This window comes from Variovorax sp. OK605 (genome assembly GCF_900115445.1).
Lineage (GTDB): Bacteria > Pseudomonadota > Gammaproteobacteria > Burkholderiales > Burkholderiaceae_C > Variovorax.
Genome location: NZ_FOWL01000007.1, coordinates 112317 through 166746, shown reverse-complemented (window position 1 = coordinate 166746; position 54430 = coordinate 112317). Strand labels below are relative to the sequence as shown.

54 protein-coding genes (2 of these 54 only partly in view) are annotated in these 54430 nt (G+C 69.5%); 26 read left to right on the top strand and 28 right to left on the bottom strand.

Annotated features, from left to right (window positions below):
- Positions 1–1043: the 5' portion of an NO-inducible flavohemoprotein gene (hmpA, locus tag BM013_RS19535; RefSeq protein WP_093129305.1), read on the bottom strand. The gene continues 145 nt to the left of window position 1, outside the view; the window shows 1043 of its 1188 coding nt (coding positions 1–1043); the start codon lies at positions 1041–1043; the stop codon falls past the left edge of the window.
- Between the two features lie 210 nt (positions 1044–1253).
- On the opposite strand from hmpA, the gene BM013_RS19530 reads away from it, so the two are divergent.
- The 3 genes from BM013_RS19530 to BM013_RS19520 are packed head-to-tail and all read left to right on the top strand — an operon-like array spanning position 1254 to position 2484.
- Positions 1254–1787: a helix-turn-helix domain-containing protein gene (locus BM013_RS19530; RefSeq protein WP_093129304.1), complete on the top strand. Its 534-nt coding sequence runs from the start codon at positions 1254–1256 to the stop codon at positions 1785–1787.
- Positions 1784–2218: a VOC family protein gene (locus tag BM013_RS19525; protein ID WP_371270654.1), complete on the top strand. Its 435-nt coding sequence runs from the start codon at positions 1784–1786 to the stop codon at positions 2216–2218. Before BM013_RS19530 ends, BM013_RS19525 begins: the two co-directional genes overlap by 4 nt.
- Complete coding sequence (locus BM013_RS19520) at positions 2215–2484, top strand: hypothetical protein (protein ID WP_093129302.1); 270 nt, start codon at positions 2215–2217, stop codon at positions 2482–2484. The genes BM013_RS19525 and BM013_RS19520 overlap by 4 nt, the downstream gene beginning before the upstream one ends.
- 30 nt (positions 2485–2514) lie before the next feature.
- Here BM013_RS19520 and BM013_RS19515 read toward each other — a convergent pair whose 3' ends face one another.
- Complete coding sequence (locus tag BM013_RS19515; protein ID WP_093129301.1) at positions 2515–3549, bottom strand: carbon-nitrogen hydrolase family protein; 1035 nt, start codon at positions 3547–3549, stop codon at positions 2515–2517.
- A gap of 245 nt (positions 3550–3794) precedes the next feature.
- Between BM013_RS19515 and BM013_RS19510 the strand changes: the two genes are divergently transcribed.
- The 9 genes from BM013_RS19510 to BM013_RS19470 are packed head-to-tail and all read left to right on the top strand — an operon-like array spanning position 3795 to position 14371.
- Positions 3795–5957, top strand: coding sequence for a thiamine pyrophosphate-dependent enzyme (locus tag BM013_RS19510; RefSeq protein WP_093129300.1), 2163 nt, complete (start codon positions 3795–3797; stop codon positions 5955–5957).
- Positions 5954–7528 (top strand): indolepyruvate oxidoreductase subunit beta family protein, encoded by a 1575-nt coding sequence (locus BM013_RS19505; protein WP_093129299.1) that lies wholly within the window; start codon positions 5954–5956, stop codon positions 7526–7528. The genes BM013_RS19510 and BM013_RS19505 overlap by 4 nt, the downstream gene beginning before the upstream one ends.
- Before the next feature lie 41 nt (positions 7529–7569).
- Positions 7570–8769 carry an ABC transporter substrate-binding protein gene (locus BM013_RS19500; RefSeq protein WP_093129298.1) on the top strand — a complete coding sequence of 400 codons (1200 nt, stop codon included), beginning with the start codon at positions 7570–7572 and terminating at the stop codon, positions 8767–8769.
- A 27-nt stretch (positions 8770–8796) separates the two neighbouring features.
- Positions 8797–9990 carry an alpha-hydroxy acid oxidase gene (locus BM013_RS19495; protein WP_093129297.1) on the top strand — a complete coding sequence of 398 codons (1194 nt, stop codon included), beginning with the start codon at positions 8797–8799 and terminating at the stop codon, positions 9988–9990.
- The gene (locus BM013_RS19490) at positions 9983–10855 is read left to right on the top strand and encodes a branched-chain amino acid ABC transporter permease (RefSeq protein WP_093129296.1); all 873 of its coding nucleotides are present in this window, start codon (positions 9983–9985) and stop codon (positions 10853–10855) included. Before BM013_RS19495 ends, BM013_RS19490 begins: the two co-directional genes overlap by 8 nt.
- Positions 10852–11796 (top strand): branched-chain amino acid ABC transporter permease, encoded by a 945-nt coding sequence (locus BM013_RS19485; RefSeq protein WP_093129295.1) that lies wholly within the window; start codon positions 10852–10854, stop codon positions 11794–11796. Before BM013_RS19490 ends, BM013_RS19485 begins: the two co-directional genes overlap by 4 nt.
- A 1-nt stretch (position 11797) precedes the next feature.
- A complete protein-coding gene (locus tag BM013_RS19480) occupies positions 11798–12556 on the top strand; it encodes an ABC transporter ATP-binding protein (protein WP_093129294.1) in 759 nt (252 codons plus the stop codon).
- The gene (locus BM013_RS19475) at positions 12553–13263 is read left to right on the top strand and encodes an ABC transporter ATP-binding protein (protein ID WP_093129293.1); all 711 of its coding nucleotides are present in this window, start codon (positions 12553–12555) and stop codon (positions 13261–13263) included. Before BM013_RS19480 ends, BM013_RS19475 begins: the two co-directional genes overlap by 4 nt.
- A 13-nt stretch (positions 13264–13276) precedes the next feature.
- Complete coding sequence (locus tag BM013_RS19470; protein ID WP_093129292.1) at positions 13277–14371, top strand: enolase C-terminal domain-like protein; 1095 nt, start codon at positions 13277–13279, stop codon at positions 14369–14371.
- A 46-nt stretch (positions 14372–14417) separates the two neighbouring features.
- Here the strand turns inward: BM013_RS19470 and BM013_RS19465 are convergent, their stop codons facing one another.
- Genes BM013_RS19465 through iaaH form a run of 6 tightly spaced genes read right to left on the bottom strand, consistent with a single transcriptional unit; the run spans position 14418 to position 21360 of the window.
- Entirely contained in the window at positions 14418–15314 is an 897-nt protein-coding gene (locus BM013_RS19465) for a LysR family transcriptional regulator (protein WP_177206613.1), read from the bottom strand.
- Positions 15315–15373: 59 nt separating this feature from the next.
- Positions 15374–16075 carry an ABC transporter ATP-binding protein gene (locus tag BM013_RS19460; RefSeq protein ID WP_093129538.1) on the bottom strand — a complete coding sequence of 234 codons (702 nt, stop codon included), beginning with the start codon at positions 16073–16075 and terminating at the stop codon, positions 15374–15376.
- A 14-nt stretch (positions 16076–16089) separates the two neighbouring features.
- Complete coding sequence (locus BM013_RS19455) at positions 16090–17907, bottom strand: branched-chain amino acid ABC transporter ATP-binding protein/permease (protein ID WP_093129290.1); 1818 nt, start codon at positions 17905–17907, stop codon at positions 16090–16092.
- Complete coding sequence (locus BM013_RS19450; RefSeq protein ID WP_093129289.1) at positions 17885–18739, bottom strand: branched-chain amino acid ABC transporter permease; 855 nt, start codon at positions 18737–18739, stop codon at positions 17885–17887. The genes BM013_RS19455 and BM013_RS19450 overlap by 23 nt, the downstream gene beginning before the upstream one ends.
- 7 nt (positions 18740–18746) lie before the next feature.
- On the bottom strand, positions 18747–19895 hold the full coding sequence (locus BM013_RS19445; RefSeq protein ID WP_093129288.1) for a substrate-binding domain-containing protein: 1149 nt from the start codon (positions 19893–19895) through the stop codon (positions 18747–18749).
- 58 nt (positions 19896–19953) lie between these two features.
- On the bottom strand, positions 19954–21360 hold the full coding sequence (iaaH, locus tag BM013_RS19440) for an indoleacetamide hydrolase (RefSeq protein WP_093129287.1): 1407 nt from the start codon (positions 21358–21360) through the stop codon (positions 19954–19956).
- Between the two features lie 162 nt (positions 21361–21522).
- Between iaaH and BM013_RS19435 the strand changes: the two genes are divergently transcribed.
- A complete protein-coding gene (locus BM013_RS19435) occupies positions 21523–22311 on the top strand; it encodes a helix-turn-helix transcriptional regulator (RefSeq protein ID WP_093129286.1) in 789 nt (262 codons plus the stop codon).
- A gap of 6 nt (positions 22312–22317) precedes the next feature.
- On the opposite strand, the gene BM013_RS19430 is transcribed toward BM013_RS19435, so the two are convergent.
- The gene (locus BM013_RS19430) at positions 22318–23208 is read right to left on the bottom strand and encodes a LysR family transcriptional regulator (protein ID WP_093129285.1); all 891 of its coding nucleotides are present in this window, start codon (positions 23206–23208) and stop codon (positions 22318–22320) included.
- A gap of 155 nt (positions 23209–23363) precedes the next feature.
- Between BM013_RS19430 and BM013_RS19425 the strand changes: the two genes are divergently transcribed.
- On the top strand, positions 23364–24572 hold the full coding sequence (locus BM013_RS19425) for a CaiB/BaiF CoA transferase family protein (RefSeq protein WP_093129284.1): 1209 nt from the start codon (positions 23364–23366) through the stop codon (positions 24570–24572).
- 49 nt (positions 24573–24621) lie between these two features.
- Entirely contained in the window at positions 24622–25629 is a 1008-nt protein-coding gene (locus BM013_RS19420) for a Bug family tripartite tricarboxylate transporter substrate binding protein (RefSeq protein WP_093129283.1), read from the top strand.
- Between the two features lie 57 nt (positions 25630–25686).
- Here BM013_RS19420 and BM013_RS19415 read toward each other — a convergent pair whose 3' ends face one another.
- Positions 25687–26094 (bottom strand): ferric uptake regulation protein, encoded by a 408-nt coding sequence (locus tag BM013_RS19415; RefSeq protein ID WP_093129282.1) that lies wholly within the window; start codon positions 26092–26094, stop codon positions 25687–25689.
- A gap of 298 nt (positions 26095–26392) precedes the next feature.
- Positions 26393–26725, bottom strand: a complete 333-nt coding sequence (locus BM013_RS19410; protein WP_093129281.1) for a hypothetical protein — start codon at positions 26723–26725, stop codon at positions 26393–26395.
- 218 nt (positions 26726–26943) lie between these two features.
- On the opposite strand from BM013_RS19410, the gene glgX reads away from it, so the two are divergent.
- The 6 genes from glgX (at position 26944) to BM013_RS19380 (ending at position 33385) form a co-directional block, all read left to right on the top strand.
- Complete coding sequence (gene glgX, locus BM013_RS19405; protein ID WP_093129280.1) at positions 26944–29085, top strand: glycogen debranching protein GlgX; 2142 nt, start codon at positions 26944–26946, stop codon at positions 29083–29085.
- A gap of 94 nt (positions 29086–29179) precedes the next feature.
- Positions 29180–29605, top strand: a complete 426-nt coding sequence (locus BM013_RS19400) for a CopG family transcriptional regulator (RefSeq protein WP_093129279.1) — start codon at positions 29180–29182, stop codon at positions 29603–29605.
- Positions 29606–29633: 28 nt separating this feature from the next.
- Positions 29634–30728, top strand: a complete 1095-nt coding sequence (locus BM013_RS19395; RefSeq protein WP_093129278.1) for an extracellular catalytic domain type 1 short-chain-length polyhydroxyalkanoate depolymerase — start codon at positions 29634–29636, stop codon at positions 30726–30728.
- Between the two features lie 121 nt (positions 30729–30849).
- Positions 30850–31152 carry a hypothetical protein gene (locus BM013_RS19390; protein WP_093129277.1) on the top strand — a complete coding sequence of 101 codons (303 nt, stop codon included), beginning with the start codon at positions 30850–30852 and terminating at the stop codon, positions 31150–31152.
- Positions 31153–31205: 53 nt separating this feature from the next.
- A complete protein-coding gene (locus BM013_RS19385; protein ID WP_093129276.1) occupies positions 31206–32612 on the top strand; it encodes a hypothetical protein in 1407 nt (468 codons plus the stop codon).
- Positions 32609–33385, top strand: a complete 777-nt coding sequence (locus BM013_RS19380) for an exodeoxyribonuclease III (protein WP_093129275.1) — start codon at positions 32609–32611, stop codon at positions 33383–33385. The genes BM013_RS19385 and BM013_RS19380 overlap by 4 nt, the downstream gene beginning before the upstream one ends.
- A gap of 45 nt (positions 33386–33430) precedes the next feature.
- Here BM013_RS19380 and BM013_RS19375 read toward each other — a convergent pair whose 3' ends face one another.
- Positions 33431–33853 (bottom strand): hypothetical protein, encoded by a 423-nt coding sequence (locus tag BM013_RS19375; protein ID WP_143098308.1) that lies wholly within the window; start codon positions 33851–33853, stop codon positions 33431–33433.
- A gap of 178 nt (positions 33854–34031) precedes the next feature.
- Between BM013_RS19375 and BM013_RS40565 the strand changes: the two genes are divergently transcribed.
- Complete coding sequence (locus BM013_RS40565; RefSeq protein WP_143098307.1) at positions 34032–34340, top strand: BlaI/MecI/CopY family transcriptional regulator; 309 nt, start codon at positions 34032–34034, stop codon at positions 34338–34340.
- A gap of 27 nt (positions 34341–34367) precedes the next feature.
- On the opposite strand, the gene BM013_RS19365 is transcribed toward BM013_RS40565, so the two are convergent.
- On the bottom strand, positions 34368–35351 hold the full coding sequence (locus tag BM013_RS19365; protein WP_093129272.1) for a Bug family tripartite tricarboxylate transporter substrate binding protein: 984 nt from the start codon (positions 35349–35351) through the stop codon (positions 34368–34370).
- A gap of 20 nt (positions 35352–35371) precedes the next feature.
- On the bottom strand, positions 35372–36640 hold the full coding sequence (locus tag BM013_RS19360) for a CaiB/BaiF CoA transferase family protein (protein ID WP_093129271.1): 1269 nt from the start codon (positions 36638–36640) through the stop codon (positions 35372–35374).
- Positions 36641–36710: 70 nt separating this feature from the next.
- Here BM013_RS19360 and BM013_RS19355 point away from each other — a divergent pair, with 70 nt between their 5' ends.
- A complete protein-coding gene (locus BM013_RS19355) occupies positions 36711–37631 on the top strand; it encodes a LysR family transcriptional regulator (protein WP_093129270.1) in 921 nt (306 codons plus the stop codon).
- 31 nt (positions 37632–37662) lie between these two features.
- Here BM013_RS19355 and BM013_RS19350 read toward each other — a convergent pair whose 3' ends face one another.
- The 3 genes from BM013_RS19350 to BM013_RS19340 are packed head-to-tail and all read right to left on the bottom strand — an operon-like array spanning position 37663 to position 40448.
- Complete coding sequence (locus tag BM013_RS19350) at positions 37663–38451, bottom strand: SDR family NAD(P)-dependent oxidoreductase (RefSeq protein ID WP_093129537.1); 789 nt, start codon at positions 38449–38451, stop codon at positions 37663–37665.
- Between the two features lie 51 nt (positions 38452–38502).
- On the bottom strand, positions 38503–39285 hold the full coding sequence (locus BM013_RS19345) for an SDR family NAD(P)-dependent oxidoreductase (protein ID WP_177225510.1): 783 nt from the start codon (positions 39283–39285) through the stop codon (positions 38503–38505).
- Positions 39282–40448, bottom strand: a complete 1167-nt coding sequence (locus tag BM013_RS19340; RefSeq protein ID WP_093129268.1) for a CaiB/BaiF CoA transferase family protein — start codon at positions 40446–40448, stop codon at positions 39282–39284. The genes BM013_RS19345 and BM013_RS19340 overlap by 4 nt, the downstream gene beginning before the upstream one ends.
- 187 nt (positions 40449–40635) lie before the next feature.
- Here BM013_RS19340 and BM013_RS19335 point away from each other — a divergent pair, with 187 nt between their 5' ends.
- Complete coding sequence (locus BM013_RS19335) at positions 40636–41616, top strand: zinc-binding dehydrogenase (protein WP_256221561.1); 981 nt, start codon at positions 40636–40638, stop codon at positions 41614–41616.
- 25 nt (positions 41617–41641) lie between these two features.
- Entirely contained in the window at positions 41642–42223 is a 582-nt protein-coding gene (locus BM013_RS19330; RefSeq protein ID WP_093129267.1) for a histidine phosphatase family protein, read from the top strand.
- Here BM013_RS19330 and BM013_RS19325 read toward each other — a convergent pair.
- The 11 genes from BM013_RS19325 to BM013_RS19275 all read right to left on the bottom strand — a co-directional run bounded on the left by BM013_RS19325 (position 42204) and on the right by BM013_RS19275 (position 53541).
- Positions 42204–43373, bottom strand: a complete 1170-nt coding sequence (locus BM013_RS19325; protein ID WP_093129266.1) for a CaiB/BaiF CoA transferase family protein — start codon at positions 43371–43373, stop codon at positions 42204–42206. The two genes, BM013_RS19330 and BM013_RS19325, sit on opposite strands and share 20 nt — an antisense overlap.
- Before the next feature lie 34 nt (positions 43374–43407).
- Positions 43408–44958: a class I adenylate-forming enzyme family protein gene (locus BM013_RS19320; RefSeq protein ID WP_093129265.1), complete on the bottom strand. Its 1551-nt coding sequence runs from the start codon at positions 44956–44958 to the stop codon at positions 43408–43410.
- A gap of 20 nt (positions 44959–44978) precedes the next feature.
- Positions 44979–46160: an ABC transporter substrate-binding protein gene (locus BM013_RS19315; protein WP_093129264.1), complete on the bottom strand. Its 1182-nt coding sequence runs from the start codon at positions 46158–46160 to the stop codon at positions 44979–44981.
- 19 nt (positions 46161–46179) lie between these two features.
- The gene (locus BM013_RS19310) at positions 46180–46875 is read right to left on the bottom strand and encodes an ABC transporter ATP-binding protein (RefSeq protein ID WP_093129263.1); all 696 of its coding nucleotides are present in this window, start codon (positions 46873–46875) and stop codon (positions 46180–46182) included.
- Positions 46872–47570 (bottom strand): ABC transporter ATP-binding protein, encoded by a 699-nt coding sequence (locus BM013_RS19305; RefSeq protein ID WP_093129262.1) that lies wholly within the window; start codon positions 47568–47570, stop codon positions 46872–46874. The genes BM013_RS19310 and BM013_RS19305 overlap by 4 nt, the downstream gene beginning before the upstream one ends.
- Positions 47557–48594, bottom strand: coding sequence for a branched-chain amino acid ABC transporter permease (locus BM013_RS19300; RefSeq protein WP_177225509.1), 1038 nt, complete (start codon positions 48592–48594; stop codon positions 47557–47559). Before BM013_RS19300 ends, BM013_RS19305 begins: the two co-directional genes overlap by 14 nt.
- A gap of 56 nt (positions 48595–48650) precedes the next feature.
- Positions 48651–49523, bottom strand: a complete 873-nt coding sequence (locus BM013_RS19295; RefSeq protein WP_093129260.1) for a branched-chain amino acid ABC transporter permease — start codon at positions 49521–49523, stop codon at positions 48651–48653.
- Between the two features lie 15 nt (positions 49524–49538).
- On the bottom strand, positions 49539–50405 hold the full coding sequence (locus tag BM013_RS19290) for a MaoC/PaaZ C-terminal domain-containing protein (protein WP_093129259.1): 867 nt from the start codon (positions 50403–50405) through the stop codon (positions 49539–49541).
- Positions 50406–50554: 149 nt separating this feature from the next.
- Positions 50555–51220, bottom strand: a complete 666-nt coding sequence (locus BM013_RS19285; protein ID WP_093129258.1) for a nitroreductase — start codon at positions 51218–51220, stop codon at positions 50555–50557.
- 27 nt (positions 51221–51247) lie between these two features.
- Positions 51248–52297 (bottom strand): phosphotransferase family protein, encoded by a 1050-nt coding sequence (locus BM013_RS19280; protein WP_093129257.1) that lies wholly within the window; start codon positions 52295–52297, stop codon positions 51248–51250.
- Positions 52294–53541 carry an acyl-CoA dehydrogenase family protein gene (locus tag BM013_RS19275; protein WP_218153673.1) on the bottom strand — a complete coding sequence of 416 codons (1248 nt, stop codon included), beginning with the start codon at positions 53539–53541 and terminating at the stop codon, positions 52294–52296. The genes BM013_RS19280 and BM013_RS19275 overlap by 4 nt, the downstream gene beginning before the upstream one ends.
- A gap of 296 nt (positions 53542–53837) precedes the next feature.
- Between BM013_RS19275 and BM013_RS19270 the strand changes: the two genes are divergently transcribed.
- Positions 53838–54430: the 5' portion of an acyl-CoA dehydrogenase family protein gene (locus BM013_RS19270; protein ID WP_093129255.1), read on the top strand. The gene runs 562 nt beyond the window's last position; the window shows 593 of its 1155 coding nt (coding positions 1–593); the start codon lies at positions 53838–53840; its stop codon lies off the right edge, out of view.

Genomic DNA, 54430 nt, shown 5'->3' with positions numbered 1-54430 from the left:
AGCCACTCGTTCAGGCGGTCGAGGTCGAGCCGGCCGACCGCGTGCGGCGCGGGTGCCGCCGCGTCGCTCACCTCGTCGTAGCAATAGAAGCGCTGCAGCTGCGGGTGGCGCGCCGCGGCCGCCTCGATCTGCTCGCGGAACGCATGCACGTCGCCGTTGCGCGCGCAGTGGATGAACACCACTTCGCGCTCGGTGGCCAGCGCCTGCTCGAGCATCGCCAGCGTCGGCGTGATGCCGACGCCGCCGCTGATGAGCACCACCGGCCGCCCGCTCTCGGCCAGCACGAACTCGCCCGAGGGCGGCAGCAGCTGCAGCGTGTCGCCCACCTGCACGTGGTCGTGCAGCCAGTTCGAGGCCACGCCGCCGGGTTCGCGCTTCACGCTGATGCGGTAGGTCCTGCCGTTGGGCGCGGCCGACAGCGAGTAGTTGCGGCGAATGTCCTTGCCGTCCACCCGCAGCAGCAGGCCGATGTACTGGCCGGGCGCGAAGTCCATCAGCGCGCCGCCGTCGGCCGGGGCGAAATGCAACGAGGTGATCTCCGCGCTCTCGGCCACCTTGCGCGCCACCTTGAAGGCGCGCGCGCCGCGCCAGCCGCCGGGCGCCGCGGCCTGCGCGTCGTACAGCTGCTTCTCGGCGCCGATGAGGATGTCGGCGAGCTGACCGTAGGCGGCGGCCCAGGCCTCGATCACTTCGTCGGTCGCGATCTCGGCGCCCAGCACCTCGCGGATCGCGCGCAGCAGGCAGCCGCCGACGATCGGGTAGTGCTCGGGCATCACCTGCAGCGCCACGTGCTTGTTGACGATCTGCGTGGCCAGCGGGCCCATCGCCTCCAGGCGGTCGATGTTCCTGGCGTACATCAGCACGCCGTTGGCCAGCGCGCGCGGCTGGTCGCCCTTGGCCTGGTGGGTCTCGTTGAAGAAGGGGCGAACCTCGGGATGCTCGGCCAGCAGCATCTTGTAGAAATGGGTGGTCAGGGCTTCGCCGCCCTGTTCGAGCAGGGGCACGGTGGACGAGACGATGGCGCGTTGGGCGGCGGTGATCATGGAACCTCGGTGAATCGTTGATTTGGGTGCCTTGCTCATTGCAACCGGCGTGCCGGCCCGTGAACCCTTATGAATCAACGGCTTGGCGCACTTCAACGTCAAATTGACTCCCCTTCAAATCAAGTCATTTCGACGTTTACTGTCGAATCGACTGGACAGGCGCAACGAGTGCGCAGTCCGGCTAAGCTGCGCAAACCCCACCTCGAACCCATGCCATCCCGCCAAGACCCTCATACGCCAGCCGTCGCTTCGGCCAGCACCGCACCCGCACAAGACCCGCAACTGCTGCGCCGCCTGCTGCGCGCCAAGGACCGCATGGACGCCGCCTCGCACGAGGCCTGGCCCGTGCTGCGGCTGGCCGAGGTCAGCGGGGTGTCCGAAGCGCATTTCGCGCGCTCGTTCAAGCAGGCCTTCGGCATTCCGCCGCACCGCTACCTGCTGACGCGCCGCATCGAGCAGGCCACCGCGCTGCTGCGCGACACCGAGCTGTCCGTCACCGAGATCGCCTTCGCCACCGGCTGGGAAAGCCTGGGCACCTTCGGGCGCACCTTCCGCGACATCACCGGCGAAAACCCCAGCGCGCTGCGCCCGCGCCTGCGGGCCGCGGCGCAGCAGCTCGAGCGCGTGCCGCCCTGTTTCCTCAAGGCCGCGCAGCGGCCCGATCTCACCGAAGCAGTTTCGGAGAAGCGCCGCCGCGGGGCCGACGGTACAAAGCGGCTTTCAACCAAGGAGATGTCGCGATGAGCCAGGGTATTAGTGTGGGTGCGGGTGTGGGTGTGGTGGGGCTGTATGTGGACGACCAGGACGCGGCGCTTGCGTTCTACGTCGACAAGCTCGGGTTCCGTGTGAAGGCCGACGTGCGCAATGGCGACTACCGCTGGCTGACCGTGCTGCACCCCGAGCAGCCATCGTTCGAGCTCGGCCTGTTCAAGCCGGGCCCGCCGGTGCACGACGAGGCCACCGCGCAAACGCTGCGCAGCATGGTGGCCAAGGGCGCGATGCCGCCGCTGGTGCTGAACGTGGCCGACTGCCATGCGGCCTACCTGCAGATGCGCGACCGCGGCGTGGAGTTCACGCAGGAGCCGGTGAGCCGCTTCGGCAGCGTGGACGCGAGCTTTCGCGACCCGGCGGGCAACGGCTGGAAGATGATCCAGGCGCCCGGGAGCAAGGCATGAGCGGCATTCACGCCGCGAACGCCGGCACCGGCACCGGCACCGGCACCGGCATCCGGACCTTCCACCGCTGGGTGTCCATCGCGTTCACGCTGGCCGTCATCGCCAACTTCGTGGCCATGGCCACAGGGCCCGGCGCACCGCCGCCCTGGATCACGTACGCCCCTCTGCTTCCGTTGGCGCTGCTGCTGTTCACGGGTCTCTACCTGTTCGTGCAGCCTTACCTCGGCCGCGGGCAGGGTGCGCGGGGTTCGGCGCGCGCCCATTAGGAGAGTTCTCCTCCCCTTGCCGGACGCGGTTCACACCCCAGGCGAATCCTGTCCGTCCGGTGACTGGAAATCGCCCGCCAGCTCCGAGCGTTCCACGGGGTCCGGCTCGAAGGCATGCACCCGCGGCGCCGGCTTGCTGTTGAACAACAGGCGCAGCACGTCCGGCCGCGCGTAGTGGCCGACCGGGTCGTAGGCCGCCTTGGCGAGCCCGATCAGGCCCAGGTCGAGCGTGGCGTACAGCAGGCCCTCGGCCGTCTCGGGCAAGGGCTCGCACATCGGCTTCGCGTCGGGGCCGTAGATCATCGCGAAGCCGCCGCCTTCCAGCAGCAGGTCGCGCTTGTTCGGCGTGTCGATCAGCATGTCGAGCATCTCCTTCGACACCGTGGCGCACGGCGCGAGCACGAAGCACTGGCCTTCCAGCGCATAGATCTGGCTCGCGGCGTTGTTGGCCTCGGCGCTGAGCTGGAACGCGGCGCCGCGGTAGACCGAGAAGCTCGGCCATGCGGCGATGTGCACCTGCTCGTGCTGCGAGAACATCGCGTACTTGGTCAGCGGCTGGATGTGCTCGGCACAGCACAGCGCGCCCATGCGCCCGAGCGCGGTCGCGTGCACCGCGAGATGGCTGCCGTCGCCCTCGCCGAACACCGTGCGCTCGGCGTGCGTGGGCTTGAGCTTGCGGCGCGTGGCGACCACTTGGCCGTGGTCGTCCAGGATGGCCTGCGCCAGGTACAGCGAGCCGCCGGCGCGCTCGCTGTAGCCCAGCACCACGTGGACGCGGTTCGCCGCGGCGGCGGCCTTCAGGCGCTCCCATTCGGGGCTGTCGACCACCAGCGCGTTCTCGAAATAGCGCTGCACGAACTGCATGCCCCACGCCGGCGAGTCGAGCCAGACCCACCACGGATAGCCGGGCAGCCAGACCTCGGGAAACGCGACCAGCGAAGCGCCGTTGCGCGCGGCCTCCTCGATCAGGCCGATGGCCTTGTCGACACCTCTGGCCAGGTCGAGGAACGCGGGCGCGGCCTGGACGACGGCAACCTTGTACCGGGTTTTCTGTGGAGCGGTCATGGCATCGGTCCTGGGTTCTTCGTTATGAAACCGCGACTCTAGGTTCGCCCCCGCGCCAGTCCTATCGAGCCGGCCGGTGTTACGCATCGACGCTGTCGATCGACAGGTGCATCGAATTCATCGATGTGTAACGCCAGTCGCATCGATTGGATTGCTGAAAGTACCCCCCTAAAGTCCAACCCCGCAAGCCATCCCACGACACAAGCCAGCGCCCCGACCGGGCGCCAGCCGGAGACACAAAAGCCATGGAGCGATCTTTCGCCGAAGAAGTCAAACGCCTTTCGCTGGGCGCCGACGAGGAATTTCATGGCGAGGGCATCCTCGCCGTCACCAAGGCGCTGCTGCAGTCGGGCGTGAGCTACATCGGCGGCTACCAGGGCGCGCCGGTGTCGCACCTGATCGACGTGCTCGGCGATGCGCGCGGCCTGCTCGACGAGCTCGGCATCTACTTCGAGAACAGCGCCTCCGAGGCCGGCGCGGCCGCGATGCTCGGCGCGTCCATCAACTACCCGGTGCGCGGCGCGGTGACGTGGAAGTCCACCGTGGGCACCAACGTCGCGTCCGATGCGCTGTCCAACCTCGCGTCGGCCGGCGTGAAGGGCGGCGCGCTGATCATCCTCGGCGAAGACTACGGCGAGGGCTCCAGCATCATCCAGGAGCGCACGCACGCCTTCGCGATGAAGTCGCAGATGTGGCTCATGGACCCGCGGCCCAACCTCCCGTCCATCGTGGATGCCGTGGAGCGCAGCTTCGAGCTGTCGGAAGCGAGCCAGACGCCCGTGATGCTGCAGCTGCGCATCCGCGCCTGCCACGTGCACGGCAGCTTCGTGTGCAAGGACAACCGCGCGCCGGCCATCTCCACGCGCGCGTCGATCGCGCAGCCGCACTTCGACTTCGCCAACATCAACCTGCCGCCGTCGATCTACGCGCAGGAGCGCATGAAGATCGAGTCGCGCTGGCCGGCCGCGCTGGAATTCATTCGCCGCGAGAAGCTCAACGAGCGCTTCGACGGCGACTGCGACGACATCGGCCTGATCCTGCCCGGCGGGCTCTACAACGGCACGATCCGCGCGCTGCAGCAGCTCGGCCTGGCCGACGCGTTCGGCAACAGCCGCATTCCGCTGCAGGTGCTCAACGTGGTCTACCCGATGGTGCCCGACGAGCTGGTCGGCTTCTGCAGCGGCAAGCGCGCGGTGCTGATGGTCGAGGAAGGCCAGCCCAACTACCTGGAAGACGCGCTGCACGCGATGCTGCGCAAGGCCGGCTGCGACACGCGCCTGCACGGCAAGGACATCTTCCCCATGGCCGGCGAATACACCGGTGAAGTGCTGGTGCGCAGCCTGGCCGAGTTCATCCGCCAGGCCCGCCCGCAGGCGCTGGGCGAAGACGGTGCGCTGCAGGTGGTCGAGGCCGCCGCACCGCTGGGCGCGCTCAAGCCGCAGGCCGTGGCCGCGCTCGGCGTGCCGGTGCCCAACCGCCCGCCGGGTTTTTGCATCGGCTGCCCCGAGCGCCCGGTGTTCGCGGCCATCAAGCTGATGCAGAAGGAGCTGGGCGCGGTGCACGTCAGCGCGGACATCGGCTGCCACACCTTCGGCACGCTGCCGCCCTTCAACACGGGCAGCACGGTGCTGGGCTACGGCCTGGGGCTGGCGAGCTCGTCGGGCATCGCGCCGCTCATGGGCAACCGCGTGGTGAGCATCATGGGCGACGGCGGCTTCTGGCACAACGGCTTCACCAGCGGCGTGGTGAACGCGGTCTACAACAACCAGGACTCGGTGCTGGTGATCCTGAAGAACGGCTACACCTCGGCCACCGGCACGCAGGCCATTCCCTCCTCGCCCACGCAGCCCGCGGCCAAGCCGCTGACGCTCGACATCGAGGCCGCGCTCAAGGGCGTGGGCGTGGCCTGGGTGCGCAAGGTCAGGAGCTACAGCGTCGCCGAGATGCGCGACACGCTGCAGGAGGCCATGACCACCGAAGAAGGCGGCCTCAAGGTGATCATTGCCGACGGCGAATGCCAGCTCGAGCGGCAGCGCCGCATCAAGCCGGTGCAGGCCGCCAGGCTCAAGCGCGGCGAACGCGTGGTGCGCACGCGCTTCGGCATCGACGACGACGTGTGCACCGGCGACCACTCGTGCATCCGGCTGTCGGGCTGCCCGTCGCTCACCGTCAAGCCCAACCCCAGCGCGCTGCGCACCGACCCGGTGGCCACCGTCAACCAGGGCTGCGTGGGCTGCGGCCTGTGCGGCGAGAACGCGCACGCGGCCATTCTCTGCCCGTCGTTCTACAAGGCCGAGATCGTGCAGAACGCCGGCACCTGGGAGCGGCTGCTGCACCGGCTGCGCGGCGGGGTCATCGGCCTCATGGCCGGCAAGGCGCGCGACCGCTCGGAGGCACTGGCGGCATGAACACGACGACACCCGCAGGCGCGGCAACACCGCGCATCGTCACCGTGCTGGTGGCCGCCATGGGCGGCGAAGGCGGCGGCGTGCTGGCCGACTGGCTCATCTCCGCGGCCACGGCCTGCGGCTTCCCGGTGCAGAGCACCTCGGTGCCCGGCGTGGCGCAGCGCACCGGCGCCACCAACTACTACATCGAGATCTACCCCGTGCCGGCCGGGCAGCTGGGCGGCGCGCGTCCGGTGTTCTCGCTCACGCCGAACCCGGGCGACGTCGACATCGTCGCCGCCTCCGAACTGGTGGAGGCCGGCCGCATGCTGCAGGGCGGCTTCGTGCATCCGCGGCGCACCACGCTCGCGGCTTCCACGCACCGCGAATACGCGGTGGTCGAGAAGTCCGCCATGGGCGACGGGCGCTACGACGGCCAGCGCGTGATCGACGCGGCCACCGAGCTCGCGCAGCGCAGCTTCCTGTTCGACATGCGCGCGCTCGCATGGCGCAACGGCACGGTGATCAACACCGTGATGTTCGGCGCCATGGCCGGCAGCGGCGCCATTCCGTTCTCGCGCGAGACCTGCGAACAGGCGATCCGCGAATCGGGCAAGGCGGTGGAGGCCAGCCTGAAGGGTTTCGCGGCGGGCTTCGACCATGTGACGGGCGTGGCGGTGGCCGCGGCAGCACCCGTCGACAGCGCAAAGGCGCCAGCCGCCACGCCGGTGCACCCTCGCATCGCCGCCCTGCCCGAGCCGCTGCGCGAGCTCGCAGGCCACGGCCTGCAGCAGGTCGCCGACTACCAGGACGCGCGCTACGGCGAGCTCTACATGCAGCGCGTGGAATCGGTGCTGGCGCTGGAGCAGCCCTTCGGCGGCGACCTGCCCGTGACGCGCGAGACCGCGCGCTACCTCGCGCTGTGGATGAGCTACGAGGACGTGATCCGCGTGGCCGACCTCAAGACGCGCGGCGAGCGCCTGCAGCGCGTGCGCAACGAGGTGGGCGCGCGCGGCAACGAGCCGTTGCGGCTCACCGAATACCTCAAGCCGGGCCTGGACGAGGTCTGCTCGCTGCTGCCGCCGGGCGCCTCGGCCTGGCTGCGCAAGCGGCTGGCGCACAAGGCGCACAAGCTCAACGTGGGGCTGCACATGCGCACCGACACGGTGTTGGGCTTCGCGATGCTGTGCGGCCTGCGCTCGCTGCGCGTGATACGCCGCGGCAGCGCGCGCTACGCCGCCGAGCAGGAAATGATCAAGCGCTGGCTCGACACGGTGCGCCGCGCGCTGGCGATGAGCCCGCGGCTGGCCTACGAGCTCGCGCTGTGCGGCAACCTGGTGAAAGGCTACGGCGAGACCAGCGAACGCGGCCACCGCAACCTTGGCGCGGTGCTCGACGACATGCAGGCCGTGCTTTCCCCGCCGGTGCGCGATGCCGCCGCGCTCGAGCAGGCCGCGGCCCGCGTGCGCGCCGCCCGCGAAGCCGCGCTGGCCGACCCCGAGGGCCGCACGCTGGCCCGCGCGCTCGGCCTGCCGGCGCCCGCGCCGCGCGTGCACCCGATCCACATCGTGCGGCGAAGGCCGGCGCGCTGAGCCGAGCGATTTTTCAACCTAGAACGACAGGAGACAAGACGATGAAACACAAGAAGACTTCCACCCCCCTCACGACCTTCATACCCTTCGGCCGCCGCGCCGTGAACTCGCTGCTCGCCGCCACCCTGCTGCTGCCGCTGGCGTCGCTGGGGTCGCTGGTGCATGCGGCCGACCCGATCAAGATCGGCGCCGTGGTCTCGGCCACCGGCCCGGCCTCGTTCCTGGGCGACCCGCAGCAGAAGACGCTCGAGATGTACGTGGGCAAGATCAACGCGGCCGGCGGCGTGCTGGGCCGCAAGCTCGAGCTGGTGCTGTACGACGACGCCAGCGATGCCAACAAGGCCAACGCCTTTACGCGGCGCCTGATCATGCAGGACGAGGTCGACGTGATCCTCGGCGCGTCCACCACCGGTTCCACCATGGCGATGCTGCCGCAGGCCGAGGCCTCGAAGGTGCCGATGATCTCGCTGGCCGCGGCCTCGGTCATCGTCGAGCCGGTCAAGCCCTACGTGTTCAAGATGCCGCACTCCGACCGCATGGCGGCCGAGAAGGTGCTCGGCGAAATGAAGAAGCGCGGCTTCACGCAGTTCGCGCTGCTGTCGGACACCGGCGGCTTCGGCAAGTCGGGCCGCACCGAGACGCTCAAGCTCGCCGCAACGCTCGGCCTGAAGGTGTCCGACGACCAGACCTACGGCGAGAAGGACACCGACGTCACGCCGCAGCTCACGCGCATCAAGTCGTCGGGGGCGCAGGCCATCTTCGTGTTCGGCACGGGCCAGGCGCCGGCCATCATCGCGCGCAACTACCAGCAGCTGGCCATGAAGCAGCCGCTGTACACCTCGCACGGCCAGGCCTCCACCGAGTTCATCCGCATCGCGGGCAAGTCGTCCGAAGGCATCCGCATGCCCTCGCCCGCGCTGCTCGTTGCGCAGGCGCTGCCCGACAGCGACCCGCAGAAGAAGGTCAGCGTGGGCTACGCGAAGGACTACGAGAGCACCGCGAAGATGGACGTGTCCACCTTCGGCGGCTACGCCCACGACGCGCTGTTCCTGCTGGTCGATGCGATCAAGCGCGCCGGCGGCACCGACAAGCAGAAGGTGCGCGACGCCATCGAAGCCACGAAAGACTTCGTCGGCGTGAGCGGCATCTACCGCATGTCGGCCACCGACCACATGGGCCTGGACGTGTCCGCGTTCCGCATGGTCGAGGTGCAGGGAGGCAAGTTCGCGGAAGTTCGCTGAAGCGGCGCGCGTCATCCAAGGAAGCGCATGAAGCTCAATGCGAACGACCACCGCCGGCATGCACGCCGGCGGCTGCCCCGCTTCGTCTTCGACTATGTCGACGGCGGCGCGGAAAACGAAGACTGCCTGCACCGCAACGTCGCGGACCTGGCCGGTCTGCACCTGGTGCCCACCGCGCTGCGCGACACAAGCCATGGCGACACCGGCATCACCGTGTTCGGCCAGCGCTGGTCGGCGCCGCTGGGCGTGGCGCCCGTCGGCTTCTCGGGCCTGGTGCGCCCGCACGGCGACACCCTGCTGGCCTGCGCCGCCGCCTCGGCGGGCGTGCCGCACGTGCTGTCGACGCCGTCGAACGACCGGCTCGAGGCGGTGCGCGAGGCCGCGCTGCGCCGCAACCCCGCGGCCTTGCAGTGGATGCAGCTCTACGTGATGGGCGACCGCGCCATTGCCGAGCAGCTGGTGCGCCGCGCCCGCGAGGCCGGCTACGGCGCGCTGGTGCTCACGGTGGACGCCGCCGTCAGCGGCCAGCGCGAGCGCGACGTGCGCAACGGCTTCAAGCTGCCGTTCCGCTTCACGCCGTCGACGCTGCTCGACCTGGCGCTGCACCCGGCGTGGTCGCTCGGCATGGCGCTGCAGGGGCGCTCGCCGTCGTTCGTGAACCTCAGCGAGGCCGACGACGGCGCCACCTCGCCCCAGCTGCAGGCCGCGCTGCTGTCGCGCACCATGGACCGCACGCTGGTGTGGGAGCACCTGGCCTGGCTGCGCCGCCTGTGGGACGGCCCGCTGGTGGTCAAGGGCCTGCTGCACCCCGACGACGCCGCGCTGGCCGTGCACCACGGCGCCGACGCCATCGTGGTGTCGAACCACGGCGGGCGCCAGCTCGACGCGGCGCCCTCGACCATCTCGGTGCTGCCACGAATGGTCGACGCCGTGGCGAACCGCATTCCGGTGTTCGTGGACGGCGGCTTTCGCCGCGGCAGCGACGTGGTGAAGGCGCTGGCCGCCGGCGCCACCGCGGCCTTCGTCGGCCGCGCCGCGGTTTGGGGCATGGCCACCGGCGGCGAAGCGGGCGCGCGCGGCGTGCTCGCCGGGCTCGCCGACGACATCGCCCGCACCATGGTGCTGATCGGTGCCGACCGCGTGGCGGACGTGTCGCCGCGGCACCTGCTCACCCCTCTTTCAACGGCCCAGGCCATTCAGACCGGAGACCGCCGTGGCTGACTTCATGCAATTCGTCTTCTCGGGGCTCACCACCGGCGCGATCTACGCGCTGGCCGCGCTGGGCTTCTCGCTGATCTACAACGCCAGCGGCGTCATCAACTTCGCGCAGGGCGACTTCCTCATGCTGGGCGCGATGATCACCGCCGCCCTGCTCGGCGCCAACATGCCCTACGGCATCGCGGTGGCGGGCGGCGTGCTGGCCACGGTGGCGGCCGGGCTGCTGCTGTACCGGCTGGCCATCAAGCCCGCGGGCGAAGCCAGCGTGGTGTCGCTGATCATCATCACCATCGGCGCGTCGATCTTCATCCAGGGCGTGGTGCAGATCGTGCTCGGCAAGAACCAGCAGACCCTGCCCGCCTTCAGCGGCGACGCGTCGCTGTCGATCCTCGGCGCCTACGTGCTGCCGCAGAGCCTGTGGGTGCTGGGCACGGCGGCGGTGCTGGTCGCGCTGTGCTTCGCGTTCTTCCGCTTCACGATGGTCGGCAAGGCGATGCTGGCGGTGGCGGCCAATGCGCTGGCGGCGCGCGCGGTGGGCATTCCCACCTCGCGCGTGCTGCAGCTGTCGTTCGGGCTGTCGGCGCTGCTGGGCGCGGTGGCCGGCGTGGTGGCCGCGCCCATCACGACCACGGTGTACGACATCGGCCTGATGCTGGGCATGAAGGGCTTCGTCGCGGCCACGCTGGGCGGGCTCGGCAGCGCGGGCGGCGCGGTGGTGGGCGGGCTCATCGTCGGGCTGCTGGAGGCGCTGATGGCGGGCTACGTGTCGTCGGCCTACAAGGACGCCGTGCCGTTCGTGCTGATCGTGTTCATCCTGCTGGTCATGCCGCACGGCCTGTTCGGCAGCAAGGCGGCGGAGCGCGTATGAAGGCGAGCTCGCATGCGCTGCTGCGCCCTTCCCTGCTGGTGCTGGCGCTGGTGCTCGCGCTGCTGCCGCTGGCCATGCCCAACAACTACGTGGCCGACGTCGCGGTGCGCATCGCGCTGGCGGCCATCGCGGCCATCGGGCTCAACCTGCTGATGGGCTTCGCTGGGCAGATCAGCATCGGCCACGCGGCCTTCGTGGCCATCGGCGCGTACGGCAGCGGCATTGTCACGGTGCGCTTCGGCTGGCCGCCGCTGCTGGCGATCTGCGGCGCGGCCGTGGGCGCGGCGGCGGTGGCCTGGCTCATCGCCAAGCCCATCCTGCGGCTCAAGGGCCACTCGCTGACCATGGCCACGCTGGGGCTGGGCGTGATCGTCAACATCGTGCTGATCAACGAGGTCGACTGGACCGGCGGGCCCGACGGCATGGCCGTGCCGCCGCTGGCGGTGGCCGGCTTCACCTTCGCGAAGGTGCTGCACTGGTACGCGCTGGCCGCCGTGCTGCTGTGGCTGTCGGTGCTGCTGTCGCTCAACCTCCACCAGTCGCCCGCGGGGCGCGCGCTGCGCGGGCTCAACGGCTCCGAGGTGGCGGCCCGCGTGATGGGGGTGGACGTGGCGCGCTTCAAGGTGCGCGCGTTCGTGGTCTCGGCCGTGTTCGCCGCCGTGTCGGGCAGCCTCACGGCGCACTACCTGGGCTTCATCAGCCCGTCGCTCGCGGCCTTCACGCATTCGGTGGAGCTGGCCACCATGGTGGTGCTCGGCGGCATGGCCTCCACCTTCGGCGCGGTGCTGGGCGCCGCGCTGCTGACGGCGCTGCCGCAGCTGCTGGGCGGCCTGCACGGCTACGAGATGGTGTTCTTCGGCCTCGTGCTGATGCTCACCATGATGTTCCTGCCCAAGGGGCTGGTGCCCACGCTCGCGCTCCGGCTGCGCAGGAAAGGTTGAGATGCTCGAAGTGAAGAACCTCGGCAAGTCCTTCGGCGGCGTGCACGCCATGCAGGACGTGAGCTTCAGTGTGCGCGGCGGCTCGGTGCATTCGGTGATCGGGCCCAACGGCGCGGGCAAGACCACGCTGTTCAACCTGATCAGCGGCGTCTACGAGCCCACGCGCGGCGAGATCCTGCTCGACGGCGAGAACGTGGCCGGCATGGCGCCCGAGCAGTTGGCGCGCCGCGGCATGAGCCGCACCTTCCAGAACCTGCAGGTGTGCATGAACATGACCGCCTGCGAGAACGTGATGCTGGGCGCGCACCTGCACACGCGCAGCTCGCTGCTGGGCGGCATGACCGGCGCAACCCGCCGAGCCGACGCCGCGCTGCGCGAGGAGGCGCTGCGGCTCATCGACTGCGTGGGCGTGGGGCGGCATGCCCATGCGCACGCCACGCAGCTGTCGTTCGGGCTGCTCAAGCGCCTGGAGATCGCACGCGCGCTGGCGAGCAAGCCCCGAATCTTGCTGCTCGACGAGCCGGCCGCCGGCCTGAACGACACCGAGACGCAGGAGATCACCGAACTGATCCGCGGCATCGCCGCCTCGGGCGTGACGGTGCTGCTGGTGGAACACGACATGAAGCTGGTGATGAACATCTCCGACCACCTGCTGGTGCTCGACTACGGGCGCAAGCTCGCCGAAGGCACGGCCGCCGAGGTGCGTGCCAACCCGCAGGTGATCGCGGCCTACCTCGGCACCGAAGCGGAGGCCGCATGAGCAGCGCCGCGCTCGAGGTGAAGGGCCTGTTCGCGGGCTACGGCCGCATCGAGGCGCTGCACGGCATCGACCTGCGCGTCGGCCAGGGCGAGCTGGTGGCGCTGGTGGGCGCGAACGGCGCGGGCAAGACCACGCTGCTGCGCGCGGTGTCGGGGCTCATTCGCGCCGGCGCCGGCAGCGTGACGCTGTTCGGCCGCGAGATCGCGCGCGACAGCGCCGACGCGCGCGTGCGCGCCGGGCTGTCGCAGGTGCTCGAGGGCCGGCAGGTGTTCGGCCCGCTCTCGGTGCAGGACAACCTGCTGCTGGGCAGCTACACCCGCCCCGCGCGCCGCCAGGAGCGGCTGGCCGAGATGTACGCGCTGTTCCCGGTGCTCGAGGAGAAGCGCCTGCTCGCCGCCGGAACCCTCTCGGGCGGCCAGCAGCAGATGCTGGCCATTGCGCGCGCGCTGATGAGCGAGCCCAAGGTGCTGCTGCTCGACGAGCCCTCGATGGGCCTGGCGCCGCTGCTGGTGAAGGAAATCTTCAACGTCATCGCACGGCTCAAGGCGCGCGGCATCCCCATCCTGCTGGTGGAACAGAATGCGCACGCGGCGCTGTCGGTGGCCGACCAGGGCTACGTGCTGGAGACCGGCACCATCGCGCTCGGCGGCCCGGCCGCGCAACTGCTCGGCGACGAGCGCGTGAAGGCGGCCTACCTCGGCTTGTGAAGGAACCACACCCATGAACACCCTTCCCGATACCGGCCTGCTGGTGGCCGACGTGCAGGCGCGCTGCGTCAACGTGCCGCTCGAGCACCCCGTGCGCACCAGCGTGGGCGTGGTGGCCACGGCGCCGCTGGTGCTGGTCGACCTGTACGCCAGCGACGGCACCGTGGGCCGGGCCTACGTCTTCACCTACACGCCGCTGGCGTTGCGCGCCACGCGGCGCATGCTGCTGACGCTGGGCGGCGCCCTCGCGGGCCAGCCGCTGGCACCCTTCGACCTCGACCAGACACTGGCGCAGCGGCTGCGGCTGCTGGGGCGCACCGGCATCGCGCAGATGGCCAGCGCGGGGCTGGACATGGCCGCCTGGGACGCGCTGGCCAAGGTGCGCGGCGTGCCGCTGGTCGAGCTCCTGGGTGGCACGCGCCGCCCCGTGGCGGCCTACGACAGCCACAGCATGGACGGCGTTGCGCTCGGCGTGCGGCGCGCCGCGCTGTCCATGGAACAGGGCTTCGGCGCCATCAAGACCAAGGTCGGCTACGCCACGCTGGGCGAAGACCTCGAGGTGGTGCGCGCGCTGCGCCGCGTGATCGGCGACGGCACGCAGCTGCTGGTCGACTACAACCAGGGCCTGACGGTGCCCGAGGCGGTGCGCCGCATCCATGCGCTCGAAGGCGAAGGCATCGGCTGGGTCGAGGAACCCACGCTGCAGGAAGACTACGCGGGCCACGCGCGCATTCGCGAGCGTGTGCGCCTGCCGGTGCAGATGGGCGAGAACTGGTGCGGGCCCGACGAGATGGCCAAGGCGCTGCAGGCCGGCGCCTGCGACCTGGCGATGCCCGACGCGATGAAGATCGGCGGCGTCACCGGCTGGCTGCGCGCCGCGGCGCTGGCGCAGGCGCACGGCGTGCCGATGTCGAGCCACATCTTCCAGGAGGTCAGCGTGCACCTGCTGGCCGTGACGCCGACGCGCCACCTGCTCGAGCGCATGGACCTGGCGGCGCCGGTGCTGGCGCAACCGCTGGCCTTCGAGAACGGCATGGCCACGGCGCCGGCCGAGCCGGGCACGGGCATCGCGTGGAACGAGGACGCGGTGCGGCGCTACCTGGTGTAGCCGCGCTCCCGACCTGCCGACGCCGGCGCTTCAGCCCATCCGACTTTCAGAGCTTGCCGAGCGTGGGCACGATCTCCTCGACCAGCCAGCGGTGCGCCGCGCTGTACTCGTGCCGCGCGTGCCAGTGCGCCTGCACCTGGAAGTCGGGCAGCGGCACGGGCAGCGCCAGCGCCTTCAGCCCGCCCTGGTGCACGTAGAGGCTGGCCACGCGCGAGGGCAGCAGCACCAGCAGGTCGCTTTGCGACAGCAGCTGCGGCAGCACGGTGAACTGGGGCACGCGCGCGACGATGTTGCGGTTGATGCCCCGCTCGGCCAGCGCGTCCTCGATGAGGAAGTGGCCCGAGCGCGGCGACGACACCATCACGTGGCGCGCCGCCGAGAACGCCTCCAGGCTCATGCTGTCGCCGATGGTCGGGTGGTTGGCCGACATCAGGCACACGTAGTGCTCGCGAAACAGCAGCGCGCTGTGCACCGGCGAGCCCAGCGAAGGAATGTTGCCGATGGCCATGTCCAGCCGCCCCGTCGACAGGTCTTCGCCCAGCGTGTCGGAGATCTGCACGATGTCGATCTCGATGCGCGGCGCCGCCTCCTGGAAGCGGCGCAGCAGCGGCGGCACGAAATACAGCACGCCGATGTCCGACATCGCCAGGCGGAAGCGCCGCGTGGAGCGCTGCGGGTCGAAGGCGGTGTTCTGCTCGAGCGTGCCCTCGACGGTGGTGAGCGCCTCGCGAAAACGCTGGAACAGCTGCTCGGCCATGCCGGTGGGCACCAGGCCGTCGCTGCCGCGCGAGAACAGGCGGTCGACGTAGACCTTGCGCAGCTTGGCCAGCCCGTAGCTCACGGTCGATTGCGTGACGTCGAGCCGCTCGGCCGCATGGGTCACGCTGCGCGTTTCGTAGATCGCGACGAACACGCGAACGAGATTCAGGTCGAGGTGGCTCATGGGTCTTGCCGTGGGGCGAGGCTGGAATGTGCCACAGGGGCGCACGCCGCGGCCTCGGGTCAAACCACCAGGTGGCGCTCCAGCGTCTCGCGCGACAGGTGGGCCGCCGCGCCCGACAGCGAGCATTCGCCGTGGTCCACCGCCAGCAGGTCGTCGGCCACGGCGAGCAGGAACTCGAGGTTCTGCTCGACGATGACGAAGGCCGCGCCCGCCGCCTTGCGCGCGCGCACCAGCGTGGCCATGCGCTCGATGTTCTCGGGCTGCACGCCCTCGGTCGGCTCGTCGAGGATGCTCAGCGCCGCGCCCAGCCCGAGGGTGCGCGTGAACGACAGCAGCTTGCGCTCGCCGCCGCTGAGCGAGCCGGCGCGCTGCTGCATGCGCTCGGCCAGCCGCGGGAACGCCTCGAGGCAGGCCGCATAGCGCGTGCTGTCGCGCGCACGCAGGTGCAGCCACAGGTTCTCGCCCACGCTGAGGTCGCCGAACACCACGTCCTCTTGAGGCGCATAGGCCATGCCGGCCGCCAGCCGCTGTTGCGGCGGCACGCGCGCCAGGTCGCCGCCGCCGAGCAGCACGCGGCCGCTGCGCAGCGGCAGGAAGCCGGTCAGCGCGCGCATCAGCGTGGTCTTGCCGACGCCGTTGCGCCCCAGCACCCCGAGCACGCGGCCCGGTGCCACGCCGCCGCTCAGGCCGCGCAGCACCATGGTGTCGCCGTAGCCGCAGACCACGTCGGTGAATGTCAGGAGTTGCGGGTTCGTTGGCATGCTCACTTCCGCGTTCACTTCCGTGCTCCGGCATAGACGGCGCGCACCGCCGGATCGGCCTGGATCTGCGCGAGCGCGCCGCGCGCGAGCAGCTTGCCCTGGTGCAGCACATAGACCTCGCCGCCGATGGACGCCACGGCGCTGATGTCGTGCTCGATGACCAGCGCGGCCGCGCCGAGCCGGTGCGTGGCGGTCTTGATGGCGTCGATCATGTGGTGCGTCTCGCCGGGCGAAAGACCCGCGCACGGTTCGTCGAGCAGCACCAGGCGCGGCTGCGGCAGCATGGTCATGACGAATTCGAGCGCCTGCCGCTCGCCCTGCGACAGGCTGCCCGCCGGCGCGTGCAGCTGGCGCGCCAGCGCGGGAAAGAGCGCGAGCAGTTCGCCGCGCAGCGGGCTGTCCCAGCCGAGCGCCTCGCGGCGCAGCGAGGCGGCGGGGCGCAGGCGGCCGGCCCACAGGGCCACGTCGAGGTTCTGGCTCACGCTCAGGCCCGGGAACACCGAAGGAATCTGCAGCTTGCGGCCCACGCCCTGGCGCGCCACGCGCCAGGCGGTGGCACCCGAGATGTCCGCGCCGTCGAGCAGGATGCGCCCCGCGCGCAGCGGCAGCCGCCCGGTCATCACGTTGAAGGCCGAGGTCTTGCCGGCACCGTTGGGCCCGATCACGCAGCGCAGGCCGGCGCCGCGCAGGTCGAAGCTCAGCCCGTCGAGGATGCGCACGCCGCCCTGCGACGAGGCCACCTGCTCGAAGGCCAGGCTCACCTCGCCGTCGGGCACGCGCACCGGCGGCGCTGGCGTGCGGGGGTGAGCAGCTGGCGGCGGCGCGCCGCGCCGGCCCGTGGCCACCAGGTTGGCAAGGCCGGCCAGCCCCTCCGGCAGGAAGCGCACCACGGCAATGAAGATCGCGCCGACCAGCACCTCCCAGTAGGCGAAGTGGTCGCGCAGCTCCGACGAGGCATAGCCGACGAACACCGCGCCCAGCAAGGCACCGAGCGGACTGGCCTTGCCGCCCACCGCGGCCCAGATGACGAACTCGGTCGACAGCACGAAGCCCATGGTCAGCGGCGTGACGATGCCCTGGTGCAGCGCGAACAGCATGCCGGCCAGCGCCGCGAGCATCGCGGAGCACGCGAAGGCCACCGCCTTGATGCGGTCGGTGGCGTAGCCGAACAGCTGCAGCCGCTCCTCGTTCTGCGCCAGCGCGGTCCACAGCAGGCCGAGCGGCCGGCGCAGCACGCCGCCCAGCAGCAGCGTGGTGCACAGCGCGCATGCGGCCACCGCCCAGTAGAAGGTGCTGTAGCGCTCGGTGCCGGGCAGCTCGGGAATGTCGGCCATGCCGTTGAAGCCGCCCGTGACCGCGCTCCACTGCTGCGCCGCGAGGAAACCCAGCATGGTCATGGCCAGCGTGATGAGCGAGAAGAACGGCCCGCTGCGGTGGCTGCGCGCGAACACCAGCCGCGCCGTGAGGTAGGCCAGCGCGGCGGGCAGCAACAGTGCCAGCGGCAGCGCGGCGAACCACCCGGGCTGCTGCTGCGCGGCCTTGAGCGTGCCGCCGGCCAGGTACGCGCCCAGCCCGAAGAACAGCGCATGCCCCAGCGGCAGGAAGCCGAGCCGTCCCCAGCACAGCGCCACGCCCTGCGTGGCGATGCCGTAGATCAGGAACAGCGCGATCTGGTAGGCCACGAAATCGCTGGACACGAAGGGCACCGCCACCAGCGCCGCGCCGAACAGCCACGGCCCCGCGGGCGGCAGGCGCCAGCGCCGCGCGGGCGCGGCTGCGGCCGCGGCACCGAGGGGCGCCAGCGAAGAATCAACGGCGTCCAAAGAGTCCATTCGGTTTCAGCCAGAGAAAGAGGATCGAAAGAATCAGCACCACCGCATAGCCGCTGGTCTGGCCCGCGATGCTGCTCACCACGGACTGCGTGCCGCCGATGACGCTCACGCCGCCGCCGAAGCCGCCGAGCGTGCCCAGCCCGCCCACCACCAGCACGAAGAAGGAATCGAGCAGGTAGTCGACGCCGATGCCGGGCTCGATGCGCACCAGCGGCGCCAGCAGCACGCCGGCCGCGCCGGCCAGCACCACGCCGATGACGAAGGTCTGCGAGGCCAGCCGGCGCGTGTCGATGCCCAGCGCGCGTGCCAGCACCGGGTTGCCCGTCATCGCGCGCACGCGCAGTCCCATGGTGCTGCGCCGGTACCACAGCGCCAGCGCCACCATGAGCACGACGGCCAGCGCGATCAGCGCGAGCCGGTAGCCCGGGTACTGCACGTCGCCCAGCGACACCGGCGAACCCAGCGTGCTCTCGATGTTGCGGTAGTCGCGCCCGTACACCGCCTCCACCGTCTTGCGCATGACCATGGCGAGCCCCCAGGTGGCGAGCAGCGTGTCGAACGGCCGCGCATAGAGCGGGCGGATCAGCCAGCGCTCGACCGCGTAGCCCAGCACGCCGCACACCAGCATGGCCAGCGGCATCGCGGTGGCGATCGGCCAGCCCCACGACTGCACCGTGACCACCGCGTAGGCGCCCAGCATCACGAACTCGCCGTGTGCCATGTTCATGACGCCGAGCATGCCGAACACCACCGCCAGGCCGAGCGTGGTGAGGCCCAGCGTCGCCAGCGCGTAGGCGAGGTTCAGCGCATGCAGCAGCCAGCTGGTGTCCATGGCGCCGTCAGACCTTGCAGCTCTGGCCCGACGCGATGTGCGCGAAGGTCTTGACCACGCGGAAGCCCTTCTCGCCCACGTCGGCCAGGTAGATGTCCTGGTCGACGTGGCGCGCGTGCATGGTCACGGCGCCGCGCGGGCCGTTGTAGCTCGCGCCTTCGCTGGCCGGCTCCATCTTCGCGACCTCGAGCGACTTGGCGCGCGCGGCAATGGCCTCGAGCATCAGGAAGCCTTCGTACACCGACTCGGCCAGCCCGTTGAGCGCGGGCGCCTGCGCGCCCGAGCGCTTGAAGTACGCGTCGGAAAAGGCCCTGGCCGCAGGTGTCTCGATGTTGGCGAAGTAGCCGGCGCTCGAATACAGGTTGCGCGCGTTGGCCAGGCCGATGCCCGCCAGCGTGTTCTCCTCGATCAGGCTGCCCAGGCGGATCGCCTTGTCGGCCAGGCCGAAGCTGGCGAAGGCCTTGTTGAAGGTGACCGACGCGCCGCCCACCAGCGACACCAGCACGGCGTCGGCGCCGCTGTCGCGGATGCGCGCGAGGCTGGAGTCGAAGTTGTCGGCGGTGAACGGCAGGTACTCGTCGCCGACCACCTGCGCGCCGGTCTTCAGGATGTACTCGCGCGCCGCCGCGTTGGTGTTGCGGCCCCAGATGTAGTCGTTGCCGATCATGTACCACTTCTTCGGCTTGCGTTCGGCGGCCAGCCAGGGGATGACCGGCGCGAGCTGCTGCTGCGGCGTCTCGCCGTTCACGTAGGTGCCGCGCGCGCACTCGCCGCCTTCGTAGACCGGCGTGTAGAAGTACGGCAGCTGCCCCTTGAACAGGCCCACGAGCGCGCCGCGCACCGCGCTGTCGTGCATGCCGATCACCGCCTGCGCGCCCTGCCCCTTCCAGAGCTTGAGCGCGGTCTGCGAGGCTTCGGCGGGCGGCAGGCCCGCGTCGCCGAACAGCGCGTTGATGTTGCGCCCGAGGATGCCGCCGCGCGCATTCAGCGTTTGCACCGCCAGCTCGGCGCAGGCCTTGGCGGACGGGCCGAACAGCCCGGCGGGGCCGCTCATGGGCAGCATGACCGCCACGTTGAGCGGCGATGCCGCGCGCACGCCCGTGGAACTGGCGGCGGCCGCGGCGGCAATGCCGTGGAGGAAGGTACGACGGTCCATGTGAACTCCTGGTTTGGACGACAGCGAATCGGCTAGCGGGAAAAAGGGGCGAACGCGCTCAGCGCATCCACGGCGCGGACGCGAGCCGCGGCAGCACGGCCTCGACCGCCAGCGCCAGCGACAGCAGCCCGCGGTCGCTGTGCGCCGGCCCGTCGAGGCCGAGCCCCACGGGCAGGCCGCCCGCCACGCCGGCCGGCAGCGTGACGCCCGGAATGCCGGCGTTGCTGCCGGGATCGGTGTTGCGGATGAAGGTCGGGAAGGTCGGGCAGTCGCGCCCGTTGAGCCGCACCGTCTCGTCGTGGCCGATGGGCGCGGCAGTCAGCGGCGTGGTCGGGAACACCAGCGCCCTGACGCCGTGCGCGGCAAAGGCCTGTGCGTACACCGCCTGCAGTTCGCGCCGCGCCTGCAGCGCCTGGCTGTAGACCGCGGCGGGCACCGCGCCGCTGCCGACAAGCGGGCGCACGATGGCGGCCACGTCGGGGCTGCCGACGGCCTCGACCAGGCTCGCGAGGTCGACACCACGTTCCGCGCTGCGCAGGTAGTCGCCCATGTCGCGCACGAACTCGTACAGCGCAATCGGAAAACCCGCGGCCTCGTTGAAGCCCGCGAGCCCCGGCAGCGGCACTTCGACGAACTGCGCGCCCGCGGCACGCAGCCGCTCGACCGCGTCCTGCGCCACGTCGCGCACACCGGGCTCGAGGTCGTCCCAGAAACCCGGCCCCGGCAGGCCCAGCCGCACGCCCTGCAAGGACGCCGCCACCACGGGCTGCGTGCTGCCGGTGAGCACGCTGTCGAGCAGCACGCAGTCTTCCACGCTGCGCGCGATGGGGCCGGCGGTGTCGCGCGTCAGCGAGATCGGCGCAATGCCGCGGCCCGACACGCGCCCCACCGTGGGCCGCAGGCCGACCAGCCCGCACAGCGCGGCAGGCACGCGAACCGAGCCGCCGGTGTCGGTGCCGATGGCCGCCGGCACCAGGCCCGCCGCCACCACCACGCCGCAGCCGCCGCTGCTGCCGCCCGGAATGCGCTCGGGGTTCCACGGGTTGCGCGAGGCACCGGTCACCTCGTTGTGCGTGGTGATGCCCATGGCGAGCTCGTGCATGTTCGCCTTGCCGGCGATCAGCGCACCGGCATCGCGCAGCCGCTGCACCAGTTCCGCGTCGCGCGGCGGATGCAGGCCCAGCAAGGCGCGCGTGCCGGCCGAGCACGGCAGCCCCGTGGCGTCGATGTTGTCCTTCAGCGCAATCGGCACGCCCAGCAGCGGCAGGTCTTCGCCGGCCGCGATGCGCGCATCGGCGGCGCGTGCCTGGGCCCGCAGGGCGTCGGCGTCGAAGGCCACGTAGCCGTTGAGCGCCGCTTGCGCGCCGGTGCGGGCGATGAGCGCCTCGGCCAGTTCGGCGCTGGTCAGCGAGCCGCTTTGGAAGGCGCGCCGCAAGCCGGCAACGCCAAGTTCAGTGATGTGCATGAGCTTCCCCTGTCAGTGACACGGATGCTAGGAAGCGCTGCGCGCCGGCACACCTAGCACGATTGATAGGGGTGTCTAGGGTCGGCACCGATAGGCAAGCCATGCCTGCCGACTAGCATCGGCCTCTCGCCAACCTTGCACGATCTTTGCTTCGCCGGAGCCATGTATCTCTCCACCACCCAGACCCGCGCCATGGGCGACGTCATGCGTCTGCTGGTCGAAGCGAACGACGCCGATGCGTTGCGAAACGACCTGGCGCTGCCCATGCTCGACCTGATGCGCGCCGACACCTATGTGTCGTTCGCGTGGGACGGGGCGGCGCAGCGCTTCGGGCGCGTGCAGGCGCTGAACATGTCGATCGACAACCTGCGCAGCTGGGACGAGTACTACCGCTTCATCGACCCGCTCACGTTCCCGATGATGGCGCGCAAGCACCCGACGCTGGCCACGCAGATCCTCTGCCAGCAGGACCTTTCGCGCACCGAGTTCTTCAACGACTTTCTTGCGCGCGACCGCATGCACTGGGGCGTGAACGTGTATGTGTTCGCCGACGGCGACTGCACGGGCGACATGCGGATCTGGCGCCATCGCGAACGCGGCAACTTCGACGCCAACGACATCGAGGTGCTGCGCATGGTGGAGCCCGTGTTCGCCGCGGCGCTCGGCCGCCTGCGCTGGCAGGCGCAGGGCGCCTCGACGGCGGTGATCCGCGAGGGCGTGAGCGAACTGCTGCAGCGCAAGTCGTCGCTGAGCCAGCGCGAGGCCGAGGCCGCCTCGCTGGTTCTTTCGGGCTGCCCGGACAAGCTCATCGCCAAGCGCATGGAAGTGGGCCTGCCCACCGTGCGCTTTCACCTGGGCAATGCCTTCCGCAAGCTGCACGTCGACAACCGCACGCAACTTGCCGCGCGGGTGCAGGCGCTGGCCGGGGACGCGCAGGGGCTGCACGCCTAGCCTGCGCTACTGGCGCTCCTTCTCCACGAGAAAGTCGACCAGCGTGCGCACCGCCAGCGTCTGGAAGCGGCTGGGAACGTAGAGCAGGAATTTCTGCGTGGCCAGGAAGTCGAGCTCGCCCTTCTTCAGCGGGAAGGCCTGCAGCTCTCCTTGCGCGAGCGAGGCGGCCACCATGTAGTCGGGCACCAGGCCCACGCCCAGGCCTTGGGCGATCGCATCGCGAAGAAAGTGGAAGTTGGTGGAGATGAGCCGCGGCCGGATGCGCAGGTAGCGGTGGCCGCCCTCGTGCGTGCCCGCGGTGATCACGCGTTCGCCGGTTTGCGGCGAGGTGATGAGCGGCAGCTGCTTCAGGTCGTCCAGGTTCTCGGGCCGGCCGTTCTGCGCGATGAAGGCGGGCGTGGCGCACGCCACGTAGCGCACCTGCCCCAGGGCGCGGGCCGCCAGGTGCGCCGGCGGATCGGCCATGACGCGCACAGCGAAGTCGACCGAGCCCTTGATGAGTTCCTCGATGTCGTTGTCGAAGATCACGTGCAGCGTGATCTCGGGGTGCAGCTGCATGAACTCCGCCAGCCAGCCCGACATGCGCAACTGGCCGTAGCCGCTGGGCACGCTCAGGCGGATCATGCCGCGCAGGCCCTTGCCCAGGCTGCTCACGGCCTCCGAAGCCGCCTTCACCTCGTGGCGCACGGCCAGGCCGTGCTCGTAGAGCTTGCGCCCGAGCTCGGTGGGCTCCAGCTGCCGCGTGGTGCGCCGCAGCAGCTGCGCGCCCAGCTCGCGCTCGAAGCGGTTGATGCGCTGGCTCACGTTGGCGCGGCTCATGCCCAGCTTGGCCGCCGCCTTGCTCAGGTTGCCCGCTTCGATGATGTCGACCAGCAGGCCGAGGGCTTGAACATCCATTGTCAATTTTTGGTTTACACAGTGGCTGCAAATTCTGCACGATTGTCAATTCCCATGAACATGCGAATAATTCGTACCCAGTAAGCAGTTCGCATGCATTCCTGGAAACGGGGTGCGCATTCCTCGTTCCGACCCCCACCTCCCCCCACGTGTCCATGTCCCAAGCCCCTTCGGTCCAGCCTTTGGCCGGCCTGCGTGTTCTCGACCTCTCCCGCGTGCTGGCCGGGCCGATGTGCGCCATGGCGCTGGCCGACCTCGGCGCGGACGTCATCAAGGTCGAGCACCCCAGCCGCGGCGACGACACGCGCGACTGGGGCGTGCGCGTGGGCACGCGCAACACCTCGTACTTCAACAGCGCCAATCGCAACAAGCGCTCCATCACCATCGACCTGCAGTCCAGCACGGGCGTGGAGATCGCACGCGACCTCGCCGCGCGGTCCGACGTGGTGATCGAGAACTTCAAGGTCGGCGGCGCCGACAAGCTGGGCCTGGGCTACGCGCAGCTCAGCGCCGCGAACCCCGGGCTGGTGTATTGCTCGATCTCGGGCTATTCGCGCATGACCGCGGAAGCCGAGCGGCCGGGCTACGACCTGCTGGTGCAGGGCGAGGCCGGCATCATGGCCATGAACGGCGAAGCCGGCCAGGGCCCGCTGAAGTTCGGCGTGGCGGCGGTCGACATGTTCACCGGCATGTACGCGGGCCAGGCCATTCTTGCGGCGCTGTACGAGCGCCACACCACCCAGCGCGGCCGGCACGTGCAGATGGCGCTGTACGACAGCGGCCTCATGATCACCTCGTACTACGGCATGGAAGCCATGCTGAAGGCCGGCGACCCGCCCAAGTTCGGCAATGCGCACCCGTCCATCGTTCCCTATGGCGTGTTCGATGCCGCCGACGGTCCGCTGGTCATCACCGTGGGCAACAACGGCCAGTTCGTGCGCTTCTGCGAACAGGTGCTGGGCAAGCCCGAGTGGGCGGCCGACGAGCGCTTTGCCACCAACACCGCGCGCTCGGCCAACCGCGAGATCCTGCTGCCGCTGGTGCGCGAGGCGCTGCGCGCGTTCGGCCGCCGCGAGCTGCTGGCGAAACTCAGCGACGCGCAGATTCCCTGCGGCGAAGTGCTCGGCATGTACGAGGCACTGAGCTCCGCGCGCACCAGCGACGCCAAGCTGCTGCACCGCTTCGAGGACACCGAGGCCGGCCCGCAGAGCGTGCTTGCACCGCCCTACGTGCTGGACGGCGAACGCGCCCCCGTGCGCAGGGTGCCGCCGCACCTGGGCGAGCACACCGACGAGGTGCTGCGCGAGGTGCTCGCCATGGACGACCAGGCCATTGCCGCGGCACGCGCGCAGCAGGCCATCTGATCACGACTTTTCGAACCCGACTTTCACGCAGACAGACAGACCGACAGACATGACACAAGCTCAATACTCCCGCCGCCAGATGCTGGCCACCGGTGCCGCAGGCGCGCTCTCGACCCTCGGCCTGCCGGCTTTCGCCGCCGACGCCGACGCCGCCTGGCCCGGCAAGATCATCAAGATGGTCGTGGCCTTCCCCGCGGGCGGCCCGACCGACACCGCCGCGCGCATCGTGTCGCAGAAGCTGGGCGAACGCCTGGGCGTGTCGATCATGGTCGACAACCGTCCCGGCGCATCGGGCTCCATCGGCACCGCCACCTTCATCAAGCTGCCGGCCGATGGCAACACGCTGTCGATGTTCGGCATGCCCGCGCTGCTGGCCCCGCTGCTGTACGGCAACAACGCCTACGACGTGGAGAAGGACTTCATGTGCGTGGCCACCGTGTACGACCTGCCGATGGCCATCGTCGTCAACCCAACGGTGATGCCGGGCGTGGACTCGGTGCAGACCCTCATCGCGCAGGCCAAGGCCGCCAAGACGCCGCTGAACTACACCAGCTCGGGCGCGGGCAGCTTCGGCCACCTGGCCATGGAACAACTGAAGGACCTGGGCAAGTTCGACATGCAGCACGTGCCGTACCGCGGCAGCGCGCCGGCCGTGACCGACCTGCTCGGCGGCCAGCTCGGCATCATGTTCGCGGACGTGGTCGCGGCGCTGCCGCACATCAAGAGCGGCAAGCTGCGCGCGATCGCCGTCAGCTCGGCCCGTGCCAACGTGCTGCTGCCCGGCGTGAAGACGGTCTCGGCGCAGGGCTTCCCCAACTTCGACTTCGATTCGTGGGGCGGCCTCATCGCGCCGCTGGGCACGCCTGCCAGCGTGGTGACGCGCATCAACAAGGAACTGGCCGACATCCTCTCCAAGGACAAGGAAGTGCAGGAAAAGCTGGTCAACGCTGGCGCCATTGCCGCCTACCAGCCGGCCGAAGCCATGCGCAAGCGCCTCGCGGCCGACCGCGCGCGCTGGACCAAGATCGCCAAGGACAAGAACATCAGCGCGCTCTGAGCGCCCGGGAATGAAGAAGCGGCCAGAGCGATCTGGCCGTTTTTTTTTGCGCAGCCGCTATGCGCGCGGCCGGCCGAACACCGTCACCACGTAGCCGTCGAGGTCGAAGCCTTTTTCACCGGCGATGGCCGCGAGCCGCTCCTCGATGCGCGGGTCGAAGAACTCGTGCACCGCGCCGTCGGCCAATGACACCAGGTGACCATGGTGCTGCTCGCCGTCGTTGAGTTCGTACACCGCCTTGCCCGCGCCGAGCTGGCTCTTCTTCAGGAGCCCCGCCTGCTCGAACTGCGCCAGCACCCGGTAGACGGTGGCCAGGCCGAAGTCGATGCCCACCGCCACCATCTGCCGGTACACCTCTTCGGCGGCCAGGTGGCGCTGCTCGCTGCGCTCGAAGAGCTCGAGCACCTTCATCCGCGGCAGCGTGGCCTTCAGGCCCGTGTGCTTGAGTCTGTCGGCGTGCTCCATGGGGGTCGGTCGCGCAGGAGGAAAGGGAAGGAAACTCTGGGGAGGGTGCGTGGAAAAAATGCATGGCTGGCCGGAGAACCGATGGCTAGCAAAAAACGACCTTGGAGACGTTTGAAGGTCTCGGGTCGCCCCACGATGAAAGCGATGGAAAGGCAGCGAAGGCGCTGCGTCTTTCGATGAGCGTATCTTACAACAAATGCAAATACTTCTCATTTGAAAGCGATGCGCGGCGCAAATATTTTTTCGCACCGCTGACGCCGCCGGATTCAGCGTCGACCGGACAAGGCCGGCTTTGCGATCAAGACGTCGCCGATCGCGCCGATGCGTTCGCAGATGCGGCGTTCATCGCCAGGTGCGCGGTAGCGAGCAGATCCAGCATCGGCTCCTTGCGCAGCCGGGTGGCGGTGGCAACGATCGGGGCAACCGAAGCCGCAGGAACGCCCAATTCGCCTCGCAAGGCGGCAAAGCGGGTGTCCGCCTCCTTGCGCAATCCCATGATCCTTTCGATCTCCATCAGAGGAACCGCCTTGCGCCCTCCGCAGGTGAACTGGTGCAGCCGATGGACGGCGGTGTACGCCTCGGTCTCCGCGGTCATCCAGGCCAGGAAGGCGGGATTGGGGTCTTCTTGCATGGCTTGAACTCCGGTGTCGAAACAGCGCCTCATGTGGCGCCGCTGACTGTCCCGATTCCGCACGCCGGCCGGTGTAGGCCACCGCCATCAGGCCACGCCAGCCAAGCGCGTACGGCAAGCCGCCTACATCCGGCTGCGCAAACTACTACGCGGTAGCGACATGCAAGTGTGGAGACTCTGCTGTCCCCTCCTGCAACCTACCAAGCCTGTCCCACCCCATGCCTGCACCAACATCCAGCCCTCCTTCCCTGACGGTACTGGAGGGCTCTTCGCACCCGCTGGGGGCGAGCTTCACCGGCGACGGCGTCAACTTCGCCGTGTTCTCGGCCCATGCCACGAAGGTGCAGGTCTGCATCTTCGACGAGGCCGGAACCACCCAGGTCGGTTGCGTGACGCTGCCCGAGTACACCGACGAGATATGGCACGGCTTCGTGCCGGGCCTGCAGCCCGGCGCGCGCTACGGTTTGCGCGTGCACGGCCCGTACGAGCCCGAGAAGGGCCATCGCTTCAACCACCACAAGCTGCTGCTCGACCCGTATGCGAAGGCCTACATGGGCGAACTGAAGTGGGGCCCCGAGGTGTTCGGCTACACCGTGGGCCATGCCGACGCCGACCTCAGCTTCGACGAGCGAGACAGCGCACCCTTCATGCCCAAGTGCGTGGTGGTCGATTCGCGCTTCGAGTGGACGCAGACCGACGCGCTGCGCGTGCCGTGGAAGGAAACCGTCTTCTACGAAACCCACGTGCGCGGCTTCACCATGCGGCACCCCGCGGTGCCCGAGCACTTTCGCGGCACCTTCGCCGGCATGGCGCGCGACGACGTGCTGGCGCCCATCCGCGCGCTGGGCGTGACCAGCGTCGAGTTGCTGCCGGTGCAGATGTTCCTCAACCAGTCGTCCCTGCTCGAGAAGGGCCTGACCAACTTCTGGGGCTACGACACCATCGGCTTCTTCGCGCTCGACCCGCGCTACATGGACGGGCCGCACATCGACGAGTTCAAGCACATGGTCGACCGCTTCCACGCGCACGGGCTCGAGGTGATCCTGGACGTGGTCTACAACCACACGCCCGAGGGCAACGAGCTCGGCCCGACGATCTCGTTCAAGGGCATCGACAACGCCAGCTACTACCGCCTGCTGCCCGATGGCGACGGACCGGGGCCGCGCTACTACATCAACGACACGGGCACCGGCAACACCGTGAACCTGAGCCATCCGCGCGTGCTGCAGATGGTGATGGACAGCCTGCGCTACTGGGTCACCGAGATGCGCGTGGACGGCTTTCGCTTCGACCTGGCGACCATCCTCGCGCGCGAGCCGCACGGCTTCGACGAAGGCGGCGGCTTCCTCAAGAGCTGCCGGCAGGACCCGGTGCTCTCCAGCGTCAAGCTGATCGCCGAGCCCTGGGACATCGGCCCCGGCGGCTACCAGGTCGGCGGCTTCCCGCCCGGCTGGGCCGAGTGGAACGACCAGTTCCGCGACACCGTGCGCGCCTATTGGAAAGGCGACGAAGGCATGGCCGGCAAGCTCGCGCAATGCCTGACCGCGAGCGGCGACCGCTTCAACCAGCGCGGGCGCCGCCCATGGGCCAGCGTCAACTTCATCAGCGCGCACGACGGCTTCACGCTGGCGGACACCGTGAGCTACAACGACAAGCACAACGAGGCCAACGGCGAGGACAACCGCGACGGCCATTCGGACAACCGCTCGTGGAACTGCGGCGTCGAAGGCCCCACCGACGACGAAGCCGTGCTCGCCCTGCGCGCGCGCCAGCAGCGCAACCTGCTCGCGACGCTGCTGCTGTCGCAAGGCACGCCGATGCTGCTGGCCGGCGACGAGTTCGGCCGCTCGCAGCAGGGCAACAACAACGCGTACTGCCAGGACAACGAGATTTCATGGGTCGACTGGACCGCTGCACAGGGCGAGGCGGCGCAGGCGCTGGCCGGCTTTGCTTCACGGCTGCTGGCGCTGCGCAAGGAACTGCCCGCGCTGCGCCGCAGCCGCTTCCTGGCCGGCGCCTACTACGAAGGCATCGGCGCGAAGGACGCCACGTGGTTCACGCCGGCGGGCGAGGAAATGCAGGCACCGCATTGGGAAGATCCACAGACGCGCTCGTTCGCGCTGCTGCTCGACGGCCGCGCGCCCGTGTCCGCGATTCCGGTCGAAGCGCACGACGCCAGCGTGCTGCTGGTGTTCAACGCCTGGCACGATCCGGTGCCCTTCGTGCTGCCGCCGGCGCCCGCCGGGGCCTGGACGCTGAAGCTCGACACGGCCGACCCGGCGCTGGGCACCGACGAAGCAGCAGGCGTCGGCGACTACCTGGTCACGGGGCGCTCGGTCCTGGTATTCACGAGCAAGTAGGCGCGCCTGTCGCGGCGCCATGAACTCCCTGCCATCCTGAGGGAATCCATCAACCATCCCATTACCATCCACACAGATGGTGATAGGATGGCGCATGCCAGCCAAAAAGCCGCCCGCACCCGTCGCCCCCAAGACCCCCGAGTCCGAGAAGATCACCATCAACATGGGCTTCGTCGACCTGGGAAACATCGACCTGCTGGTGGCGGAAGGCTTCTATTCGAACCGGACCGACTTCATCCGCACCGCCATCCGCACCCACCTGGCGCAGCACGCCGACGTGCTGCGCCAGGCGGTGTCGCGAAAGATGCTGGTGCTGGGGCTGCAGAGCTTTTCGGTCGAAGACCTGGAGGCCGTGCGCGCCGCGGGCGAGACGCTGCAGATCCGCGTTCTCGGCCTCGCCGTCATCGCGCCTGACGTGCCGCCCGCGCTCGCCGCCGCGACCATCGAGTCGCTCACCGTGCTCGGCGCCCTTCACGCGTCGCCGGCCGTCAAGGCCGCCCTGGCGGGGCGCATCCGCTGACCACCCGACAACCCTTGAGGCCCCCCACATGAATCCACTCTTTGCAGGGCTGATGAAAGAGGCGGCCCACCTCACGCGCAACGGGCGCCTGAGCGAGGCCACCGAAGCGATCCAGCGCGCGTTGCGAGGCGGGGCCGAGCCCCAGCCGGCACCGGCTGCCGCGCCAGCGCCGTCCACGGCAGATGCCGACGTGATCGACATCGAGGCGCGCGTGATCGAGACCGAGCGTGAGACCTCCATGCCGCCCGAGCCCGACGGTGTCGACCAATGGACCAGGGGCACCTTCACCCACCAGGGCAGCACCCTCGACTTCATGCTCTTCGTGCCGGCGCGCCCGGCCGGGCAGCCCGCCACGCCGCGCCCGCTGGTCGTGATGCTGCACGGCTGCACCCAGGACGCCGCGGACTTCGCGGCGGGCACGCGCATGAACGCGCACGCCCGCGCATGCGGCGCGATGGTGCTCTACCCCGAACAGGCACAGCGGGCCAATGCCCAGAAATGCTGGAACTGGTTCAAGACCCAGCATCAGCAACGCGGCCGGGGCGAGCCCGCGCTGCTGGCCGCCCTCACCCTGCATATCGCGGAGCAGCAGCATGCGGACCGCGCGCGCATCTACGTCGCGGGCCTGTCGGCGGGCGGCGCCATGGCGCACGTGCTGGGCCGTTGCTACCCCGACGTCTACGCCGCGGTCGGCGTGCACTCCGGGCTTCCGCACGGGGCGGCGCACGACATGCTGAGCGCGCTGACGGCGATGCGGGCGGGCTCGCCCGCATCGCCGTCAGACCCCGCGCCAGACCCCGCGTCGGTCTCGCCGCCGGTCATCGTCTTTCATGGCGATGCGGACACCACCGTGCACGCGAGCAATGGAACGGCCATCCTGGCGGGCGCGCAGCCGGGCGAAGCCGCCGAAGGCCAGTCGCCGGCCGGCCAGCGCTACACACGGACGACATACGCCGCCGCCCCGGGCCAAGGCGATGCCGAGCATTGGCGCCTTCACGGGGCAGGCCACGCATGGTCGGGCGGCAGCGCACAGGGCAGCTACACGGCGCCCGGCGGCATCGATGCGAGCGGCGAAATGATCCGCTTCTTCCTGGCCCACAGCTTGCGCCCCTCGGCACAGTGATGACGGGCTGAATGCCGCGGCGCAGACACGCCAGCGTCTCGGACGCGCCCTGCGCCTACTTCGCTCGCATTCGGATGCGGCCAGTCTTCGCAGACGACTCACCCATCGAGGAACTTGCGACATGGCAACCAGCAGCATCCTGGGCGGCGATCTTCCGCCCAACGAACCCAAGGGCACCGGCGTGGACAGCCTGGGCCCGAGCGACTCCAGCGACAGCGGCAGCGACGCCGCGGGCACCGAAGACCGTGCGTCTTCAGAGGGAGGGCTCGAGGAAGCGACGAACGCGGACATCCTCCCCGACCGCGTGGGCGTGTTCCCCGATGCCGCCTCGGAAGTGGCCACGTCCCCTGAAGACCCCGAAGCGGCAAGCGCCGCGGACCTGGCGGACACAGACGGCGAGCCCGAAGACGAAGAGAACGACTGACGCCCGCTTGATGTGCGTTCGATGACGCCCTCGGCGGGCCGCAGAATTCACGCATGACCAACCCACCCGATGCCGCGGCCGGCGCGCTCGTGGAACGCCTGCTTGCGTTGCCGCGCCGGTATCGGATGCCGGCCTTGCCGCCCGACCTGGCTGCCGCCGTGCGCACCGGCAACGACGCCACGATCGCCTTCGCACTCGAGGCGGCCCGGGTCGCCGTGTCGCAAGGCGCCGCACCCGCGACGAACCTGCGCGAAGCGTTCGAAGCTGCGCTTGCGGCCACCATTCAGCGCGCAATATCACCGGCGCACGGCGACCCCATGTTCCAGGCCGCGGTCTTGCAGTCGCAGGACGCACAGGTCCAGCAATGGCTGGCACTCGAAGCATTCGCCATCAGCGACGCGCGCAATGTGCGCGGCCTGGTGGATGCCTTCGCGCATCCGGGCAAGCTGCACGAGATGCCGCAGGGCCCGGGTCTGGAGGCGCTTGCCGGCCTCCATGCGCTGGCCCGTGCCGGCGATTGGCTCGGGCTCGCCGCCAAGGCTCGGTCCCTCGCGGTCATGCCGGCCGGCGACCCCTCGTTACGTGCCAGCAAGCAAGCGCTTGTCGACAGCGCCCTGCTGCAGCGGCGAGGCCAGGCGCAAGTGCTGGCAGCATCGGAAGCGGTGCGGCGCTACCAGGCCCTGCGTGCGCAGCGCACACCGGCAGCGGGCAGCGACGCCGCCTTGGCGCGCGGCCGGGCCGCCGCCCACGAAGGCGAGCAGGCCGAAGAGGCGGCTGCGCTTGCGATGCAACAGGCAGCAGACTTCCTGAACGCCGGTGCGGACCATGGCCATGCGCCCTACCGCGTGCTGCGCAGCCTTCGCACCCCTCGCGAGTTGACGGACGGCGCCCCGTACGCCAAGGAAGAGTGGGACGTGGCCATCGTGAAGAACATGGGCACCGACGTGAACGAGCTCGTCCTGATGGCCGAAGTCAAGGCGGCGCCCACGGCCGCCGCCGCCGACCTGTCCCGGCTTGTGCGCGGCCTGGCACAGCTTGCGAACGCGCAGGCAGGTGCCGCCTATGCCTTCGCTTGTGACGAGGGCGCCGTGCGACTCAGCGGCAGCTCGCTGCGGGCGCTGCAGCCGAGCGATGAAGCCGTTCCCCCCCAGGTCATCTACCTGTGTTCGGCGCCGGTGGAGCCACGCACGCCGGTGCTCGACGCGTCGAGCAAGACGCTGCTGCTGGCCGACGCTGCGAGCCTGCATTTCGCCGCGGCAATCGGCGCCGGTGCATCGCCGGACGCGGCGTGCCTGGCGCCCGTGTGGGACGCCGTCACCAGCGAGCCGCGGATGCGCTCGGTGCTGCATCAGTACGACACCGCGCGCCGCGCGCGCGAGATCATGCTGAACACCGGCGATGTGTTGCTCGCCGTAGCGCAACGCCGGGGCAGCACGGCGCCCGCAGGTCAGCTCCCATGAAGATCGCCACTTTCAACGTCAACGGCATCGGCAGCCGGCTCGAACGCCTCCTCGAATGGCTGGCACAGACGAAGCCCGACGTCGCCTGCCTGCAGGAACTCAAGTCGCCGAACGAGAAGCTGCCGCTCGATGCGATCCGAAGCGCCGGCTACGGCGTCGTCGCCCACGGCCAGCGCGCCTGGAATGGCGTCGCCATCCTCGCGCGCGGACGCGAACCCGTGGAGACCGGCCGCGGCCTGCCCGGCATGGAAGCCGATCCGCAGAGCCGGTACATCGAGGCGGTGGTCAACGGCGTGCTGGTCGGCTGCCTCTACCTGCCCAACGGCAATCCGCAACCGGGGCCGAAGTTCGACTACAAGTTCGAATGGTTCAAGGCATTCAACCGGCATGCGAAGAAGCTTTTTGCAAGCGGCATGCCCGTGGTGCTGGCGGGTGACTACAACGTCGTGCCGACCGATGCCGACATCTACAACCCGGCCTCGTGGCGCGAAGACGCGCTTTTGCAACCCGAGAGCCGCGAGGCGTTCGCGCAGTTGCTGAAGCAGGGCTGGACCGATGCCATTCGCGCCTGCCATCCGGAGCGCGCGCCCTTCACCTTCTGGACGTACTGGCGCAACCGCTATCCACGCGACGCCGGGCTTCGCATCGACCACCTTCTGCTCAACGCCGAACTCGCGCCGATGCTTCGCGCGGCCGGTGTCGACCGCGATGTGCGGGGGCGCACTGGCGCGAGCGACCATGCGCCGGCCTGGATCGAACTCGACGTTCCTTGAGCGTCCGCGTCCGCCGCAGCAGCGGCGCGCCCAACGCCGCGCGCGTCAACGGCGCCGATGGCCAAGCCGCCCGGCACGGTCTTTCTGCAACGCCTTCAAGGTCACCAGCTTCTCGCCGCAGTCGGCCGTCGTGGCCACGACGAGCAGCGGATTGCGCCGGCGCGCCTCGATCGACTTTTCCGCTTTCTCGAGGTCCTTGTCACCCGCGATGAGACCCGCGGCAACGGCCGCCTTGGACTGCTTGTAGAACTGCTTTTCGTAACCCGGGGTGCCGCATCGCGCCGCAATCACGCGATAGTCCGCTTCCTGCTGCAGCGCGGCTTCGTCGGCCATGCTGCGGTCCTGCCCGGCATCGCAGACCTGCCAGGCCAGCACCAGCGCCATTGCCGTGGCCCACAGCAGCGCCCTTCGAATCCCGGGCGAATCAGCCCTGCCAGAACAGCCGCGGACGACGGTGGAATCGGACATCTTGGAACTCCCGAACACAACGGCAACCGGGGCGGTGCCATGGTGTGGGCCACGCCATCTTCGCCCCGATCCGTTACCGGAATATCGGACACGGCCGCGACATTTTGTAAGTGCTTCGAAGGGGTCGCTTACGCAAGCATTCAGAAAACGTTCAGGTCGGCCAAGCACAGTCCCGGGCATGACCACGCCGAACAAGCCGCAGAAAAATCCGGGCGACAACCGGGGTGCCTTGCTCGGACCGAAGCGCGCTCAAGCTTCCAGGCAAGGCGACCAGTTCATTCAATTGCGTCCCTCGTTGCAGGCACGAGAACTCATCGTGCTGAATGCCGTGTCGACGCTCCCGACCGAATGCCACACCCCCACGGCCGCCGTGCTCGAACTGATGCGCAGGGACCTCGGCATTCCTTATTCGACGCTGGCGGCCATCATCCGGCGGCTGGAGCGAAAAGGCGCGCTCCGCCTGGGGCGCGTCAAGCCCTTGCCCTGACATCGCCCTTCACGGGCACGCCGCGCGTCAGTTGACCGGCAGTTCGGCGCTGCGGATCAGGTGCCCCCACTTCTGCTTCTCGGCCGCGCCGAAGGCCTTGAGCTCCTCGCCCGACTTGACCACGGGGTCGATGCCCAGCCCCAGCAAGCGCTCGCGCACCGCCTCCTTGCCCAGCACCTTGGCCAGCGCGGCCGACAGCACCCGCGTCGTTTCGGCCGGCACGCCCTTCGGCGCGTACACCACCGTCCAGCCGAAGAGCTCGTAGCCCGCAACACCCTGCTCCGCCACCGACTTGACGCCCGGCAGCAGGTTGCTGGCATGCGCCGCGGTGATGCCGAGCGCCTTCACCTGCTTCGCCTGTATCGCGCCCCGCAGCGAGGTGATGGTGTCGACCATGAACTCCAGCTGGCCGCCGATGACGGCCGTGACCGCCTCGCCGCTGCCCTTGAAGTCCACCGGAAACATCGTCACGCCCGCGTCTCGCTTCAGCGATTCGTACGCCAGCCGGCTGGTGGTGGTCGAGACGGCAATGTCGAGCTTCTCGGGCCGCGCCTTCGCCGCCTGGATCAGGCCCTGGACATCGTTGATCTTGCTGCCGGCATTCGCCACGAAGACCAGCGGCAGGATGCCGATCATGCCCACGGGCTCGAAGTCTCCGGGCTCGTAGCCGGGCCGCGAGTACAGGAAGAAGTTGGCCGCGTTCGTGGCGTTGGTGCCGACGAACAGCGTGTAGCCGTCCGCCGCCGAGCGCGCCGCGAGCTGGGCGCCGATGTTGCCGCCCGCACCGGCACGGTTCTCCACGTAGACGGGCTGGTTCAACTCCTTGCCGAGCGCGTCGGCCACATAGCGCGCGGCGATGTCGGTGCCCTGCCCGGCCGCGTACGGCACGATCATGCGGATCGATTTGCTCGGGTAGCTTTCGGCATGGGCCCACAGCGCGGTGCTGCCGAGCACGGCGAGGCAAAGAACGCGCGGGACAAGTCGCGAAAGAAGGCGGCGAAGGGTGTTCATGGTGGCGTCCGGTTCAGGCTTCAGGCGGTGGCGTCGGCTGGCATGGCGGCGGCGCTGGGGACGGAGACGACGCCCTCGTCCAGCAGGCCCTGGATGGCGGGCACGGGCATTCCCATCTCGCGCAGGATCTCGACGGTGTGCTCGCCGCACAACGGCGGCGGCCGACGCTGCGCGCCGCGCTCACCGTCGAAGCGCAGCGGCTGCGCCACGCCCTTGAGCGGGCCGAACAGCGGGTGCTCGTGGCGCAGCAGCATGCCCGACGCCTCGAAGTGCGGGTGCGCCGACATCTCGCCCAGGTTGTGCACCGCGGAACACGGAATGCCGGCGGCGTCGAGCAGCGGTATCCAGTGGGCGCGCTCGTGCGTGCTCAACGCCTGGCGCACCAGCGCCTCGGTTTCGGCGCGCCGCTTCACGCGCTCGGCGTTGGTGGCCAGCACGCGCAGCGCGAAGTTGTTGTCCAGGCCGGTGATGGCGCAGAACTTGGCCCACAGCACGTCGTTCGCCACACCGACGATCAGCAGCTTGTCGGCCGTCTCGAATGCGCCGTAGGGGCACAGCGACGCATGGCCCACGCCGGCCTTCACCGGCTCGCGGCCCGTCTCCCAGTAGTTCTGTAGAAAGTAGCCCAGGAAGGCGGCCGAGGTGTCGAACAGAGACGCCTCGACCGTGCCGCCCACGCCGGTCGTGCTGCGGCGCAGCAAGGCGGCCAGAATGCCGATCAGCGCATGCAGGCCGGTGCCCTGGTCCACCGGAGAGAAGGGGCTGCGCATCGGCGGGCTGTTCGCATCGCCGGTGATCGACAGCATGCCGCTGAAGGCCTGCAGGATCAGGTCGTAGCCCTTGCCCTCGCGCATCGGCCCGACCGAACCGAAACCCGAGATCGCGCAATACACCAGGCGCGGATTGATCGCGCGCAGCGCGGCGGCATCCACGCCCAGGCGCGCGGCCACACCCGGCGCGAAGCTCTCGATCACCACGTCCGCGTTCGCGGCCAGCTTGTGGACGACTTCGCGGCCGGTGTCGCTCTTCAGGTCGAGCGCAATGCTGCGCTTGTTGCGGTTGGCGCTGAGGAAGGGGCCCGACATGCGATGCCCTTCGGCGCCCGCGCGAAACTCCGGCCACGAGCGCGTGTCGTCGCCCGCGCCGGTCGTCTCGACCTTGATCACATCGGCCCCCATGTCGCCGAGGTACTGAGCGCACAACGGGCCCGCAAGCACGCGTGAAAGATCGAGAACCCGGGTGCCGGCGAGCGGCCCCTGCACATGTGCATCGCGAGGAGAAATCGTCATGCAAGGGATTCTGGATATCTCGCGATGACTCGTAAAATTAATTTTCGATACCGACTCATTAAGAATATTCATGCACGTCTCCGACCACGCCTTGCGCTGCTTCCTGGCCCTTGCGGAGACGGGCCAATTCACCGCGGCGGCGGAACGTTGCCACCTGACCCAGTCGGCGTTGAGCCAGATGATTTCGCGGCTGGAAGAGCGTGTGGGCGTACGGCTTTTCGACCGGGGCAACCGCTCGGCCACGCTCACCGACGCGGGCCGCCGCTTCGTGGTGAGCGCCCGGCGCATCGCGCTCGAACTCGACCATGCGCTCGAAGACCTGCGCGACGTGGCCAACCTGCGAACAGGCCATGTGTCGATGGCCGTGGTGCCCTCGCTCGCGGGCACGTGGCTGCCCGGCGTGCTGCATGACTTTCGCGGGCAGTACCCGGGCGTGGGCGTGCAGCTTCACGACGTGTCCTCCGTGCGCTGCAACGAGCTCGTGCAGCAAGGCGTGGTCGACATCGCGCTCAACTCCTTGCCCGGCCGCCCCGGTGAGCTGCAGGCGCGCCATCTCTTCGATGAACCGATGTACGTGGTGTGCGCGCTCGATCACGCCCTGGCCAAGCGCAGGAGCCTGTCGCTGCAGGCCCTGCGCGGTGCACGCCTGCTGCAGCTCAACGGCATGAGCGGCATGCTGGTACGCACCGCCAATGGCTTGGAGATGGCGCAGCAGGTGCTGCTCAAGGCGGGCGTGGTGAACACCGGGATCGAGGTGAACAACCTCTCCACGCTGGCCGGGCTGGTGGCTGCCGGCTTCGGCGTCTGCCTGTCGCCGGAAGCCTCATTGCCCCAGTTCAGCCTGCTGCCGACCGTGGCCGTGCGGCTCCAGTCGCACAGCATGGTGCGGCCCATCTACTGCACGCACCGCAAGAGCCGCGAGCTGAGCCCGGCCGCGGTGGCGTTCTGCGACATCCTGTTCAGCCACCCGATGCCGGGCCAGCGTCACTGAAGGCCACTGAGCGCGGCGCCTTGCAAGAAAGCTAGAGCGCGATCCGTCCGTGCGGGTGGGTGCTGCTCACGCCGCCATCGACCGCATACCACTGGCCCGTGACGAACGAACTGTCGTCGCTCGCCAGGAACGCGGCCATGGCCGCAATCTCCTCGGGCCGGCCGGCGCGCTTCATCGGCGTCATGTGGCCGATGCGCGCTTCCACGCCGCGCTCGCGCGCCTGCTCGAACACCTTGCGCGTCATCTGCGTCTCGACCAGGCCCGGCAGGATCGCGTTCACACGCACGCCGGTGCCGCTGAACGCATTGGCCGAGGTCTGCACCAGGCTGTTCACGGCCGCTTTGCTCGCGCTGTACGAGATGGCGCCCGCATTGGCCCTCAGCGACGCGGCCGACGAGGTGAGGATGATCGAGCCGCTGCCCTGCCCCGTCATGTGGCGCCCCGCATGTTTCACCGCAAGAAAGCAACTGAGCGTGTTGACGCGCCAGACCTCGTTCCACTCGTCCACGCTCTGTTCGAGCAGCGGCGTGTTGGTGCCGGGCGTGGCGGCGTTGGCGAAGAACACGTCGAGCCCGCCGAAGGCGGCGACGCAACGCGCCACCATGGCCTCGACATTGGCCTCGACCGTGGCATCGACCACCATCGCTTCGGCGCGCCCGCCAGCCGCGCGCACCAGCGCCGCGGTCTCTTCGGTATTGCCGCTGCTGCGCCCGACCACCAGCACCGCGGCGCCCTCCTGCGCAAAGCGCAGCGCGCTCGCGCGGCCGATGCCGCTGCCCGCACCGGTGATCACCGCGCGCCTGCCTTCGAGTCTGTTCATGGCCACCTCTTCGAATTGAATCAATCAATGACAGCGTGCCGGTGCGCGGCTTCAGCGCGTGGCGATGGTCCAGCCGCCGTCGGCCACGATCTCCGCGCCCTGCACGTACCGGCTGTCGTCGCTCGCCAGGAAGGCCGCGACCGACGCAATTTCCCCCGGCTCGCCGAAGCGACCGAGCGGCATGGCCGACAGGCGTGCCGCCACGGTGGCCTCGTCGAACTGCGCCACCGACGCGGGCGTGCCCACCATGCCCGGCACGATCGCGTTCACGCGGATGCCGTGCGGGCTGAGTTCGACGGCAGACGCGCGCGTCAGGCCCAGCACGCCGGCCTTCATGGCGGCATAGGCGATGGAATGCGTCAGCGCCTGCAGCGCCGATGTGGAGCTGAGGTTGACGATGGCACCACCGCCGCGCCGCTTCATCTGCGGCGCCACGGCCTGCGTGGTCCAGATCAGGCCCTTCAGGCCGACGTCGAACATGCGGCCGACGCTCTCCTCGTCCACATCGGCCAGCGGCTGGAAGCGCGCCCACACGGCGTTGTTGACGAGCACGCCGACCGGCGCGCCGAAGTCGCGTTCGACAGCTTCGAATGCCGCGGCAACCGACTCCCTGCGGCCCACGTCGGCCGTGTAGCCCCGCACTTCGGCGCCCGACTCGCGCAGCCTCTGCACGGCCGTGTCGAGCCGCGCGGCGCCGACGTCAAGGCACGCGATGCGCCCGCCTTCCGCGGCAAAGCGCTCGGCTATCGCAAGCCCGATGCCGCGCGCGGCGCCGGTCACCACGCAGACAGTGCCCAGGAGGCGGCGCGCTACCGGCACGGCAGGTTCCGTCATTGCGCCTGTGCTCCGGCTTGCAGCATCGCGCCGCTGTCGCGCAGGGCCGCGATGTCGGCTGCCGCCACACCCCATTCCGCGAGCACCTCGCCGCTGTGCTGCCCGCTCGCGGGCGCTGGCCGGCGCAAGGCCGACGGCGTGCGCGTGAAGCGCGGCGCGGGGCTGGCATGGCGCACGCCGTCGAAGCGCGTGAAGACCTCGCGCGACTGCATGTGCGCATGCGCGGGCGCCTCGTCGAGGTCCAGCACGGGCGAGAAGCAGGCATCGCGTCCGCGCATGACCTCCACCCATTCGTCGCGCGAGCGTGTCTTGAAGACCCGGGCGAAGCGTTCGCGCATCGCAGGCCAATGGGTGCGGTCGTTCTGCGCGGGAAGTTGCGTCGCGTCGAGGTCCATGCCCGCAAGCAACGCCCGGTAGAAACGCTCCTCGATGGCGCCCACCGCAATGTATTTGCCGTCGCGCGTCTCGTAAGTGCCGTAGTAGGGCGCGCCGCCGTCGACGACGTTCTCTCCGCGATCGGCCGTCCATTCGCCCATCTGGCGGAACGCAGAGAAGGCCGACATCAGGTTCGCGAGTCCGTCGACCATCGCGGCATCGACGACCTGCCCCTGGCCCGAACGCCGCGCCTCGGTGAGCGCCGCGAGCACGCCCACGGCCAGGTACATGGCGCCACCGCCAAGGTCGGCCGCAAGGTTCAGCGGCGGCACCGGCGGCCTGCCCTTCTCGCCGATGCAATGCAGCGCACCGCTGAGCGCGAGGTAGTTGATGTCGTGGCCGACCTCTTGCGCCAGCGGCCCTTGCTGGCCCCAGCCGGTCATGCGGCCATACACGAGCCGGGGGTTCACGGCCAGGCAGTCGTCAGGTCCCAGGCCGAGCCGCTCGGCCACGCCGGGTCTGAAGCCCTCGATCAGGATGTCGGCGTGCCGCGCCAGTTGCAGCGCAGCCTGCACGGCCGGCCGGGCCTTCAGGTCGAGCGCCACGGAGCGCTTGTTGCGGTTGTAGAAATCGAACCGCGGCGGCACCGGCGTGCCGAGGTCGATGGCGGTGGCGCGGTCGATGCGCACCACATCGGCGCCCATGTCGGCCAGCAATGCACCGCAGAACGGCGCAGGGCCGATGGCTGGCAGCTCCAGCACGCGAACTCCGCTGAGCGGTCCCGACATCGCAGCTCCTTCGAATTGATTCACTACCGTACCAAATCGATTATGAAGACGGCGAAGACCGGAGGTCAACCGCTTCGCATCGGCTTGTGTTCGGTGTTTTCCATTATTCGTATGGTAGTGAACGGTCTATATGCTCACGATGATGAAAGCAGCTGTTCTTCGAGAGCGAGGCCGAGACGGTCTTTGCGTGCGCGACGTTCCCGCGCCGGTGCGCCGCGCCGGCGAGGTGCTGCTGCGCGTGCACGCCGCGGCCTTGAACCGCGTCGACCTGTACATGCGCGACAGCGGCAGCGGCATCACGCACAGCCTGCCGCAGACGCTGGGCGTCGAGGCCGCAGGCGTGGTCGTGGAAGCCGACGCCGACAGCGGGCTCGTGCCCGGGCAGAAGGCCGTCATCTACTCGAACGCCTTCTGCGGACAGTGCCGCTACTGCCTGGCCGGCGACCAGCCGCTGTGCCTGCGCGCGCACATCATGGGCGAGCACCGCGACGGCGGCTTCGCCGAGTACGTGGCAATGCCCGCGCGCTGCGTGCTGCCGCTGCCGGACCACGTCGACCTGGCGGAGGCCGGCGCCTTGCTGGCCGCATACCTGACGGCCTGGCGAATGCTGTTCGGCAAGCGCGCGCTGCGCCCCGGCGAAACCGTGCTGGTGGCCGGCGTGGGCGGCGGCGTGGCCGTGGCCTGCCTGCAACTCGCGGTGCACGCGGGCGCGCGGGTGCTGGTGACTTCGTCGAGCGACCAGAAGCTGGCGCGCGCGCAAGCATTGGGCGCCAGCGGCGCCATCAATTACCGGCGCGAGAAGGTCGCCAAACGCGTGATGGAGATGACCGGCGGCGAAGGCGTCGACATGGTCATCGACAGCTCCGGCGCCGCGAGCTGGGACGACTCCCTGCGTTCGCTGCGCCGCGGCGGCCGCCTCGTGACCTGTGGCGCGACCACGGGGTCCAACCCGCCCGCGGATCTGCAGCGCATCTTCATCCGTCAGCTCGAGGTGTACGGCTCCACGGGCGGCAGTGTCGAGGAATGCCGGCAGCTGATTGCGCTGTTCGCCAGCGGGGCGGTGCGCCCGGTGATCGACCGCCGCTTTGCGCTCGACGACATCCGGTCGGCATTCGACGCGCTGTCCGACGGCAGCCAGTTCGGCAAGCTCGTCGTCACGATGACCTGAGCGCGGGCCGGTTCACGACACACGCATGAAACAGCTTCTTCTCGTCAGACACGGCCTGCCCGACGAAGGCCACGCGTTGCAGCCCGGCGATCCGCCGCTGCATGCCAAGGGCCACGCGCAGGCCCGCACGCTGGCCCTGCGCCGCCTGGCGTTCGAGCCGATCGACCGCATCGTGTGCAGCCCGCAGCAGCGCGCGCTGGACACCGCGGCACCGCTGGCGCGCCTGCTGGGGCTGGAGATCGAAGTCATCGACGGCCTCGCGGAGTGCGACCGCCACACCAGCCGCTATCGCTCGCCGGACACCATCCGCCGCGAGGAGCCGCACCGCTGGGCCGAATTTCTCGCGTCGCCGCCGCGCTTCCTGGGCATCGATCCCGACGTCTTTCGCCAGACCGTGCTCGACACCTTCGCCGCATTGCTGGCCGACGCGCGGGGCACCGCGATTGCGGTGTTCTCCCACGGCATGCCGATCAAGACGCTGGTCGCGCATGCGATGCGCATGCCCGGCACGGACACCTTCTCGCTCGACCATTGCTCGGTGACGCGGGTCGTCGGCGGCTCGCTCGACGACGCGCGGGTGCGCACGCTCAACGAGTCGACGCCCTGAGCGGGTTGGGCGGTCCGAACGCGCCTTCGGCACGCAAGGCGGCCACCTCGCGCGCATCGATGCCCCAAGCTGCCAGCGCTTGCGACGGGTCTTCGGCGGCTGGCACGGGCAAGGTCGGCGTGGCGGGCACCGTTCGGCTGAAACGCGGCGCCGGCGCGGGCTGCACCACGCCACCCACCTCGACGAAAGTGCCACGCGCGCGGTTGTGCGGGTGCGCCACGGCCTCGTCCAACGCAAGCACCGGCGCGAAGCACACATCGCTGCCTTCCAGCAACGCACACCACTCGGCGCGGGTCTTGCCGCGGAACACGCCGGCCAGCTTCTCTCGGAACGCGGGCCAGCTGCCGCGGTCGAGCTGGTCGGGCAACGCCGTGCCTGCAAGACCGGTCAGGCGAAGCAGTTCGGCATAGAACTGTGGCTCCGCCGACGCGATGCTCACGTACAACCCGTCGGCGGTTTCGTACACGCCGTACCAGGGCGCCGTCTCGCCGTCGAGCACGTTCTCGCCGCGCGTGTCGCTCCACTGCCCCGCTGCGCGGGAGGCGTGCATGTAGGTCATGAGCGAGGCCGCGCCGTCGACCATCGCGGCGTCGACCACCTGCCCCTGCCCCGAGCGCCGCGCCTCCAGCAGCGCACAGACGATGCCGAACGCCAGGTACATGCCGCCCCCGCCGAAGTCGCCGACCAGGTTCAGCGGCACCGCGGGCGCGCCGCCCTTGGGGCCGATCGCGTGCAGCGCGCCGGTGAGCGCGATGTAGTTGATGTCGTGGCCCGCCGCTTGCGCGAGCGGTCCGTCCTGTCCCCAGCCCGTCATGCGGCCGTAGACCAGGCGCGGGTTCGCGGCCAGGCAGGTGTCGGGGCCGAAACCGAGCCGCTCCATCACGCCCGGGCGAAAGCCTTCGATGAACGCGTCGGCGCCGCCCAGCAGCCGGTGCAGCATGGCGGCGCCGGCAGGCGACTTCAGGTCGAGCGCCACGGCGCGCCGGCTGCGGTCCAGCAAGGCCACGCGCGGGTGCCCCGGCGGCACGGCCTGCGCGGGCCGCTCGATGCGCAGCACCTCCGCCCCCATGTCGGCCAGCATCATCGCGGCGAACGGACCGGGCGCGAGCCCTGCCATCTCCACGACCTTGATTCCTTGCAGGGGTCCCATGGGTTTCGCTCCGGTTGTCTCGATGAACGGAGGTTCAGCGCGCCGCGGCGTAGGTGTCGCGCAGCTGGCGCTTCAGCACCTTGCCGATGTCGCTGCGCGGCAGGCTGTCGACCACGCGCAGGTCCGCCAGCCGCTGCGCCTTGCCCAGGCGTTCGTTGGCCCAGGCCATCAGGGCGCTGGCCGTCACCGCCGCCTGCTCGCGCAGCACCACGCAAGCCATCGGCGACTCGCCCCACTGCGCGGAGGCGATGCCGAACACGGCCGCCTCGGCCACGTCGGGGTGGCCTCGCAATACCGCCTCGAGATCGACCGGGTACACGTTGAAGCCGCCCGAAATGATCATGTCCTTCTTGCGGTCCAGCAGCACCAGGTAGCCGTCTTCGTCGAAGCGGCCGGTGTCGCCGCTGCGAATGAAGCGCCGGCCCTCGCCGTCGAACCATTCCGCCTCGGCGGTCTTGGCCGGCAGGTTGTGGTAGCCGACCATCATGGTGCCGGAGCGCCCGACGATCTCACCGATCTCCCCGCGCGGCAGCTCCCGGCCCTCTTCGTCGATCACCCGCATGTCGTGGCCCGGCGCGGGCTGGCCCACGGTGTGCAGCTTGTCGGGCCTGTCGTGCGCGGGCAGCGCGCACACGCCACCGCCCTCGGTCATGCCGTAGTACTCGGTGAGCCCGCCCGGCCAGCGCGCCAGCACATCGGCCTTGAGCGCCGCCGGAAACGGCGCGCTGCCGCAGGACTTCATGCGGAACGACGACAGGTCGTACGCACCGAAATCCGGCCGCGCCATGATCCGCTGGAACTGCACCGGCACCATCATGCTGTGCGTCACGCGGTGCGCCTGCGCCAGCGCGAGGTAGCCGCCCGCATCGAACTTGCGCATCAGCACCACCTTGGCGCCCAGCGACAGCGCCGGCAGGAAGCTCGACAGCGTCATGTTCGAGTACAGCGGAATCGACACCAGCGTGACCGCGTCCGGCCCGTAGCCCAGCGAGGTGAACAGCTTCACCTGCGCCCAGCGGAAGGCATGCGGCATCACGATGCCCTTCGGCGTGCCGGTGGTGCCCGAGGAATAGATGATGTTGAAGGGCGCCTCGGGGTGCAGCGTCACCGCTTCGGGCGTCGCTCCGGCAGGTGCCAGCCAGGCGGAAAGCGCCGTGGCGTGGTCGGCGTCGTCCAGCGCGACGAGGCGCGCGGACACGCTGGCCGCCACATCGCCCATCGACTGCGCGACCCCATGGTCGAGGAAGAACAGCCTGGCGCCCGAATCGGCCACCATCGCGGCCAGCCCTTCGGGCGTGGCATCTGGCGCAAGAGGCGCCACCACCACGCCGGCGCGCACGCTCCCGAGGAACACCGCGGCGTAGGCCAGCGACGTCGTCGCGCTGATGGCCACCACGTCGCCTGGCCGGAGGCCGTCGCGCTGCAGGGCGGCGGCCACGCGGTCCATCCACGCGTCGAGCGCCGCGTAACCGAGGCCCTCGCCTTCGAGGAAGAGCGCGGTGTGCGCCGGCTCGCGCAGCGCGTGCGCGTGGATCAGCTGCGCGACCGTGCCGAAGTCCTGCGACAGCAGTTCCGGGATCTGCATGGCGGGCCGCGCCGCGCTTCCTACATCTTGCATTCGGCATTCACCGGCGGCGCAACCTGCGCCGTCGGCTCGATCGACTTCATCACGATCTCGCCCTTGCCTTCACCGGCCTTCGCAGCCTGCACCACCACCAGCGGGCGCAGCAGCTGATGGTCCGCCGCGCGCATCTCGACATCGCCCACCACCGTCGTGGTCTTCAACCCCGACAGCGCCGTGCGCACCGCCGCCACGTCCGCCGACTTGGCCTTCAGGATCGCCTGGTGCACCAACTCGAAGGACATGTAGGCATCCGCGTCGATGTAGGTCGGCTTGCGCTTGTAGCGCGCCTCGAAGGCCTTCACGAACGCCGCATTGCGTTCTCCCGGCATGGTCCAGAAGTAGCTCTGCGCGGACCACAGGCCCACGCTCGCGTCGCCGTGCGCGCCAATCAATATCTCGTTGACCATCGAGGCGGACAGCACCGTCTTGTACTTCTCGAACAGCTTGAACGCCTGCTGCTGCTTCACCAGCGCGATGCCGCCCGACGAGGGGTAGTACATCAGCAGGCCTTCGGCCGGCTTGTCGAGCAGCTGCGCAATGTAGCTGCCGAGGTCCGACGCGGTGATGGGCGCAAACAGCGTCTTGTTGACCTTGCCGCCGCTTTCCTGCATGGCGGCGGTGAAGCGCTTCGCGGTGTCGTGGCCCACCGCGATGTCGGCCATCAGCAGGTCCCAGTTCTTGATGCCGCTGGCCTTGGTCTGCTCGCGGAAGCTGTTGACCATCATGCCGTCGGTGATGCCCACGCGAAAGTAGTTGGCGCCGCAGTTCTTGCCCGTCAGGTCGTCGGAGGCGGCCGTGGCGTCGATGAACAGGGCGTTCAGCCCCGGCATCTTCGACGCGATGGCCAGCGAAGTGCCCGAGGGGTTGAGACCGGTGAAGAACGACACACCCTGCTGCTCCACCAGCCGCGTTGCCGCCGCGATGGCCGAGGCCGGCGTGCCCGCATGGTTCTGCGTGACCAGCTCGTACTTGCGGCCCAGTGCCCCGCCCTGCGCGTTGAGCTGCTCCACCGCGAAGGCCGCGCCGTCGTTCACGTACGCACCGCTGACCGCGAAGGGCCCCGTGTCGATGTTCACCACGCCGAGCTTGATGGTGTTCTGCGCCATGGCGCCGCCCTGCAGCACCACGGCGGCGGCCACGGCCGCCAGCAACTTCTTGATCATCTGCGTTCCTTCTTTTGGTTCAAAAGGCCAGGGCAGCACGGTGCTGCTCGGTGTCGATGTCGGCGGTGCGGCCCCGGTCGATGATTTCGCCCTTGGCCATCACCACGAAGCGCTGGCTCACGCGGCGCACCAGGTTCAGGTGCTGCTCGACCATCAGCACGCCGGTGCCGGCCGCGCGGATCTTGTTGAACACGTCCGCCAGGTCGTCCACCAGCACGGGCGAGAGCCCTTCGGAAGGTTCGTCGAGCAGCAGCACGCGCGGGTTGCCGAGCAGCGCCCGGCCCACCGCCAGCATCTGCTGCTGGCCGCCGCTGAGCTCGTTGCCCATGCGGTCGCGCCGCTCGTGCAGCACGGGAAACAACTTGTAGACGGTGTCCATGGTCCAGTGGCCCTTGCGGCCGCAGGCCATGCCCAGGCGCAGGTTCTCGCCGACCGTGAGGTGCGCCAGGATCATCCGGCCCTGCGGCGAGAGCGTGACGCCCTGCATGGCCGCGCGGTAGGCCGGCAGCTTCTGCAGCGCGACGCCGCCCACCTCGATGCTGCCGCCGCTCACCGTGGTGCCGCCGAAGAAGGACAGCAGCAGCGTCGACTTGCCCGCGCCGTTCTTGCCGACCACGGCCACCGCCTCGCCCTCTTCGACCTGCAGGTCGACATTGCGCAGCACCACCGACTTGCCGTAGCCGGCACGCAGTCCCTTGACGTCGATGAAGCTCATGCGGCGGTCCCCAGGTAGGCGGCAATCACCTTCGGGTCGCTGCGCACCTGCGCGGGCGAGCCGTTGGCCAGCAGGCGCCCGAGGTCGAGCGCGGTGATGGTGTCGCAGAAGCGGAAGACGGCGTCCACGTCGTGCTCCACCACCAGCGCGGTCACGTTGCGCTGGCGCACCACGGTGGCCAAGTGCTGGAACAGCATGACGGTCTCGCTGGTCGACAGGCCCGCGGCCGGTTCGTCGAGCAGCATCAGCGTGGGCTGGCCGACCAGCGCCAGCGCGATGTCCACGCGGCGCTGGTCGCCGTAGGCAATGCTGTCGGCGATCTCGTCGTACACCGGGCCCAGCGCCAGCGCGTCGACGATGCCCGCCAGGTCGGGTTCGCCGAGCTGCGAGGCGACCAGCTCCAGCTGCTCGCCCACGCGAACGCCCGGGAAGATGCTGGTGCGCTGGAACGACCGCGACATGCCCAGGCGGCGGCGCTGCGCCACCGAGCGGTTCGTGATGTCCTGCCCGTCGACAAAGACGCGCCCACGCGTCGGCTTGCGCCGGCCGGTGATGGCGTCCATCAGCGTGGACTTGCCCGCCCCGTTCGGTCCGATCACGCCGTGCAGCACGCCGTGCTGCGCCACTTCGAGGTTCACGCCCTCCAGCGCCTTCACGCTGCCGTAGGACACGCTCAGGTCTTCAACGCGCAGCATGGCCGCTCCCTTCCTTGGCACCCGCCGCGGCGCCGCGCTTGAACAGCCGCGCCATGGCGTTGCGGATGAAACCCATGATCCCCTCCGGGAACGCCACGATCACCAGCACCACGCCGAGGCCCGTCAGCAACTCGAGGTGCCCGGTCGCGCCGAACTGGTCTTGCCCGATCACATAGAGCAACGCGCCCAGCACCGGCCCGGCGACCGTGCTGACCCCACCGATCAGGGTCGACACCAGGCCGTTGCCACCCGTCGCGAAGTCCAGCAGCTCGGGCGAGGCGAAGGCCGTGTACAGCCCCGTCAACAGGCCCGAGACGGCCGCGATGAAGCCCGACAGCGTGAACGCCAGCACGCGCGGCAGGTAGGTGTTGAAACCCGAGAAGCGCATGCGCTCCTCGTTGGCGCGAATCGCGCGCAGCACGCTGCCGGTGCGCGAGCGGCCCACCGCCCAGGCCAGCAGCATCACGCCGCACAGCGCGAGCCAGGCCACCGGCCAGAAGCCCTCGGGCTTGGAGAGCTGCGCCTGCGTGAGGCCGAAGAAGGTGCCGCTGAAATTCAGCGCCAGCCCGTCGTCGCCACCGGTGATGGGGCGGAAGTCGGTGATCATCACCATCGAGCGCAGCATCTGCGCAAGCGCCAGCGTGAGCATCGCGAACGGCAGCGGCCGGGCCCGCACCACCAGCATGCCGATCACCGCGGACAGCAGCGTCGCGGCCACCAGCGTGAACACGGCCGCCGTCATGGCGTTCCAGCCGAAGCGCGTCACGGCAATGGCGAACAGGTAGGTCGCGCTGCCCGTGAAGGCGGCCGCGCCGAACATCATCAGCCCGCTCTGGTGCGCCAAAAAGCCGATGGCCAGGGCCGCGATGCCGAGCGTGATCGCGTTGACCAGCAGCCCGAGATAGAAGGTGCTCTTGAGCACGCTCGGCACGAACAGCCCGAGCACGATGAGCACCGCCACCACCAGGCCGGGCTTCAGCAGCCCGGCGCCCTTCGTGCTTCCGGCCGATGCAGCGCCTGCCATTTGCGAAACACCGGGTGCGCGCGGCGCCACCGCCGGAGAGACAGGTACCGCGGCCATCATGCGACCCTCCCGCGGCCCAGGCCCTGCGGCCGCCACAGCAGCACGATGAACAGCAACAGGTAAGGCGCCATCACCGCCAGCGTGGGCGAGATCAGCGCGCCGATCACCTGGATCAGCCCGAACACCACCGCCGCGGCAATCGCCCCGCCGATGCTGCCCAGCCCGCCGATCACCACCACGATCAGGCAACTGATGAGAATGGACGAGCCCATCGCCGGGTCCACCGACAGGTAGGGCCCCGCCAGCACACCGGCCAGCCCGGCGAACCCGGTGCCCAGGCACACCACCAGCAGGCTCAGCCGGTCGGTGTTCACGCCCATCATGCGCGCCACCATCGGCTGCTGGCTCACGGCGCGCACGTGCATGCCGGAGCGCGTCCACTTGAGCCATGCCGCCAGCAGCACGCAGGTGCCGAAGCCCATCGCAATCAGGAAGATGCGGTACGCCGGGTAGGCATGGCCGAACAGGTCGAGCGAACCCGCCAGCGAAGGCGGTGCCGACACCGACAGCGGCGCCGTGCCCCAGACCTTGATGACGACCTGGCTCAGGATCAACGCCAGCCCGAAGGTGACGAGCGCCACGTCCATGTGCGAGCGGCGCTGCAGCGGGCGAATGGCCGCGTACTCGAACAGCACGCCCAGCAGCGCCAGCAGCAGCGGCACGATGACCAGCGCCGCCCAGAAGTTGAAGAGCCCCGAGAAGGTGTAGCCCAGGTACGCGCCCAGCATGAAGAGCGCGCCGTGACCGAAATTCATCACGTCGCGCAGCCCGAAGATCAGCGCCAGCCCGCTGGCCAGGATGGTGAGCAGCGAGGCCAGCGCCAGGGCGTTGGCCAGCTGCGCGATGTTGAGTGCCTGTGAAAAGTCCATGGGGTCGGCTCCGGGTCAGCGGTCGATGAAGCGGCATTCGCCGCGGTCGAGCACGGTCACGCCGCGCTCGACGGCCAGCGCGCGAAAACGCACGGTGTCGCCCTCTTCGAAGAGTTCGACGCGAATGGTCTCGCCCGGGTACGCCGGCTGGGCGAAGCGCACCGCCATCGAGTGCAGGCGCTCCGGGCGGCGCGGGCTGCAGTGCTTGAGCAGCGCGCGGCAGGCCAGGCCCATGGTGTTCAGCCCGTGGGAAATCGGCCGCTCGAAGCCCGCGCGGCGCGCCACCTCGGGGTCGGCGTGGATCGGCATGTAGTCGCGGCTCGCGAGCCGGTAGAACAGTGCCGCCTGCGGTGCGGTGCGGTAGTCGATGCGCGCGCTGGGCACGGCGCCTTCGGGCAAGGCGCGCGTGCCCGATGGCGCTGTGCCGTGGCTGCCGCAACCACCGTCGCCGCGCAGGAACTCGACGGAACGCAGGCTGGCCAATGCCTCGCCGGTGTCGGCATCGGTGATCTCGGTGTCGAAATGAATCAACGCGCCGCGGCCAACGCCCTTGTCCTGCACCGCGCGAATGCCGTAGCTGGCGCGCACGGCGCCTTCGTGCGGCAGCGGGCGGTGCAGCTCGAAGCGCATCTCGCCGTGCAGGATCTTCACCCAGTCGATGCCCGTGGCCGGGTCCGCATGCCAGAACGCGGGCCAGCCCAGCACCATGCACTGGCTGGGCACGGCGCGCTGCTCTCGGCCCTCGTAGACGTGAAGAAGCTCGTCTTCGTCGAGCGGGTCGGAGCCCATGCCCAAGCCAAGCGCATACAGCGCCGAATCGCGCCAGTCGTAGCTTTGTACCGCGGGCGCGAAGCGGCGCGCGATGACGTTCTGCAGATTCATGGTGTGTGGCTTGTCTCCACTTGGGGGCGGCGGCGGGTGGCAGTCAAATGCTGCCGATTTATACAATCAGCATACAAGACAATATGCATGCGTACTACTTATCGTAAGTACGGAGTCGCCTTGGCGACGGCCGATGGCGGTGTGCGCCGCTAGCGGTGAAAGCGCACCGCTTCGTGCGACGCGGCACGCCCCACGCGCGCCGCGTTGGCCTTGTCGGCCGGGTCTTCGTAGCCGAAGGACACGCCGAACAGCAGGCGCTGTTCTTCAGGCAAGCCCAGCACCTCGCGCACGATGCCGGGGTACAGGCCTAGCGCGCCCTGCGCGCACGACGCGATACCGCGCGCCGTCAGCACCAGCATCAGCGTCTGCGCATACATGCCGATGTCCGTCGCCTCGCGCGTGTCGAAGGGGTGCGGCATGAACACGAACACCGCATGTGGCGCACCGAAGAAATCGAGATTGCGCACGTAGGCGGCGCGCCGCCCCACGAGGTCGCTGCGTTCCACGCCCATCGCGCCGTAAAGCTGCGCGGCGGCGTCGACCTGCCGGTCGCGGTAGATGCCGTGAAACTTCGACTCGGCCGGCCAGTCGGGCCTGATGGGCTCGTTCTGCGTACCTGCCGCCACCAGCGCCGCGCGCAACCGCCGCAGCGCCTCGCCCGACACCACATGCGGTACCCACGGCTGCACGTTGCAGTTGGACGGCGCACGCTGCGCGATGGCAAACACCTCGTCGAGCGTGCGCTGCGGCACCTCTTCAGGCAGGAAGCCGCGCACGGAGCGCCGCTGGAGGATGGCTTCGTCGACAGAGAGCATGAGAAGAAAAGGAAATCAGGGTTGGATTCAACGGCCGTCGATCAACGCCGCGCCGCGCCGCGCGTAGGCCTGCGCCAGCTTGCGGCCGACACGCGCGGCGTCGGGCAGGAAGCCGTTGCCGGCCTCCCCTCGCACAGCCACGCCCGCACTTCCCACGGCACCGCGGAACATCGCGAACACCTGGTGGAAGGTGGTCATGCGCTCCTTCGACCCGGCCAGGCGGTAGTAACGCGCCAGGTAGTCCTCTTCCGTGGGAATGCCCATCTCCGCCAGCGGCAGCCCGAGCAGGCCGCCGTTCTCGTCGGTCGCCATGCGCCAGGCCTGGCTGTTGAAGGCCACGTCCACCAGCGGGTGGCCCAGCGTCGACAGCTCCCAGTCGAGCACGCCCACCACGCGCGGCTCGCTCGGGTGGAACATCATGTTGGTGATGCGGAAATCGCCATGGCACAGCGCCAGCGTGTCGCTCTCCGGCACGCGCTGCGCCAGCCAGGCCACCACCCGGTCGAGCTCGGGGTTGTCGTCGTCACCGCGGCGGAACTGCGTCCACTGCTGCGACCAGCGGCTGAGCTGCCGCGCGAAGTAGTTGCCGGGCCGGCCGTAGTCGCCCAGCCCCAGCGCGCGAAAGTCCAGGCTGTGCAGCGCCGCCATGGTGGCGCCCATCGATTCGTACATCGCGCGCCGCTCCGCCGGCGCCACGCCCGGCATCGCGAAGCCGTCGAACACGCGCCCGTCGATGCGCTCCATCAAGTAGAACGGCGTGCCGACCACCTCGCGGTCGGTGCAGTACAGCAGCGGCGCGGGCACCGGCACCGCGCTGTCGCGCAGCGCCGTGAGCACGCGGTACTCGCGGTCGATGGCGTGCGCGGACGGCATCAGCGTGGCGTTGGGCTGCTTGCGCAGCACGGCCTGCCATGCGCCCCGGCGCAGGAAGTAGGTCGGGTTCGACATGCCGCCGACCGTGCGCTCCACCTCCAGCGCGCCACCCTCGGCGGGCAGCGCCGCGCGCAGGTACTCGTCGAGCCGCTCGGGGTTGAAGTCGATGCCGCGCCCCGCCGCGGCGTCCACCGGCGCGCTCATGCCGTCGCGCGCTTGCCCGCGAAACCGAACAGGTGCTGTGCCACGCGGCGCATCTGCATTTCCTCGGAGCCCTCGGTGATGCGGTAGCGGCGGTGATGGCGGTAGATGTGCTCGAACGGCAAGCCTCGCGTGTAGCCGATGCCGCCGTGCACCTGGATCGCCCGGTCCGCCGCTTCGCAGCACAGACGGTTCGCGCGAAAGTTGCAGATCGACACCAGGTCGCTGATTTCCAGCGGGTCCTGCTGGTCCATGCGGGCCGCTACCTGGAAGATGAAGTTGCGCACCATCTCGCACTCCGCATACAGCTCGACCAGCGGAAACTGGATCGCCTGCTTCTTGGACAGCGGCTCGCCGAAAGCGATGCGGTTCACCGCGTACTTGGCCGATTCCGCAATGCAGTAGCGCGCCGCGCCGGCGCTGGCCGCCGCCTGGCGGATGCGGTTTTCGTGAATGAAGCGCTGCGCCAGCACCAGGCCCTGCCCTTCCTCGTGGAGGATCGCGCTGTTCGGCACGCGCACGTTCTTCAGCTCCACCTCGGCGTGGTCGCTGGGCATGTTGAAGGTCCAGTGGTTGTAGGCGATGCGGTGGCCGGGCGTGTCGGTCGGCACGATGAAGGCCGTGATGCCCAGCGCGTCGCCCGGCTTGCCCGAGGTGCGCGCGAACACCAGGTTGGCGTGCGCGCGCTGCACCTGGCTGTTGAAGCGCTTCATGCCGTTGATGACCCAGCCGTCGCCCTCGCGCACCGCCACTGTTTCCAGCCATGTCGCGTCGCTGCCGTGGTTGGGCTCGGTCAGTCCGAACGACAGGTGCCGGTCGCGCTTGATGATGCCGTCGATGTAGCGCTTCTGCTCGGTGGTGCCGTAGGCGTTGATCACCGGCACGATCGGGAAGTTGCCGACGATGGAAGACTCGTCCTGCAGGTCGTTGTGCAGCCCCAGGCCCTTTGCCGCCAGGTGCTCGCGGATCGCGGCAATCGCCAGGTTCGAAGCCGCCTGCCCGCCGCAGGCCTTGGGCAGGCCGTAGCGCAGGTGGCCGGCCTTGTCGGCGCGGCGCTCCATCTCGGCGATCAGGTCGTGCCATTCCTTGCGCGGGAAACCGTCGTTCTCCCAGTCGGTGCGCGCATGCTCACGGCGGTGGTCGAAGAACTGCATGTGCTCGCGTTCCAGCGGCTTGATTTCGGCTTCGATGAAGGCATCGAGTTCGGCGAGCTTGGCCGTGATCTCGGGGGGGAACTGGTAGTCCAAGAGAGCGTCTCCTAGGTGGGGCGATCCGGTCGCCGTTGGTTGAATTCGCAGTTGCTTTTGATATGCGTCAACAACCTTACACATGCGTACGACATGCGTCAATCGGATTGACCCGCTGCGCCCGCGGCCCGTTTGCGCCGCATGATTGGAAGCGTCCAGTCGTGAAGCAGATTCACAGATGATGTGCAGCCCGCGTTCTTTTCATCCCCTCCCCCTGATCGCACGATATCGGCATCCGGCAGCGGCATTCGCCGCACGCCGTTCCCCACCGCCGATACGGCCGATACGGAGACAACATGGAAGAACGCACAGAACTGCAGGCCGCCCTGCTCGACAGCCTGCAACGCGTGGTTGACAAGGAAATCGCGCCCATCGCCCAGCAGATGGACGAGGAAGAGAAGTTTCCCGAGCACCTGATCAAGGTGTTCGGAGAAATGGGCCTCATGCAGGCCCGCGTGCCCGAGGAATACGGCGGCCCCGGCCTCGACCTCACCACCACCTGCATGGCCAAGGAACTCGTGGCCCGGGTCTCCATGACCGGCGCGCAGCTCATCAACCAGAACACCATTTCCTTCGTGCTGCCGCTGCTGCACTTCGGCACCGACGCGCAGCGCCAGAAGTGGCTGCCGCTGGTGGCCAAGGGCGGCGTGGTGAGCTCGGTGGCCATCACCGAGCCCCACGCGGGCTCCGACGTGGGCGCCATGAAGACCAGCGCCGTGCGCGACGGCGACCACTACGTGGTGAACGGCCAGAAGTGCTTCATCACCATGGCGCCGCTGGCCGACTACATCACGCTCTTCGCCAAGACCGGCGACGTGAACAAGCGCGGCGTGGACAACATCAGCTGCTTCATCGTCGACATGAAGTCCGCCGGCATCACGCTGGGCGG

What these genes read in the sequence shown, in the direction of transcription:
- BM013_RS19530 (WP_093129304.1), top strand. Translation starts at nt 1,254, where the DNA reads ATGCCATCCCGCCAAGACCCTCATACGCCAGCCGTCGCTTCGGCCAGC.
- BM013_RS19525 (WP_371270654.1), top strand. Translation starts at nt 1,784, where the DNA reads ATGAGCCAGGGTATTAGTGTGGGTGCGGGTGTGGGTGTGGTGGGGCTG.
- BM013_RS19520 (WP_093129302.1), top strand. Translation starts at nt 2,215, where the DNA reads ATGAGCGGCATTCACGCCGCGAACGCCGGCACCGGCACCGGCACCGGC.
- BM013_RS19515 (WP_093129301.1), bottom strand. Translation starts at nt 3,549, where the DNA reads ATGACCGCTCCACAGAAAACCCGGTACAAGGTTGCCGTCGTCCAGGCC.
- BM013_RS19510 (WP_093129300.1), top strand. Translation starts at nt 3,795, where the DNA reads ATGGAGCGATCTTTCGCCGAAGAAGTCAAACGCCTTTCGCTGGGCGCC.
- BM013_RS19505 (WP_093129299.1), top strand. Translation starts at nt 5,954, where the DNA reads ATGAACACGACGACACCCGCAGGCGCGGCAACACCGCGCATCGTCACC.
- BM013_RS19500 (WP_093129298.1), top strand. Translation starts at nt 7,570, where the DNA reads ATGAAACACAAGAAGACTTCCACCCCCCTCACGACCTTCATACCCTTC.
- BM013_RS19495 (WP_093129297.1), top strand. Translation starts at nt 8,797, where the DNA reads ATGAAGCTCAATGCGAACGACCACCGCCGGCATGCACGCCGGCGGCTG.
- BM013_RS19485 (WP_093129295.1), top strand. Translation starts at nt 10,852, where the DNA reads ATGAAGGCGAGCTCGCATGCGCTGCTGCGCCCTTCCCTGCTGGTGCTG.
- BM013_RS19480 (WP_093129294.1), top strand. Translation starts at nt 11,798, where the DNA reads ATGCTCGAAGTGAAGAACCTCGGCAAGTCCTTCGGCGGCGTGCACGCC.
- BM013_RS19475 (WP_093129293.1), top strand. Translation starts at nt 12,553, where the DNA reads ATGAGCAGCGCCGCGCTCGAGGTGAAGGGCCTGTTCGCGGGCTACGGC.
- BM013_RS19470 (WP_093129292.1), top strand. Translation starts at nt 13,277, where the DNA reads ATGAACACCCTTCCCGATACCGGCCTGCTGGTGGCCGACGTGCAGGCG.
- BM013_RS19465 (WP_177206613.1), bottom strand. Translation starts at nt 15,314, where the DNA reads ATGAGCCACCTCGACCTGAATCTCGTTCGCGTGTTCGTCGCGATCTAC.
- BM013_RS19460 (WP_093129538.1), bottom strand. Translation starts at nt 16,075, where the DNA reads ATGCCAACGAACCCGCAACTCCTGACATTCACCGACGTGGTCTGCGGC.
- BM013_RS19455 (WP_093129290.1), bottom strand. Translation starts at nt 17,907, where the DNA reads ATGGACTCTTTGGACGCCGTTGATTCTTCGCTGGCGCCCCTCGGTGCC.
- BM013_RS19450 (WP_093129289.1), bottom strand. Translation starts at nt 18,739, where the DNA reads ATGGACACCAGCTGGCTGCTGCATGCGCTGAACCTCGCCTACGCGCTG.
- BM013_RS19445 (WP_093129288.1), bottom strand. Translation starts at nt 19,895, where the DNA reads ATGGACCGTCGTACCTTCCTCCACGGCATTGCCGCCGCGGCCGCCGCC.
- iaaH (WP_093129287.1), bottom strand. Translation starts at nt 21,360, where the DNA reads ATGCACATCACTGAACTTGGCGTTGCCGGCTTGCGGCGCGCCTTCCAA.
- BM013_RS19435 (WP_093129286.1), top strand. Translation starts at nt 21,523, where the DNA reads ATGTATCTCTCCACCACCCAGACCCGCGCCATGGGCGACGTCATGCGT.
- BM013_RS19430 (WP_093129285.1), bottom strand. Translation starts at nt 23,208, where the DNA reads ATGGATGTTCAAGCCCTCGGCCTGCTGGTCGACATCATCGAAGCGGGC.
- BM013_RS19425 (WP_093129284.1), top strand. Translation starts at nt 23,364, where the DNA reads ATGTCCCAAGCCCCTTCGGTCCAGCCTTTGGCCGGCCTGCGTGTTCTC.
- BM013_RS19420 (WP_093129283.1), top strand. Translation starts at nt 24,622, where the DNA reads ATGACACAAGCTCAATACTCCCGCCGCCAGATGCTGGCCACCGGTGCC.
- BM013_RS19415 (WP_093129282.1), bottom strand. Translation starts at nt 26,094, where the DNA reads ATGGAGCACGCCGACAGACTCAAGCACACGGGCCTGAAGGCCACGCTG.
- BM013_RS19410 (WP_093129281.1), bottom strand. Translation starts at nt 26,725, where the DNA reads ATGCAAGAAGACCCCAATCCCGCCTTCCTGGCCTGGATGACCGCGGAG.
- glgX (WP_093129280.1), top strand. Translation starts at nt 26,944, where the DNA reads ATGCCTGCACCAACATCCAGCCCTCCTTCCCTGACGGTACTGGAGGGC.
- BM013_RS19400 (WP_093129279.1), top strand. Translation starts at nt 29,180, where the DNA reads ATGCCAGCCAAAAAGCCGCCCGCACCCGTCGCCCCCAAGACCCCCGAG.
- BM013_RS19395 (WP_093129278.1), top strand. Translation starts at nt 29,634, where the DNA reads ATGAATCCACTCTTTGCAGGGCTGATGAAAGAGGCGGCCCACCTCACG.
- BM013_RS19390 (WP_093129277.1), top strand. Translation starts at nt 30,850, where the DNA reads ATGGCAACCAGCAGCATCCTGGGCGGCGATCTTCCGCCCAACGAACCC.
- BM013_RS19385 (WP_093129276.1), top strand. Translation starts at nt 31,206, where the DNA reads ATGACCAACCCACCCGATGCCGCGGCCGGCGCGCTCGTGGAACGCCTG.
- BM013_RS19380 (WP_093129275.1), top strand. Translation starts at nt 32,609, where the DNA reads ATGAAGATCGCCACTTTCAACGTCAACGGCATCGGCAGCCGGCTCGAA.
- BM013_RS19375 (WP_143098308.1), bottom strand. Translation starts at nt 33,853, where the DNA reads ATGTCCGATTCCACCGTCGTCCGCGGCTGTTCTGGCAGGGCTGATTCG.
- BM013_RS40565 (WP_143098307.1), top strand. Translation starts at nt 34,032, where the DNA reads ATGACCACGCCGAACAAGCCGCAGAAAAATCCGGGCGACAACCGGGGT.
- BM013_RS19365 (WP_093129272.1), bottom strand. Translation starts at nt 35,351, where the DNA reads ATGAACACCCTTCGCCGCCTTCTTTCGCGACTTGTCCCGCGCGTTCTT.
- BM013_RS19360 (WP_093129271.1), bottom strand. Translation starts at nt 36,640, where the DNA reads ATGACGATTTCTCCTCGCGATGCACATGTGCAGGGGCCGCTCGCCGGC.
- BM013_RS19355 (WP_093129270.1), top strand. Translation starts at nt 36,711, where the DNA reads ATGCACGTCTCCGACCACGCCTTGCGCTGCTTCCTGGCCCTTGCGGAG.
- BM013_RS19350 (WP_093129537.1), bottom strand. Translation starts at nt 38,451, where the DNA reads ATGAACAGACTCGAAGGCAGGCGCGCGGTGATCACCGGTGCGGGCAGC.
- BM013_RS19345 (WP_177225510.1), bottom strand. Translation starts at nt 39,285, where the DNA reads ATGACGGAACCTGCCGTGCCGGTAGCGCGCCGCCTCCTGGGCACTGTC.
- BM013_RS19340 (WP_093129268.1), bottom strand. Translation starts at nt 40,448, where the DNA reads ATGTCGGGACCGCTCAGCGGAGTTCGCGTGCTGGAGCTGCCAGCCATC.
- BM013_RS19330 (WP_093129267.1), top strand. Translation starts at nt 41,642, where the DNA reads ATGAAACAGCTTCTTCTCGTCAGACACGGCCTGCCCGACGAAGGCCAC.
- BM013_RS19325 (WP_093129266.1), bottom strand. Translation starts at nt 43,373, where the DNA reads ATGGGACCCCTGCAAGGAATCAAGGTCGTGGAGATGGCAGGGCTCGCG.
- BM013_RS19320 (WP_093129265.1), bottom strand. Translation starts at nt 44,958, where the DNA reads ATGCAGATCCCGGAACTGCTGTCGCAGGACTTCGGCACGGTCGCGCAG.
- BM013_RS19315 (WP_093129264.1), bottom strand. Translation starts at nt 46,160, where the DNA reads ATGATCAAGAAGTTGCTGGCGGCCGTGGCCGCCGCCGTGGTGCTGCAG.
- BM013_RS19310 (WP_093129263.1), bottom strand. Translation starts at nt 46,875, where the DNA reads ATGAGCTTCATCGACGTCAAGGGACTGCGTGCCGGCTACGGCAAGTCG.
- BM013_RS19305 (WP_093129262.1), bottom strand. Translation starts at nt 47,570, where the DNA reads ATGCTGCGCGTTGAAGACCTGAGCGTGTCCTACGGCAGCGTGAAGGCG.
- BM013_RS19300 (WP_177225509.1), bottom strand. Translation starts at nt 48,594, where the DNA reads ATGGCAGGCGCTGCATCGGCCGGAAGCACGAAGGGCGCCGGGCTGCTG.
- BM013_RS19295 (WP_093129260.1), bottom strand. Translation starts at nt 49,523, where the DNA reads ATGGACTTTTCACAGGCACTCAACATCGCGCAGCTGGCCAACGCCCTG.
- BM013_RS19290 (WP_093129259.1), bottom strand. Translation starts at nt 50,405, where the DNA reads ATGAATCTGCAGAACGTCATCGCGCGCCGCTTCGCGCCCGCGGTACAA.
- BM013_RS19285 (WP_093129258.1), bottom strand. Translation starts at nt 51,220, where the DNA reads ATGCTCTCTGTCGACGAAGCCATCCTCCAGCGGCGCTCCGTGCGCGGC.
- BM013_RS19280 (WP_093129257.1), bottom strand. Translation starts at nt 52,297, where the DNA reads ATGAGCGCGCCGGTGGACGCCGCGGCGGGGCGCGGCATCGACTTCAAC.